Here is a 57671-nt window from a genome sequence, read left to right as displayed (position 1 = left end):
CGGGATGATCGGCACCTCCGCTTCGACGGCCATGCGCGCCGCGCCGGACTTGAATTCCTTGATCTCGAAACTGCGGCTGATCGTCGCCTCCGGGTACACGCCGACCAGCTCGCCCCGGCGCAGATATTCCACGGCGGCCTTGTAGGAGTCCGCGCCCGCCGAGCGGTCCACCGGGATGTGCTTGAGCGCGCGCATGATCGGGCCGGAGATCTTGTTGTCGAAGACCTCCTTCTTGGCCATGAACCGGATGTAGCGCTTCGGGGTGCGCACCGGCAGGCCCGCGTAGGTGAAGTCCATGTAGCCGGTGTGGTTCACCGCCAGCACGGCGCCACCGCGGGCGGGGATGTGTTCAGCGCCCTTGACGGTGAACTTCAGACCTTCGACGAAGAAGACGGTACGGGCCAGCCCGATGATCGTCCGGTAGACGGGTTCCACAAGTCCGCTAGCGTAGTCGCTGCTCGTCCCCACCGGCAGTGCGCGCCATCACGCGTCGCGCCGGAGTGAGGACGCACGAGCAGCCCCGACCACACGCCTGAGAGAAGAGGATCGCCGAAGTGGAACGCGCCCGATCGGCACCGCGCGAGGACGACCGCAGTGCAGCACGCGAGCGGAATCGGGCCCGGGGTGGGCGAGCGCCCCGCGCTGCGCTGGTCGGCGGCTCGGTCTTGATCGCAGCGATCGCGTTGTCCGGCTGCGACTCGGTCGTCGGGATTCCGGAGGAGAGCGCGCCGCAGGCGGCGGTGCGCACAACGCCATCGGCCGCCGTCCCGACCACGCCACCGCCCAGCACCTCCGCACTGCCTCCGGTTCCCGCCGACGCTCCGCCGGTCGGCGCGGTCGCCGGGCTGCCCGCCGCCGCGACCGCGATGCAGCGCTGGGCCGCCGACCTGCGCTCGCACACCATCGCCGAGATGCAGGACAAGTGCTGGACCATCGCGCCGAAGAACGTGGCCGACATGTACGCCGACCAGCAGGCCGTCCTCACCGCCTTGGCCCAGCCGGGCACGACGACCGAGGACGCCGTCGTCTGGAAGAGCCCGGCCACCACGGTCGCCGTGGCACGCGCCGAACTCGGGAGCGGCTACGCCTGCCCACGCGTCGCCACGGAGGGCGCGGAGATCGCCTACAACGACGCCGATGCCCGCCACACCGTGCGCCGCTACCTGTCCCGGTTCGTCGGCACACCGCTCGACCCCGCCGACAAGGAGGGCGACTACCCTCTGATCTGTAAGGCGTCCCCGGCGACCTGGGACCCCAAAGGCACCGGGCGTCCGAGCCCCGCGCCGCTGGCGAACAACCAGGGCGTGCTCACCGGGGCCACCGAGTTCGCCGACCAGCAGATCCGGTCGGAGCAGGTGAACACCGACTACATCGCGGTGCTCGTGCCGGTGACCAACTCCTCCGGTGTGACGCAGACCCGCACCTTCACCTTGCGCTCCGGACCGGACGGCTACTGCATCGGCGACATCTCGCCGTAACCACTACCCTGGTTGGCTGGTAAACAGCAGGAGGAGCAGCTAGTGCAGATCACCAGCGTCGGACACGCCGGATTCCACATCCGCACCGCGGCCGGGTCCATCCTTTGCGATCCCTGGGTGAACCCCGCGTACTTCGGTTCCTGGTTCCCGTTCCCCGACAACACCGGGCTGGACTGGGACGAGCTGGGCGCGTGCGACTTCCTGTACGTCTCACACCTGCACCGCGACCACTTCGACGCCCGGACGCTGACCGAGCACGTCAACAAGGACGCGACCGTCCTACTGCCGGACTATCCCGTGCCGGACCTGCGCCGCGAACTCGAACAACTGGGCTTCCACAAGTTCTTCGAGACCGAGGACTCGGTCAAGCACACGGTGACCGGTCCCGGCGGCGACCTGGAGATCATGATCATCGCGCTGCGCGCGCCCGCCGACGGCCCGATCGGCGACTCCGGGCTGGTCGTCTCCGACGGCGAGACCACCTGCTTCAACATGAACGACGCCCGGCCCGTCGACATGGACGTGCTGCACGACGCGTTCGGCCACATCGACATCCATCTGCTGCAGTACTCGGGCGCGATCTGGTACCCGATGGTCTACGACATCCCGGCCCGCACCAAGTCGAACTTCGGCAAACAGAAGCGTCAGCGCGGCATGGACCGCGCGCGCAGCTACATCGAGCAGGTCGGCGCGACCTGGGTGGTGCCGTCGGCGGGTCCGCCGGTGTTCCTCGACGACGAGCTGCGCTACCTCAACGACGACCGCGGTGACGAGGGCAACATCTTCCCCGATCAGAAGGTGTTCTTGGAGCAGATGGAGATCCACGGCAACGCCGGCGGCATCCTGATGATCCCCGGTTCGGTCGCCGACGTGCGCGGCGCCGAGCTGACGTTGACCCATCCCAGCGACCCAGCCGAGATCTACGAGCACAAGGCCGAGTACATCGAGCGGATGGCCCAGCGCTTGGCGCCGGTGCTGGAGGCCGAGAAGGCGACCTGGGAACGCGGCGACGGCTCCCTGCTGGAACCTCTGCGCAAGCTGTTCGAGCCGATCATGGCGCAGAGCGACGTGATCTGCGACGGCATCGGCTACCCGGTCGGCCTGGTGATCGGCGAGGAAACCATCGTGCTGGACTTCCCCAAGCGCGCGGTGCGCGAGCCGATCGAAGGCGAGGGCCGCTACCGCTACGGCTTCCGCATCGCGCCGGAACTGGTGCGCACGGTGCTGCGCGACCGCGAGCCCGACTGGGTGAACACCATCTTCCTGTCCACCCGCTTCCAGGCCTGGCGAATCGGCGGGTACAACGAGTTCCTCTACACGTTCTTCAAATGCCTCACCGACGAGCGGATCGCCTACGCCGACGGCTGGTTCGCCGAGGCGCACGACGATTCCGCCTCCACCGAGCTCAGCGGCTGGGAGGTGCAGCGCCGCTGCCCGCACCTGAAGGCTGACCTGTCGAAGTTCGGTGTGGTGGAAGGCAACACGCTCACCTGCAACCTGCACGGCTGGCAGTGGGACCTGGAGTCGGGACGGTGCAAGACGTCCAAGGGTCACGAACTGCGCTCGCGCAAGCTGGACTGACCCACTTCCGGCCGACGCGTCCACGTCGGCCGGAAGCAGTTGCCAGCTGATTGCTATCGGTCGGCAACCTCGCGGGTCAGCTTCGACGACCACGGGCACCAGAAGCAACCCGGCAGGAACGCGCCACAGGCCTCGTCCAGATGGTCGTTGACGTACATGATGCTGGCGTCGCAGACCTCGATCGCCATGGTGAAGAAGGTGATGGTGTCGGGGTCCAGATGGAAGTCCCAGCCCGGGTTGTAGGGCGCGGGCATCTTCCGGATCCGTCCCATGACGTGCACAGACATCTGCTCGTCACCCGACAGGATGCGGCGGGCCTCAGCGATCCGCTGTTCATTGGTCAGCTGGATGATGAACTCTTTGCCGGAGTAGTCGGTGAATGCGAAGAGCGCCATATCTTTCCCCTCTTGTCGATGGGTCCTGTGGTCGATGGATGGCGAATTCCGCACCGGTGCGACTCGATCCTATCGGTGCCCAAAGCTAATTTGCTGAGAATTTGCCAACTAGCGAATAACCGGCCTGGGGTCGGTCTCGGGAGCGAAAAAGAGGTACGTCCCGAAATCAACGCGCGGCCCCGGCCGGGACCCTGTCGCGCGCGGGTTCGCGCGGTGCTTTCCACACCGTGGTGATCAACTCGCGGATCGCGATGCCCCCTCTGGCCACCGGCGCGGCGACCCGCCCCTCGGGGTCGATCAGCACAGCGGACGGGGTACCGCGCACCCGGTAGCGCAAGGCGGCCTCGTTGCCCTGCTGCACGAGCGAGGGAATGTCACCCAGTCCGTGCTCGACACCCCAAGCGGCCTGCTCGGCGGCATCCCCGTTGCCGACCGCCACGATGGCCAGGGCGTCAGCCGCCCGAGCGCGCCAGCGGGGCAACTCGCGGGCCAGCGCCGCGCACAGCTCGCAGCCCGGGTGCACGAAGACCAGCAGGACCGACCTCGCCCCGTTCAGCAGATCCTCGAGCGTGGTCTTCGTTCCCTGGGTGCCGAACAGTTCGAACTCCGGCGCCACCGCGCCGACCGGCAAGCCCTCCGCACCCAGCGTGGACAGCGCCTGCTCGTCCACCCGGCGGCGCAGGACACGCACCTGGCCCGCCAACCACACCAGCACCGCCACCACCGCGGCGGCCACCGCGCAACCGATCGCGTTGTCGGCGCGCAGACCCATCGGCACGAGCGGATGTGTCAGCGCGCCGACACCCACCAGCACGGCGAGCACGGCGAAAAGACCATTGCGCACCAGAATCTTCGGCCCGATCGGCGCAGCGCTCGCAGCACCGAAGCAGGAACAGGACGGATGCTCGCCACGCCGCAGCAAGCGCACGATCACCGCCGTGAACACGGCGAGCAACAGCAGCGTCGCCAGCGCGGCCACGCCGCAAACCCACGGAAGCAGCACGCCTACCGCGATGGTCGCCTCGACGATCGACAGCACCCAGGCCACCGCGGGCACCCAGCGCAGCGGCACCCCGAAATCCCCCACCGCCTGCCGCGTCGCGCTCCGATCCGTCAGCTTGCCCCACGCCGACAACCCGAACACGACACACAGCCCGAGCCGCGAAACCCACACCCCGTATTCGATCAGCATGAGCGCACCATTCCACACTCATGCGCTTCGAGCATGAATGCGCGGCGAGTGTTCTCAGGACTGCGACCGAGCGGCGATGGCGACCGCGACCAGGGTCAGCGCGCAACCGGCGATCGCGGTGACGGACAGGCCGGCGCTGGTCGGGGTGAGCACATCGAGGATCACCGAGACCAGCAACTGCCCCGCCACGGAGGTGAGCCCGAGCAGAAGGACGCCGATCCAGCGAACGGTCAGCGCGGCGAGGGCGATGAAGGCGACACCGATGAAACCGCCGAGATACAGCCACGGCTCGGTGGGGAATTCGGCCGGTCCGCCGGAGGACGCGACGACCACGGCCTCGATGACGAGCAGCGCGGCCAGACCGGCGCAGAAATTCACCATGGCCGCCGAGAGCGACCCGCCGACGGCGCCCACATTGCCGTTCACCGCCTGCTGCCAGGCCAGTCCGATGCCCGCCAGCGCGGGTAGCACGATCAGCAGAGCGGTCGGCGTGCCGCGCAGCGCGTCGGGCACGGAGAGCCCGCCGCTGACGCGGGTGTGCCCGAATCCGGCGACGAGCACCGCGACCACGCCGAGCGCCGCCCCCACCAGACGCACCGTGGTGACCGGCGTGCGTCCGCTCGGACCGAGCCCGAGCCGGTCGACCACCAGACTGCTGAGCAGCTGGCCCGCGACGGCCGCCACGGTGAACGCGGTAACGCCGATCGCCGCGACGGTCAACCCCTGGCACGCGACGAAGAACGCGCCGCACAGACCGCCGAGCAACTGCCAAGGCCGCAGCACGCCCTCCGACAACGCCCGCCGCACCCGCCGCCCACCCTCCCTCAGCCGCCCGCTGACCGCGAACGCCACCGCCAGCACGACGAATCCCGCCCCGAAACTGATCACCGCCGCGGCGACCCCGTCCTCCAGCCGCGCCCCCAACGCCCCATTGATCCGCGCCTGCACCGCCACCCCCGCACCGATCCCGAACCCGAAAACCAGCCCCACCCTCGCCTCCGCACTCACCTTCCGCACGCTACCCAACCGCGAGTGGCGCATGGTCGCGGCGTTTCCCGAGAAGAGTTCTCGGTGGTGTGCCGCTCGTCAGTCGGCGCGAGGTGGGAGCCAGCGGGGAGCGAGGGTGGAGAGGGCGAGGATGGCGGCTCCGAGGAGGGCCAGGAGGGTGGCCATGGAGGACCAGAGGGTGATCACGGCGGCGAAGCCGAAGACCGCCAGGGCGATCACCTCGCCCAAGAGGCCGGAGACGGAGGTGACCGTCGCCCGGGCCGGGCCCTCGATGGCGTCTTGGAGGCGGGCGCCCGCGACGATGCCCGCGTTGTAGACGATGCCGTAGGAGACGCCGATCGACGCGAAACCGAGGCCCGTCAACAGGTAGATCGCGTCCGGACGACCGGTCGCGAGGCCCGCGATCAGCGCGCCGCCGAGGAAGAGCACGCCCGCGCCGCCCACCGCGATCGACATCGTGCGGCCCGACATTCCTTCGGTGCGCCCCGCCAGCACGGAACCGGTCAGCGAACCGAGCACGGTGAGACCGACCAGCAGCGGCACCACAGCGGTCGAGACGCCCGATTCCTCCGCCAGCAGGGCGAAATACTCGTCGAACGCCGTGATCCCGAACAGCATCGCTTCCAGCAGCACGCCATGGCGCACCACCCGGACGCGGACCGCCTCGCCCACACCGGCCTTCAGCATGGTGAGGTATCGCGCGAACGGGCGAGGCTGCGCCGCTTCGCGATTCCCGGTGAACGCCGCCTCGTCTGTCTCGTCCCGACCGCCGGACACCGAGACGGAACCACGTCCATCCGCGCCGGGCGCCCTACCGAGCCGGGCGGAGTCGCCCGCGAAGCCGGGGAGGGACGCGACGTTCCCGGCTGCCGGGTCCGGGGCCGGCACAGCGGTGCGCGCAGTGGATGCCGGCGCTTCCTCTTCCAGGTCGTCGATGTCCGCCGCGGACACCGCCTTCGGCGCGGTGGGCAGCGACAGCGCGATCAGCGTATGCACGGCCGCGGCGGCGACACTGGACCAGCCGACCAGGGCATAGCCGCCGTAGAGATACAAGGGTGTCGCGGCGACGATCGCGATGACGACGGCCGCTTCCCCGCCGGCGCGGGTGTAGCCGAGGACGCGCGGGTAAGCCGACGACTCGCCCCGGGCGGCCAGCTCGTCGTACAGCAGCGCCTCGAAGGTGCCGGAGGCCAGCGCCCCCGAGGTTCCCCACAGCACGAACCCGGCGGCGAAACCCGCGAAGGAGGGCGCCGCCGTCCACAGCGCGAAGCCTGCCGTCAGCAACGCACCGCTGAGCACGAGCAGTCCGCGCCGGGAGACCGTGTCGGCCCACGCACCGGAGGGCACCTCGAGTAGGAACGAAGTCGCCGACCAGATGGCGAACAGCAAGGAGATCTGCCCCGTGCTCATGCCGTGGTCGGCGAACAGCAGGGCGTACAGCGCGTACAGCGGAATCAGCTCACCGATGCTCTTGAAGAGCACCGCCCGAACCGTCAGCGAGCGCAGGCCGAAGGTATGTGCGCTACCCGCCCGCGGGGGGCGCAGCGATTCGGCGAATCAATAGGCGTAGACGAGCAATCGCATGTCGACCAGCATGCTCACCGTCGGCCCGTACGGTCAAGCGATTTACGGCAGCGGCACCCAGCCGTTGGCGGGCACCGAGTCCCCATCACCCAGTTCCCGGTCGGTGATGCCGGGGCCGATCCGGCCTTTGTTCTCGTTGAGGTCGCTGATCAGCTCCGATACCGGGTGCGAATCGCTGTAGTGATAACCCTGCGCGAGCGCGAAGCCCAGTTCGGTGAGTACGGCCGCTTGGTATTCGGTCTCCACGCCCTCGGCGATGACCTGCAGGTCCAGCGCATTGGACAGGGCGGCGATCACGCCGAGCAAAGGCGGCGCGGGCGAATCGGAGCGGATCGCGGCGACGAAGGACTGATCGACTTTGAGGATGTCGCTGGGCAGGGTGGCCAGCCTGCTGAGCGAGGAGTAGCCGGTGCCGAAGTCGTCGATGGCGATGCGCACGCCCCGGTCGCGCAGCAGGTGCAGGTTCTCGATCGCGGTCTGTGATTCGGCGGCCAGCTCGCTCTCGGTCACCTCGAGCACCAGCTGATCGGCGGGCCATCCGGTGGCGGCAAGGATGCCCGCCACCCGGTCGGCGTAACCGGTCTCGGCCAGCTCCAGTCCGCTGACGTTCACGTTCAGCGTCAGATCCAGCTGGGCGAAGGTTTCCTGCAATCGCGCGGCGTCCGCGCAGGCCCGGCGCAGCACCAGTTCGTCCAGGTCGGAGATGAGGTCGTACTCCTCGGCGACGCGGATCAGACCCTCGGTGGTGACGTCCGGCTGCGCGCTGGACGACCAGCGCAGCAGTGCCTCCACGCCGACCGCCTTGCCGCCGCCTTCGGTCAGGCTGACGATCGGCTGGTAGTGCACGTCGAGGGCGCCGCGGTCGATCGCCTCGCGCAGCTCCACCGCCAGCGGCAACTGCCGGGAGGACTCCAGCACCGTCCGGTTGCGCCCGGCCTGCTTGGCCCGGTACAGGCCGACATCGGCGCGGCTGACCAGCAGCGACCCGGATTCCCCCGGCTGCCAGGAGGTCACACCGGCCGAACAGCCGGTGGTCACCGCCGCGCGCAGCTGTTCGGTGAGCAGGATCGCGGCCTGCTCGGTGGTGTTCGGCAGCAGCAGGGCGAACGCGTCACCGCCGTAGCGCGCCAGGCGCTGGTCGGGGGCCAGCAGCTTCGACCAGGTGTCGGCCACCCGCTGCAGGACGGCGTCACCGGCGCGGTGGCCGAGATGGTCGTTGATCTTCTGGAAGCGGTCCAGGTCGACCAGCACCAGCGCGAGCCCGTGACCGGACCTGGTGGCCTGCTGGATCGCGGTGTTCAGCGCCCGGTCGAAGCCGCGCCGGTTGAGCAGTCCGGTGAGCACGTCGATGTCGGCCTCGGACGCCATCCTGGTCAGGATTCCGACCACGACGCCGACGCCGAAGGTCACACCGGCCGGGATCAGGCCCGACCACCACGGCAGCCCGGGACTCACCGGCCGCGCGGGCAGCACCCACAGGCACAGCGCCAACGCGAACGCGATGTGGGCGGCGGCCTGCGACCAGGCGAAGAACAAGGCGGCGTCGCAGGCGATGAATACGTAGAACGCGGCGAGGCTGATCGCGCCCACCGTGTTCGGGAAGGAGTGCACCGCGATCGTCACCAGCACCGTCGCGATCGCGACGTACACGTGGTGGATCGAATGCGGCAGCCGCGGCCCCCACGCGAGCAGCGTGAGACCGAGCACCAGCGCTACCGCTGCTGCCCCGCCGACCAGCGGCCGATTACCCTCCTCACCAGGGGCGATGGCGGTGATCAACAGACCGAGCACCCCGCCCATGACGTAGAACGCCCCGGTGGTCCGAGCCATGACCATAGCCGTCGCCAGCGCAGACGCGGCCCGCACCCGGGTTCGGGTATCGCCGCGAGACCCGATTCCTCGCACGACGAACAGCCTATCCACAAGGAATCCCGCCGGTTGCCACATCCCGGGAATCCGGCATGGCGAACCAGTAGCTATTCACCTGAACGTCATTCGCACGTCGTCAGTTCGCCGGTCGGAGCACGTCGGTCCCGACGAACGGGACCAGGGCGGACGGAACCCGGACCGACCCGTCGGCTTGCTGATGATTCTCCAGCAGGGCCACGATCCAGCGGGTGGTCGCGAGGGTGCCGTTCAAGGTGGCGGCGATCTGCGGCTTGCCGTTCTCGTCGCGATAACGCACCGACAGCCTGCGTGCCTGGTAGGTGGTGCAGTTGGAGGTCGAGGTGAGCTCGCGGTAGGTCTGCTGCGTCGGCACCCACGCCTCACAGTCGAACTTGCGCGCGGCTGAGCTGCCGAGATCGCCGGCCGCGACGTCGATCACCCGGTAGGGCACCTCGATCGCCGCGAGCATCTCCTGTTCCCAGGCGAGCAGGCGCTGGTGTTCGGCGTCGGCCTGATCGGGCGTGGTGAAAACGAACATCTCCACCTTGTCGAACTGGTGCACCCGGATGATGCCGCGGGTGTCCTTGCCGTAGCTGCCCGCCTCCCGGCGGAAACACGACGACCAGCCCGCATACCGCTTGGGCCCGCCGCTCAGATCGAGGATCTCGTCCGAGTGGTAGCCCGCCAGCGGCACCTCCGAGGTGCCCACCAGGTAGAGGTCGTCGTCGGCGAGGTGGTAGACCTCCGCCGAATGCTGTCCGAGGAACCCCGTGCCCGCCATGACCTCCGGGCGCACCAGCACCGGCGGGATCATCATGGTGAAGCCGTTGGCCACGGCCTGCTGCGCGGCCAGTTGCAGCAGCCCCAGCTGCAACAGCGCGCCGTAGCCGGTCAGGAAGTAGAACCGGGCGCCGGAGACCTTCGCGCCGCGCTCCATGTCGATCAGGCCGAGCGACTCGCCGAGTTCCAGGTGGTCCTTCGGCTCGAAGTCGAACTCGGGGGGCGTGCCGACGGTTTGCAGCACGACGTAATCGTCCTCGCCACCCGCGGGCGCGCCCTGCTGCACCACGTTGGAGATGGCGCGATGCGCGGCGTCCAGATCCGCGTCGGCGGCGTGCTGTGCGGCCTCGGCCTCCTTGACCTTGACCGACATCTCCGACGCCTGCGCCAGCAGCGCGGAACGCTCGTCCCTGCTCGCCTTGCCGATCAGCTTGCCCATCGCCTTGTGCTCGGCGCGCAGATTGTCCGCGGTGGCCACCGCGGCACGCCGCGCCGCGTCCGCCTCGAGCAGCGCGTCGACGAGAGCGGGGTCTTCGCCACGGGCGCGCTGCGAGGCGCGGACCGCATCGGGGTCGTCCCGCAGGAATCGGAGGTCGATCATGGGCCACCAGCCTAGTGGTCGCTGTGCCGGTCCTTCACGCCGATATCCCAGGATGCGGTACATCCGCGCGAGATCGCGGGCATAGTGGGCTTGTGGGCACTCCGTTCGACGAGACAGCCATCGACAACGCGCTGGCCGACCTCATCGCGGGCGAGAAGGCGTGGGCCGCGACCTCGCTGCGCCGCCGCCGCGAGCTGCTCGACGAGATCCACGCCCGGACCGCCCGCTTCGCGGAGGACTGGGTGCGGGCCGCGTGTGTGATCAAGGACCTCGCCCCGGATTCCCCGCTGGTCGGCGAAGAGTGGATGTCCGGCCCGCTCACCCTGCTGCAAGCCACGGCCGCGCTGTCGGCCACCCTCGCCGCGCTCGAGGCCGGGCGCACCCCGCTCACCGGCATCACGCTGCGGGAGGCGCCGGGCGGACGGGTCGCGGTGCCGGTATTCCCGCTCGGCGTCTACGACCGGCTGCTGCTCAACGGTTTTCACGGTGAGGTGTGGCTGCGGCCCGGCGTGGACGCGGGCGCCGCACGCAGGCGAGCCGGACTCGGCCAGCTGGATCCCACCGCGACCGGCGGGATCGGCGCCGTGCTCGGCGCGGGCAATATCACCTCGATCCCCCCGCTGGACGCGCTGTACGAGCTGTACGCGCACAACCGGGTGGTCGCCCTGAAGCTCAACCCGATCACCGACCCGCTGTTCACGGTGTTCGAGATGGTCTTCGAACCGCTGCTGGAACTCGGCGTGCTGCGGATTCTCACCGGCGGCGCGCCGCAGGGTGGCTATCTGGTCGGTCATCCCGATGTCGCGCACGTGCACATGACCGGCAGCGCGCAGACCCACGACGCCATCGTGTGGGGCCCCGGCGCGGAGGGCGCGGAGCGGAAGAAAGACAACCGGCCGCTGCTGGACAAGCCGATCACCAGCGAGCTGGGCGGCGTCTCGCCGACCATCGTGGTGCCCGGCGACTGGTCCGACGCCGATCTGCGCTACCAGGCCGAGCATGTGGCGACTCAGCGGCTGCACAACGGCGGCTACAACTGCGTGGCCGCGCAGGCGGTGGTGATCGGCGCGGAATGGGACCGCAAGGACCGGTTCCTCGCCGAGCTGCGCCTGGCCATGGAGCGGGCGCCACAGCGCACGGCGTACTACCCGGGCAGCGACGCGCGTGTCGCAGACGCGGTGGCCTCGTATCCGGAGGCCGAGCGTCTCGGCGGGCAACGGGTGCTGGTCGACGGATTGCCGCCCATCGGCACACCGCTGTTGCGCACGGAGTACTTCTCCCCCGTGCTCGGCGTGGTCGAGTTGCCCTACGCGGGCGGCGAGTTCCTGCAACGCGCGGTCGACTTCGCCAATGCCGAGCTGACCGGGACGCTCGGCGCGAACGTGATCGCTCATCCGACGACCATCCGCAGGCTCGGCGTCGCCTTCGACCGCGCGATCGAGCGGCTGCGCTACGGCGCGATCGCGGTGAACACCTGGACCGGGCTGGCCTTCCTCGCGCCGCGGGCCGCCTGGGGAGCCTTCCCTGGCCACACCCTCGACGACGTGCAGAGCGGGATCGGCGTGGTGCACAACGCGCTGCTGCTCGACGACGTGGAGCGCACCGTGGTACGCGGCCCGTTCCGGCCCGCGCCGCGCTCCTTGCTGGGCGGCGAACTCGCCCTCTCCCCGAAGCCGCCGTGGTTCGTCGACAACGCCACCGCCGCGACCACCGGGCGCAGGCTCACCGAGTTCTACGCCGACGCCAACCCCGCCCGGCTGCCCGGCGTCTTGCTGTCGGCTCTGCGCGGCTGACCGCCCGCGACTCGTGCCGCGCCGATCGGGGCAGGTCGTGGCACCGAGGCACGGACGCTGCCATGATGGACCGCGATGTCCTCCGAACCTGTGTCCCGGTCCCCGCAGGCGCCCAAGCGCGGCGCGTCGTCGCGTGCCGACTCGGTACGCCGCTCGATCGACTCGGCCAAGGCCGCTCTCGCCGACAGCGATCTGCGCGATGTGCAGCTGTCGGCGCCCACGTTGCGCTGGGGTCTGCTCGCGGTGGCCGTCGGCGCCGTGGTCGCGGCCCTGGTGACGCTGTCCATCACCGGCTTCGACAACGGGAAGAACCTGGAAGTGCACAATCCCGGCGCCCCGGCGCAGCCCGTGCTGGACAAGGAATTCGGCACCGCCGCCAAGGGCGACTGCCTGAGCTGGACCAAGCCCGACCGGTCCGACCTGGTCAAGGTGAACTGCTCGAGCAAGCACATGTTCGAGGTCGCGGCCGACATCGATATGAGCAGGTACCCGGGCAAGGAGTTCGGTCCCGGCTCGCGCTTCCCGGACTCGCTGCGGCTCACCGAGCTGAAGGAAGAGCACTGCGTGCCCTCGGTGCAGAAGTACATGTCGGGCCGCTTCGATCCGCGCGGCAAGTACATCGTCGGACTGATGTACCCGAGCCCGGATGGCTGGCAGCACGGTGACCGCACCCTGCGCTGCGGCCTGCAGGTCGCGGCCAGCGTCGGCACCCCGCCGTCGGTCGGCAGCGCCACCGAGCACGACCAGTCCAAGGTGTACGAGGCGGGCGTGTGCCTCGGCATCAACCAGAACCTGCCCACCGATCCGGTGGACTGCACGCAGCCGCACGCCGTCGAGATCGTCTCCACAGTCGATCTCGCCGGGCACTTCACCGGCGGTCCGCCCGCCAAAGAGGATCAGGACAAATTCGTCGAGGAGGAGTGCACCCGCACCTCGACCGACTACCTGGGCGGGCCGGACGTCATCCGCAACAAGACGCTCACGCTGTTCTTCGACTACATCGATGCCCGCAGCTGGATGGCGGGCAGCCGCAAACTGGACTGCATGATCGGCAAGGGCGCCGACCGGGAAGGTTTCGCGCCGATCACCGGCTCGGCCAGGGGTGACATCCTGATCAACGGCCAGGCTCCGGTGCCGCCGCCGAACACCGGGCGTTCCACGCCCGCACCGCTGCCCGGCGCCGCGCCGCTGCCGCCGCAGCCCCAGCCGAGGTAGCCCGGCGCCGATGCCTGTATCGATGTCCGACGACCGGTTCGAGGAATTGGTCGGGGACGCATTGGATCTCATCCCGCCCGAGCTGACCCGAGCGATCGACAATGTGGTCGTGCTGATCGAGCCGCGCAATCCGGAGGATGCGCATCTGCTCGGCCTGTACCACGGCATCGCGCTCACCGAACGCGACAGTCATTACGGCGGAGCGCTTCCCGATACCGTGACGATCTACCGCGAGGCCATTCTCGAACTCTGCGCCGACGAGACGGAAGTCGTGGAAGAGGTGGCGGTCACCGTGATCCACGAGATCGCACACTATTTCGGCATTGACGAAGACCGCCTGCATCAGCTGGGATGGGGATAGTCTGAACCGAGCTGTATTGCGCGCCCCGAGCGGTGGGTGTGTAATCGGCACGGAGATCGAAAAGTTGGGGATTCGATGGAACCGATCGCGTTGCTGTCGCGTCCTATCACTCGAAGGGGGAATTCTCGTGGTTCCGCCCCACAGCCACTAGAAGGAGTCGAGTCATGGTTGGACATGTACTGATCGCACCCGAAGCCATTCTCGCCGCCGCGGCCGAACTCGACCTCGTCGCCGAACGTCTGGCCGCCGCCGCGGCGATCACCGCGCCCGCGACGCACGTGCTGCCCTCCGGCGCCGAGGAGGTCTCCTTCCTCGGCGCGAGCCATTTCAACCAGGGGGCGATGTCGCACGACCGCGCGATCGCGCAGGCGATTCTGGAATGCCACCACGCCGCGGCCACGCTGCGCATGCAGCTGGCGCAGCACGTCGCGGGTGACGTGGTGCGCGCCGCGGGCATCAGCGCCATCCAGGTGTAGTTCCAGACCCATCAGCAACGCTTAAGCAGGGGAGAAGTCAAACATGGTTGCAGGAGTCACCGGGGTGATCTGGGCGGCGCGCCCGTCGGAGATCAATTCGGCCACCCTTCACGCGGGCGCGCACGCGATTCCGATCTCGGCCGCGGCCACCGCCTGGGGCGGCCTCACCGCCGCCTGGATCGACGCGACGACGACCGTCGCCAGGGTCATGGCCGAACTCGGCGTCGGGATGCAGGGCATCAACGGTATCGCCGCGCTGAGCAAGCTCACCGGTTTCCTCGGCTGGTCCGAGCAGCAGGGCGTGCAGGCGGCCGCGATGGGCGCGAAGGCCGCGGCGAACGCCACCGCCTACACCGTCGCCTCGCTGGCGATGCCCAGCCCGCCCGAGATCGCGGCCGTCAACGCCGCCTTGGCCGCGTCGGCGAACCCGCCCGGCGTACTGAGCGGCGCGTTCGAGGTCGCGGAAGTCGCCAGGAACGCCATGGACATTCGCGCGGCGTTGGTCATGGAGACCTACGAGGCCGCCACCAGCGCCATGGTCGCCACCCCTGCCGAGTTCCTGCTGCCGCCGCCGATCGCCAAGGGCGCCGGATCGGCCGGCCCCGAACAGGCCGCGGATACGACCACCGAGGTCCCGGCTGATCCGATCCAGGCGGCCGTGGCCGCCACGCAGGCGTTCTTGAGCAACCCCGGTGTGGCGAGCGCTGCCACCCAGGCCGCTCAGGCCGTCGGCTCGATCGCCACCACCGGTGTCTCCACTGTCGGAAATGTCGCGGGCAGCGCGATCGCGGCGGCGACCACCACCTCCGCGCCCACCTTCTCCGGCATGGCTCCGATGGCCATGGGAGCCGGTGCGGCAGCGACCGCCGCCGCCGCCGCGACTCGGGCGGTGTCGTTCTCCGGCCTCGGGTCGGCCGGTATCAGCAACGGATCGCTCAAGCTTCCGGAAGGCTGGGGCTCCAGCGGCACGATCGGTGGCTCCGCCCCGGTGCAGGAGACCGTGGCGGTCAAGCCCGTCGAGGCTGCCCCGGTCCGTCCGGCGAACAACGGCAACGGCAATCCGCTGCTCGGTAACCAGGCTCGCAGCGACGAGGAGGACGAGAGCGAGCACAACGGCCGGGATTACCTGCGGTCGACCGAGCACTTCAACGACGGCCGCTTCACCGCCGATGGAGTCATCGGCGGTGACTTCAGCGGGACGGTTAGGTGACCGTACTCGGTGCCGGCCGCGACCCGTCGACGCTCGAGGCGGTCGTCCTGTCGCTCGACGAGATGCAGTTTCTCGTGGAGAAACTGCAGATCGAAGTCCCCGTCGTCTTGAACGCTCGGGCACGTTACGACAACCTGACCGATCACAGAGCGGCAATGGACGCGGCTGCCGAGTCGCTCGTCCAGCGGGAACTCCTCATCGACGATGTGCTCCATCGCGACCTGGAGAATCGGCTGCGCGCGCTGAACCGGCCGCATTGGATCATCGCGCTGCGTTTGATCGTCGACGGTTGGGTGAGTCGCTTCTGTCTGGCGAAGGGCGCCGACCTCGCGGTCGTCGCCCTTCGGGGACAGGACTCCTATGTCATCGACGAGGCGGGAATCGACCTGCCCGGCACCATTCTCGCGGCACTCGGCTACGCCGAGCCGCTGGAGCTGTACGGCATGAACGCCCCCACCGAAGAGCTGGCCACGATCTTCGGCGACACGGGTGACGCCGCGGCCACCGCCCAGCGGCTGACGAAGGTGGGCAACCCTGCCCACGATGCGAAGACCTTGGCGGCGGCTTTGGTCGAAATCCACTCGTATGCCGAGATAGTCGGCGTCATCTACGGCGACGGCACCAGAGATATGGCCGACAACCACATCGCCGTCTTCAACACGCGCGCAGGGCGATTCATCGCGACCGCGAGCAAGTCCGACGACGGCGTGAAGTGGACGTCACTCAGCAGCGGAACCCCCGCGCGACTGCGCACGGCGGTGCAGGACCTGATCAACTCCCTGCCGGAACGCGAAGAGTTCCCGCGGCATCCGAAGCTGTCCTGAGCACGCCGAATATGCGTCGCTAGCCCATGGGATCGTCGGAGGTAGGCGCGACGTCGTAGCCGAACGGCGGCGTGAACCGGCCCCAGCGGATGCACTCCCACCCGCCATCCGGCATCGGCACCAACTCGATGGTCTCGGTGTTATCCAGGTGGTTGTTCGTCGTGAACGGCGGTCGAACATCCGCGAGCGTGCGGCCGACGAGCCGCATGGCCGCACCGTGGCTGACCACCATCACGTCGCCGTGCCCGTCGTCCTCCGGCGTCAGATACGTGCTCCGCAACTCCGCGATCACGGGCAGAAACCGATCCAGCACATCCTGGGCGGACTCGCCGCCGGGCACCCGCAACGTGAGATCGCCTTCGTGCCAGGCGCGGTAGATCTGCTGGAACGTCTGGTGCGCGTCCTCGCTGTGCCTGCCCTCCAGGTCCCCGGCCTGCACCTCGTGCAGTCCGTCCAGGACCATGGCGGCGACACCGGTCGCCGCCTCGATGTAGCTCGCCGTCTGGCGTGCCCGCAGCGCCGCCGAGGAGAACAGCACCTTCGGCGCGCGGAGCAGGCCCTCGCCGAACGTCTTCGCTTGTGCCGCACCGCGTTCGGTCAGCGGTAGTCCTGGAATCCTGGTATCCAGCAGCTTGGCGACGTTACCTTCGGTCTCCCCGTGCCGGACCAGAATCAACCTCCCGGTCATAGGTCCGCCTTCCCCTTTCTCAGCTGGATCAACCACTCCGACGCGGCTTCGTCGGACGGTGGCGGCGTGCCGGTCGCCGATGTCGCCGGCCAGGACCCGAGAAAGCGGATCCGCGCGGCGCGGTGCAGCGCCTTGAGCGCCTCGGCCACCGCCGTGTCGTCGATGTGCCCGACGCAGTCGAGATAAAACCGGTAGGTGCCCATGCCGGTTCGGGTGGGCCGCGACTCGATCCTGGTCAGATCGATACCGCGCGTGGCGAATTCGGCAAAGGCGCGCATCAGCGAGCCCGGTACGTTCGACAATTCGAGCACGATCGAGGTGCGGTCGGCGCCCGTGGCGGGCGGCGCGACCGTGGGCCGGGTGCACAGCACGAATCGCGTGATGGCCTGCTCGTGGTCGGCGACTCCGGATGCCAGCGCGATCAACCCCAGCCGCTCCCCCGCCAGGGCGGTCGACACGGCGGCATCGGCGTGGCCGGCCACCACGTCTTCGGCGGCCGCGGCATTCGACGCCGAGGTGTAGGGCTGCGCCTGCGGGAGATGCCGCGCCACCCACAGCCGCACCTGTGCCGCGGCCACGGGGTATGCGGCGAGGGTGCGCACGTCCGGAAGCGCCGTGCCCGGCTTGCCCAGGATCGTGAAACTCACCTCGAGTTCGGTCTCCGCGACGATCTGCAGACGCGGGCCGATTGCCAGCGAGTCGAGCGTCGCCGAGATCGACCCCTCGACGGAACTCTCGATCGGCACCACAGCGCCGTCCACGTCGCCGGAGCGGATCAAGTCGAGCGCGGCCCCTTGGCTGGGCGCGGCAATCCGCTCGACGGGTCCGTCGAAGGTTCCCGAGGATTCGAGTTGGGCGAGGGCCATCTCGGTGAAGGTTCCGGACGGCCCGAAGTACGCGATTCGCGGCACGGTTACGAGATTACTTGCGCGCTCGCCCGGCCCCCCACCAATCGCGGAAGGCCCGGCCACCGCGCGGCCGCTGTTCCACGGCAGCCCGAGCGCCGTTCAACCTTCGTTGAGCACCCGCAATGCGTCGTTCACCCGGTCACCGGCCGCGGTTTCGATGGCGAGCAGAACGGATCTGACCGCCTCGACGGCCGGTGGTTTCAGAGAAGTCAGGAAGGCGATATCGGGGTTGCGCAGTGCGGCGCCGATGTCTTCGCCGCACAGTGCGGCGGCCGTCGCGGCGACGATGGCCACCGCGCGCTCACCGGAGGCGGTACGCGCGACGAAACCGGTATCGGAGTGTGCCGCCTGCGCGAGGAAGTCGGCGATCCCGCTGTCCGGCGCGTCCAGTTCCACGATCGGCGCGGCGGGGCTTGCGCCGATGTTGCGGACCAACCCGTCGACCAGACTGCGCCGCGGCGGCGTCGACAACGTCACCAGCACCGGTTCTCCGGATTCCGTCCCTTCCGACACGCCCTCACCGTAACAACACTGTTCGATCCGAGGCCGGCTGCCCGCGGGACCGGTGCTTATGAGCTTCGCCGCGGTCGGCCGTATGCCACGGGTCGCTTCGATTCGGCTCGATCGGAACGCTTGCGGAACCCACACGCTGTCACTTAGCTTAGGGTAACCTAATCACCATTGCGCGCCGCCCGCTCCACGGAGGTTTGTATGCCGAGTCCGTCCTCGACCGTCGCACCGTCCACCGCCGAGCGGGTGCGCAGCGCGTGCGCCCACGCGGAGCAAGCGGTGCTGGCCATGCCGGGCATCGATCCCGCCCCCGCGTCGGTGCACCACGTTCGCCAGTGCGGCGACGCCGTGATCGCGGTGCCCACCGCCTCGGTCGCCGCGATCCTGGCGGGCAATTCCGGCGAGCAGGGCGCGCCCGCGGTGCTCGAGCTCACCGATCACGCCCCGCTGCCGCTGCGCGAGCCGGTGCGCGCACTGGTCTGGCTGCGCGGCTGGGTGCGTGCGGTGCCCACCCAGGCGCAGCGCGCGCTGGCCACCGAGGTGGCCAAGGACCACCCGCATCCCGGGCTGCTCGACATCGGCTTCGGCGCGACGCTGCTGCGGCTGGTGATCAACTCCGCGGTGGTGGCCGACTCGACCGGCGCGGAATCGGTGAGCAGCGACGAGTTGCGCTCGGCGCAGCCGGATCCGTTCTGCGCCATGGAATCCGCATGGCTGCAGCACATGCAGGCCGACCACGCCGATATCGTCGCCCAGTTGGCCAGGCACCTGCCGCCGCAGCTGCGGCGCGGCATCGTGCACCCGCTCGCCATCGACCGCTACGGGCTCACCCTGCGGGTGGAGGGACACGACGGCGACCACGACTTCCGCTTGCCGTTCAGCGCTCCGGCCGACGACATCGAAGGCCTCAGCCGGGCCGTACGCACGCTGGCAGGCTGCCCGTTCCTCAACGGCCTGCGCCGCATCTGACTCGGTGACCACCCCGCGCACCGCACAGCAGAACCAGGTGACCCGAGCACGGTGCGGCCCGACCCCGCGGGCCTGGCCGCTCGTTCACGAACCGGCTCGATCTTGTGACCCCGCCCGAGCACCACGCAGGCCGACCACAGCGGCGGCCGACGTGTAGCGACGACGACACGACGCGTGATGACGCACCGACGGGCGGGTTCCGGACCTTCGCGGAACTCGACGGTGACGCGCCGCGCGCCCGACCGGGCGAGCGCAATAGATTCGACCCATGCGTGCGGAGTCCGATGCCCAGTGGGACGAGGCCGAGCCGACCGATCGCGAGCGGCTGGCGCTCAAACTCGAGATCGCGGTGGTGCTGCTCGTCACCTTCGGGCTCAGCGGGCTCAGCGCCGCGCTTTCGCTGGTGGAGAGTGCGCTCGCGCCGGGCGGGATCGGTGGGCGGACGGTCGCGCTGAACCCGTCGCGGTCCACGCAATCCACTATCGACCTGCTGTTCCAGCTGCTCAGCGTGCTGCGGCTGCTCGGGTGGGCGGCTTTGGGCCTTTACCTGCTGTGGCGCGGCGGCATCGGGCCGCGAATGATCGGGCTGGCTAATCGACTCCGGTGGCGCGCGGACGTGCTACCCGGCTTGACGCTCGCCGCGGTCATCGGGATACCGGGGCTGGGACTGTATCTCCTTGCCCACGCGCTGGGCCTCAGCGTGACGATCGTGCCCGCCTCGCTCGGCGACTACTGGTGGCGGCTGCCCGCGCTCATCCTCTCGGCCTGCGCGAATGCCCTGGCCGAGGAGGTCATCGTGGTGGCTTTCCTGCTCACCCGGTTGCGCAGGCTCGGATGGTCGGCGAACTCGGCGCTGCTGGCCTCGGCGCTGCTGCGGGGCAGCTATCACCTGTATCAGGGACTGGGCGGAGGACTCGGAAATTTTGTGATGGGCGTCATATTCGGTCGCTATTGGCAGCGCACGAACCGGCTGTGGCCGCTGGTGCTCGCGCACGCGACCATCGATGCGGTCGCCTATCTCGGCTATACCGTTCTGCGTGGCCATGTTTCGTGGCTCCCGTGACGCAACCGTGCCCTGCGGAACGCTAACAACCCGGCGCCGCCCGCGAATTAGGAAGCAGCGCCGCTTCCGTGTGCGCCCGGTGTCCACATGCGACACCTCACAACCGCCCGATAAGTAGAGTTTCAGTGATGAACGGCGACGACCCCCAGCGCAACGCGCACACGCGCCGGATGCCGCCGCCCGGCAGGCCCGGTGAGCCTCCCATGCGGCGCCGCGTGCCACCGCCCGGTCCGGGCGCGCCGCCGCCGATCGAGCCCACCCAGGTGATGCGTCGCGATGGCGCGGTCGATCCGCACGGGCAGCCGCTGGCGTATTCGCAGGTCCCGCCGGAACAGGCACGACGCATGCCACCGCCTCCCCCGGCCCGCAGGCACGCCCCCACGCAGCGCCCGGTGCCCTATCACGAAGGTCCGCCGCCCACGCCGCCCCGGAAGCCACGGCCGTTCCGCGAGGGCCCGCCGCCCGTGCCGCCGCGTGGCGAACGCCCGCCGCGAGCGCCGCGACCGCGCCGCAAGCGACACCCGTTCCGCTGGTTCCTGGTGATCCTGCTGGTGCTGGTGATCGCGGCCGTCGGCGCCGTCATCCAACTGGACAACTCGCTCAACCGCATCCCCGCCCTGGCGAACTACGCCAAGCGGGTCGGGAACACCCCCGGCACGAACTGGCTGCTGGTCGGCTCCGACGGCCGCGGCGAGCTGACCCCCGAGCAGGAGCAGGAACTCGCCACCGGCGGCGAGGTGGGTCCCGAGCGCACCGACACGATCATGCTGGTGCACGTGCCGAAATCGGGCAAGACCACCCTGGTCAGCCTGCCGCGCGACTCGTACGTCGGCATCCCCGGCCAGGGCAAGGACAAGCTGAACGCCGCATTCGCCATCGGCGGCCCCGCGCTGCTGGTGCAGACCGTGGAGATCGCCACCGGCTTGCGCATCGACCACTACGCGCAGATCGGTTTCGGTGGCTTCGCCGGCGTGGTCGACACCCTCGGCGGCATCGACGTGTGCGTCCCCAAGGCGATCGACGACCCGCTCGCCGGCATCGACCTGCCCGCGGGCTGCCAGCGACTCAACGGACCGCAGGCGTTGGGCTTCGTCCGCAGCCGGGCGACCGCGCTCGCGGACATCGACCGGATGAACAATCAGCGCCTGTTCATGGCCGCCCTGCTGAAGAAGGCGACCAGCGGCGCCACCCTGGCCAACCCGTTCAAGCTCTGGCCGCTGGCCTCCGACACCGCCGAGTCGCTGAAGGTCGACAACGGTGACCACATCTGGGACCTCGGCGGGCTGGGCTGGGCGCTGCGCGGCGAAACCGTCGCCACGACGGTGCCGATCGGCGGATTCGACGACACCGACAGCGGCAACGTGCTGCTGTGGGACAAGGAGAAGGCCGGCCGCTTCTTCGACGCACTGGCCGCCGACCGTGCCGTTCCGGAGGATCTGCTGACGCGGTAGCGTCGATGCCATGCCGGACACCGACGAGGCCGACGAGTCCTTCCCCGACTTGCTGCGCACGCAGATCCGTCACGAATTCACCGCCGCCCAGCAGTATCTCGCCGCCGCCGTGTACTTCGACTCGCGCAGACTGCCGCAATTGGCCGGACACGCCTACGGCCGGTCACGCGAGCACCACGGCAATGCGCTGCGCGTGGTCCAGTACCTGCTGGACCGGGATCTCCCGGTGCAGATCGGGGGCTTGGAGGAGATCACATCGACCTTCGAAACCCCGCGCGGCGCAATCGCTCTGCTGCTGCAGATCGAACAGGACCGCAGCGCCCGGATCAGCGACCTCGCCCGCGCGGCCCGCGGCTCCGGTGACTATCTGGGCGAACGATTCGTCCGGTGGTTCTTGGAGGAACAGGTGAAGGGCGTCGCCCGGATGACCACGCTGCTGGCCGTACTCGACCGCGCCGACGGGCAGTTGTTCGACGTCGAGGAGTTCGTCGCCCGGGAGATGCGGGCGCGGCAGCGCACCGATATACCGGCGCCGAAAATGGCTGGAGCAGCGCGGAATTAATTAGGCAATACTAGCCTCAATAAGGCTGCACTTGGATGACACGCGATCTGACCAGCGCTAATGTCGATGCCATGTCAAGCCATCCGGACGCTCCCCGCAGCAAATTTCACAGCCTGTTGCACGATCAGATCCGGCACGAATTCAATGCCGAGCATCAGTACATCGCGATTGCGGTGTGGTTCGACAATGCCGACCTGCCGCAGCTGGCCAAGCGGTTCTACAAGCAGTCGGTCGAAGAACGCAATCACGCGATGATGATCGTGCGGTACTTCCTGGACCGGGATATCAGCATCGAGATTTCCGGCATCGACGCGGCGAAATCGCATTTCGAGAGCGCTCGGGAGCCGATCGCGCTCGCGCTCGCCCAGGAGAAGACGGTTACCGAGCAGATCATCCAGCTGGCCAGCACCGCCCGGGAAGAGGGCGACTACCTCGGCGAACAGTTCATGCAGTGGTTCCTGAAGGAACAGGTCGAGGAAGTCGCGAACATGACCACACTGCTCACCATCGCCGATCGCGCCGGGTCGAACCTGTTCGACCTGGAGGAATTCGTCGCCCGGGAAATGAGCGGCCCGAGCGACACCTCCGGTGCGCCTTCGGTGGCGGGCGGCTCCGTCTGACGGAGTTCGCGCCGAGAAGGCGAACAGGCCCGGTTTCTTATCAGGGACCGGGCCTGCCGCTGTTCGGGGTATTTTTCCCGCCGAATCCGCGCGAGACGGTTTCGGCGCTTTCGGCGAGAGTTCGGTGAGACTTCCCTATCTTCCAGCGTTATCGGCCGCAATCGAAAGGCGTCGCCGCGGATCGATAGGAATTTCGCATGAATCCCGTCGACCGGGAACTCAGCGCAGTGTGACCTGACGTGACCGCAGGCCGTCACGGGAGCGGCGCTCGTCGGCCGTCAGCGGGGCGTCGACGGCCAGCGCCTCGGACAGGCGCGCACCGAATTCGGTTGCGGGCTTCACCCATTCGTCAGGGTGCCGCTCCGGGTCCAGGTCGAACACCGGGACCAGCACGCCGTGCGTACGGAACGACCCGGCGAATCGGGAACCTTCGCCGAGGTGCAGGCCGCCGGAGGCATGCAGGCGAGCCAGCGCCAGCATCAGCGCGTCCTCGTCCTCCGGCCGCACCCAGCGGATATGCGCCTTCTCGCCCGCGTCCACCCACCAGGCCGCGCCGATCGCGTCCAGCCCGAGCCGCGCCGACGGCATGATCGCCTGTTTGGCCTGCTCGATGGTGGCGGCGACCTGCGCGTCGGGCTCGACTCCGGCGGGCACCCACCAGTCGAAGTCCTGGTGCACGGTCAGCTCCAGGTTCGCGGCGGGATCGATGACATCGGCCAGCCGCGGACCGCCCGCGACGCTCGCCACGGAGGACAGCGAATCACCGGGCTCGGCGGACTGGGTCCACAGGATCGCCGCGGCCAGATCGGCTGCCGGGTCGGCGCCCTGGAATTGCGTCTGCACGCCCACGTACCCGCTGGGCTCGTCGCCGGCGCGCACCAGCGCGGCCACCGCGCCGGGCAGCACCGTGGCGAGCACGACCGGCCGCTCGGCCGCGACCGACGCCACGGGCGTCAACCGCGCGGTGGCCGAGGGAACGAATTCACGGAGCGCGACCAGATCGCACTCCGCGGCCAAGCCCTCGAACGGACGCGTGACGGCCTGTGCCGCTTGCTCCTGCGCTGCCCGCCGCTCGGCGAGACGCTGGGCCCGGTTCCCGTCGGGCTTAGGACTGTTGCGCTTACTCTTACCCACGAGGGGTCAACCTACACAGTGTTGGACCGGCCGCGCCCGCGGCGCGGCGTGTTCGCGGTGTTGGTTTTCCAGCGCCTGCGGCGCTGGGTGTTCGCGGCCCCTTCATGGCTCGCGAACGGCGGATGCTCGGTCTCGCTTCGCTCGAAACCGGGAGTCGAGGTGAGCTGGGCAAGCTTGGCTTTCGAGTTCTGGGCATGGGGCGCGCGAGTCGTGGGGCGAACGGGCACTGCGTGGGTGCATCATGCGGTCACCGCGCGAACGGGGTTGCGCCGTCGTCAGGACGCGGCAGCGAACGCCGTCGCACCGTGGATCGCAGATGCGGCGGCTCTCGTACGCGCCCCGACTTCGCGGGCGGCTGTGTTGTGGACGCCGCGGCTACCCGGCGGCGGGTGGGTTGGGCTTTCGCCGTAGGCGGGAGAGCGGCTGGTGCGATCGTTATGGAGCCGATGGTCCGATCGGCATGCGCTCGTTCGCCCCGCGCGGCCGATTCAGGCGGCCGGAAGCAGCGACTTGGTGCGGCCGGGGTGGTTGGTGGCGATCCAGCTGACGCCGAGGTCCGCGCACAGTTGGACGTCGTCGGCGTCGTCGACGGTCCAGCAGTAGGTCGCGCGGCCTGCCGCGGCGGCCTTGTCGACCAGCTCGGGATGTTCGCGCAAGGTCTTCACCGAGGGGCCGACGGCCGTGGCTCCGACGGTTGTGGCCGCGGAGCCGCCCAGGTAGCGCGATGATTCGCCGAGCAGAACAGTGGGCAGCAGGGGCGCGGCGCGGCGGATGCGCCACACCGCGGTGGCCGCGAACGACATCACGACGGCCCGGGAATGGTCCGCGGAGGCCGGGGTGGCGATGCCGAAGCGCTGGAGCTCGGCGAGCAGCTTGTTCTCCACCAGCGCGCCGTAGCGGACCGGGTGCTTGGTTTCGATGAACAGCTTGGTCGGCCTGCTGCGCCAGTCCAGCACCAGGCTGATCAGCTCGCTGAGGGTCAGCACCGAGGCGGGCGAGCCGTCGGCGCCGAAATCGAGAGCCCGCAGTTCCTCCAGCGTCATCTCGCTGACCAGCCCGCTGCCCGAGGAGGTGCGGTCGACGGTGCGATCGTGCACGCACACCAGATGCCCGTCCCTGGTCAGCCGGACATCGCATTCGACGCCGTCGGCGCCCTCCTGCAGCGCCAGCTCGTATGCGGCGAGCGTGTGCTCGGGACGCGCCGCCGAGGCGCCTCGATGCGCGACGACGAATGGCGCGCGACTGCCCTGGCTCACTTGGCCATAACCTCCTCCTGCTCACGGTCCTGAGCACCGTTGTCCTCGGGTGCCTGCCCTGCGCCCACCGGTTCGGCCGCGTGTCCGCCTCCGCCGGGATGCACCGGCTCGATCACCGGCACGGCGGGGTCGACCGCGATCAGCCAGCGGCGCGTGGTCCGGTGGCGACCGAGCAGGTCACGCCCCTCGAGCGCGCGCAGTACCCACAGGGTCAGCAGCGCGACCGCCGCGGCGACCAGGTCGGTGAACGCGGTGAACAACACCCCGTCCGCCTCCACCTGCAACGAATCCGCGGTGCGCCACAGTAGCGCGGCCGCCGCGACGACCCCGCCGAACACCCACGCCGCCCACCAGATGCGGGCCGCCCGTACCGCCCGGGGATCACCTTTCAGCGCGGCCACTTCGATCAGGAAGATCCCGGGCCACAGCAAATTGACCACCGGGATCAGGCAGCCGGATATCAGCGCTCGCGGCGAACGCGGGTCGCTCCGGCCCACGGCGTCGTAGGCCGCCCGCCTGAGCTCGATCAGCCTTCCGACCGTGGACAAGGCCGCCAGCAGCGCGATCAGGATCGCGAGCACCCCCGCGCCGATCACGAACGCGTCGGAGACGAAGAGCACGGCGGGGTGGATCAGGCGCGTCCGGTTGTGCAGCAAGAGCGCATAGCGCGCCAGCTCGGCGACGGCCGCCAGCCCGAAAACGCCCGTGGCCGCGACGAGCAGTCGGGTCACCGAGTCGGTCAACTTGCCCAGCGGTCGGCGTACCGAGCCCGCGGCCTGCGGCGGCGCATCGATCAGACCCCAGCGCGGAATCCGCGTGTAGCGAGGTGTGCGGCTCTGCGTGGCGGGCCCTGGCGGCTGCCTGCGGACGCGATGATCCGGTTTACGGGCCACCCAGCGGTAGTTGCGGCGGTCGGCGGGCGCGTCGATCGGCGCGGGCGAGAGGAGCACGCCGCGGCACCGCGGGCACCAGTGCATCGGCGCCCGCTGCACGGCCCAGCGCGCACCGCAGCGCGCACAAGGTTGTACCACCGTACTCACCCGCGCACCTCGTTCTTTCGTCAGTAGATCTTCGCCTCGTGGTCGCCCTCCGCGACCAGCGGGCGGCCGGCCTGCTGCCACGCCACCATGCCCCCATGGACCTGAACGGCCTCATAGCCGATGTGCGCGAGATATTCGACCACCTGCAAGGACCGGCCGCCCTGCCTGCAGATGACATAGAGTTCCGCGTCGTAGTCCAGCTCGTCGATCCGGGCGGGGACGTCGACCATCGGGATGTGGGTGGCACCCGGGGCGTGTCCGAGCCGCCACTCGTCGTCCTCGCGGACGTCGAGCAGGATCGGTCGCGGCGTGTCGGCCGACGCGGGCGCGCTGTCGAATTCGGCAGGCACGTCCTCCACCGTGACCGACGGAACGTGGGGGCTCGTCACAGATTCGATCCTGCCATGGGCGGCGGGCCGCCGTGCAGTTCCATGCCTGGGGAGCGGCCTCGACAGCGCGCGACGACTTCGGGTATGTTCTCCCTTCCGGAACCGACCACGCCCCCGCTCGATGCGGGTTGTGCATAACTCGGGCGAAGTTATCCACATAATCCACAGGTTGATCCACAAGGCGCAGCTGTCGAGGGCATTTTGCCGCGTTGGCGGAGCGTTTGCGCAACTTATCAGCTACCGCTTCGGGGCGTTTCCGTACTCCTGGTCCGAATCAGGGCGCTGATGCCTGATACGTGACAGGATTCACCCCCTAACGGTCGTGCGGTGCGAATGGCCGATCCGGGACTCCCCTCCTAGTGATCCCGGAGCGGCCATTCGTCGCCGACATCGGAACCTGCGGCCGAAGGGGTTCCGACATCTACTTGGACGGGGCCGGGGCGCGTTCGGTTCCATGAAATTCAGAACGCCGCCGAAATGCCGCGATCCGGCGTCGACGATCGGTAGCCTGAGCGCATGAACGTGAGCAGGGGGCTACGCCACGGAATGGACACCGAAGGACTCAACGTCGCGTTGTCCGAGGCCACGTGCCTCGGACTCGCGGTCGACGAGACCGCGGGCGAGTTACGACTCGACCTCGAAGTGCTGACTCTCCCCGAACACGGGACGGCCGCCGAGGACAGCCGGGTGCAGGTGCGGTTCACCCGCGTGAGCCGGGTCGCCGCGTCACTGCGCACGCAGCACTGGGACGACCTGGAACCCCGGGTGCTCCCGCTGCAACTGGACGGCCTGGACGAGGCGATCCGCAGCTTCGGGGGCGGGCGGCTGCACGGCTGGGAGTTCATCGATCTCGACGACAGCAGCTGGACACTGTGGAGTGAACTGCTCAGCTTCGATACCCGGATCGACGATCACGAGTCCGTGCACGTTCTGGAGTTCTCCCAGGAGGAGGGCATCGATCCGCGCGAGCTGGACGTCCGGGTGTGGTTCGACGACATCGTCGTATACGACACGCGGGGCAAGCAGATTCCCCTGGCGGACTTCATCGAGGGTGGCGCGCGGTGGTGGCGGGCGCACGATGCGGGTGATCCACGGGCGATGCGTCCCGGTATCGCTCCGCCCCTGTGAGCGCCGCACCCGGGATCTTCGCGAACCGACCGCACATCCGCCCGACCGGATGTGCGGTTTTTCGTGTCGGGGCGCTCAGGCGCCCGTACCCACCGGGCAGCTCACTCCGGTGGCGTGCACGGGGCAATATCCGCCGGGGTTCTTCGCCAGGTACTGCTGGTGATAGCCCTCGGCGTAGTAGAAGGCCGCCGAGCCGGGCAGCGGCGCGATGTCCGTGGTGATCCGCCCGTACCCCGCCGCGGCCAGGCGCTTGCCGTACGCCTCGGCCGTCGAGTGCGCGAGATCGGCCTGCTCCGGGCCGAAGGTGAAAACGGCCGAACGGTATTGGGTGCCGCGGTCGTTGCCCTGACGCATGCCCTGGGTGGGATCGTGGTTCTCCCAGAAGTGCCTGAGAATGCCCGCGTAGTCGATCACCGCGGGATCGAACACGACGAGCACGGCTTCGGTATGTCCCGTCCGTCCGCTGCACACCTCTTCGTAGGTGGGGTTGGGCGTGTATCCGCCGACGTAGCCGGCCGCCGTGGTGTAGACGCCGTCGAGTTCCCAGAAGCCCTTTTCCGCGCCCCAGAAACAGCCCATCGCGACGACCGCGAGCTGAAGCCCTTCGGGAAAAGGCGGGTGGATCGGGTGACCGTTGACGTAGTGGGTATCCGGCACGTCGAGCGGCTCCGCCCGCCCGGGCAGGGCTCGCTCGGGTGCGATCATGACGGGTTCGGGGAGGCTCAGACGCCCCACTAGTTCGTCGTACCACGACATGGTTCGATGCTACGCGTGCGTTTCCAGTGGGGCCGATGTGCGTGATGTGACGGTGCGCGACCCGCGGGCTGTGAGCGGCGTCACCGGAATGTGCGGGCGTGGGCCCGAGTTGGAATCGACCGGGTGTACGAATGATGGTTGGCTGTGCTCGGAACAACGGGCACAACCGGCCCGACATAGGAAGGGACATCGTGGCTGAGTACACGCTGCCAGATCTGGATTACGACTACAGCGCCCTGGAGCCCCACATCTCCGGGCAGATCAACGAGCTTCATCATTCCAAGCACCACGCCGCGTACGTCGCCGGTGCGAACACCGCGTTGGAGAAGTTGGAAGCCGCTCGCGAGTCGGGCGATCACAGCGCCATCTTCCTGCACGAGAAGAACCTCGCGTTCCACCTGGGCGGGCACGTCAACCACTCCATCTGGTGGAAGAACCTCTCCCCCAACGGCGGCGACAAGCCGGTCGGCGAACTCGCCGCGGCGATCGACGACCAGTTCGGTTCGTTCGACAAGTTCCGCGCGCAGTTCACCGCGGCGGCCAACGGTCTGCAGGGCTCGGGCTGGGCGGTGCTCGGCTTCGACACCCTCGGCCAGAAGCTGCTGACCTTCCAGCTCTACGACCAGCAGGCCAACGTCCCGCTGGGCATCATCCCGCTGCTGCAGGTCGACATGTGGGAGCACGCCTTCTACCTGCAGTACAAGAACGTCAAGGCCGACTACGTCACCGCCTTCTGGAACGTCGTCAACTGGGCCGACGTGCAGGAGCGCTTCGCCAAGGCCACTTCGCAGGCCAAGGGCCTCATCTTCGGCTGAGCCCGAGCACCGGAACCGGGTCCGCGAATCCGTCCGCCACGCGCGGCCGGGTTCGCGGGCCCGTTCTGTTTTCCGGCGACGCGGGCACTTTGCCGAGAACCCCGTCCGGTCACCCCGAACTCGGGCCCGGCGAGGTGGGGCCGGATCCGCCACATGCGCAGCCCGATTGCCCGCCGATCTCCGTCCGACTGTCCGATTGGCACTCTTTGGTACTTGTGTGCCAGGTGACTCGTGGTTCATATTCGGAATCCACACCAAAAAGGGACGGGCAGGGTCGCCCCCGGGTTCGACAACGGGAGGCAGAAATGCGCACGAACGAACCGATCGGCATCACGCCGTTCCATTCGCGCGGGTCGCTGCGTGGCTTCTTGATCTCCGGCCGCTGGCCGGACACCACCAAGGAGTGGGCTCAGGTGCTGGTCCTGGCCGTGCGCGTGGCCACGCTACCCGGATTGCTGACGACCTCGACGGTGTTCGGGGTCCGTGAGGACCTGCCCGACGATCCCGCGCCCGGCACTGTCGGCCTGGTGCTGGCCGAAGGTCCGGTATTGGGCGAGGAAGCCGTCGAGCCGGGCCACTTCGCCGAGCATGTGCCCCCGGCGCTGCTGATGTTGCATCCTCCCTCCGAAACCCGCCCCTCGCTGCCGGAATGCGCCGGCGCGGCGTCCGGCTGCGTGCTGCTGCCCGGCGTGCCCCATCTGGGGCTGGAGCACCGGGCCGCGTGGGTGGAAGCGGAGTCGGACGGAACGATCACTTCGCTGGTCAGCCGGGTCGGACTGGACCCGATCAGCCATCCCGACACCGCGGTTCTGGCTATGCTGCTGGCCGCGTGAGGGTAACCGAAATTCGCCGGTTGGATCGCCAAACTTATTGTGCGCATAGCGATTTCGACGACAGCGGGTTGGCAGGGGCCGGTTCCGCCGGGTAGAGTCGGCTACAGCGAAGGGGAGTAGCCCCCAATCGCACAGTCGACATACTGACCCTCCGGCCCACCGGCGGGTCCGGCTGTGTGAACCGGCATCCGTCCGGTGGGCGAGACCTTCGGCCTGGACAACCATTTCGTTGTCGGCCGGAGCCCCGCATCTCCGACCGGCAGGCCGGAGACCTGGGAGAACCGCCACACATGATCGCCACCGTCTTGCTGAGCATCGGCATCGTCTTTCTCGCCGAACTGGGTGACAAGTCCCAGCTGATGGCGCTGACGTTCGCGCTGCGCTATCGCTGGTGGGTGGTCCTGGGCGGTATCGCGACGGCCTCCGCCGCGGTCCACCTGATCTCGGTCGGCGTCGGTCACTTCCTCGGCGCGGCCCTGCCCACCAGGGCTATCGCGCTGGTCGCCGCCGTCACCTTCCTGGCCGTAGGCCTGTGGACCCTGCGCGAACACTTCGGCACCGGCGACGGCGATCCCGAACCGAAGACGCCGAAGGCCGCCGGGGCGCCGTTCTTCGTGGTGCTGTCCGCGTTCCTGCTCGCCGAACTGGGCGATCGCACCATGTTCACGACCGCCGCGCTGGCCACCGACTACGACTGGGTGGGCGTCTGGCTCGGCTCGACCATCGGCATGGTCGCCGCCGACGCGCTCGCCATCGCGGTGGGCATCCTGGTCGGCAAGCATCTGCCGGAACACGCCATCGGCATCGGCTCGGGTCTGCTTTTCCTCTACTTCGGCTCGGCTACCCTGCTCGGCGCGGCGGCACCGGCCCTCGGCGGCGCCGCCGTCGCCGGCCTCGCGGCGCTGGCTCCCGCGCTGGCCGGTGCGGCGCTGCTGCTCACTCGGATGGCTCGCCGCACGAGTCCAGCGCGGCTCCATACAGTCCGCACCCCGGCGCAGCAGATCCAGCAGCGGTTCCCTCAGCGCGGGCAGACCGCCCACGTCCCCTGCCGCGATCCGAGCGGTGACCATCGAACCGATGGCCGCGGCCACGGCTTGGCAGGCGAAGCGCTGCGGCTCGGTCCGGGCGTCGAGCACGTCGGCGATCAACTCGACGAACCGCTCCAGCAGCCGGGCCCGGCGCGCGATCGCCGCCGACCCCACCGCGAAGACCTCGACCAGGAACAGCCGCGCGCTGGCCGGGTCGTCCACCAGATACTGGAGATAGGCGCGAAGGATCCGGTCCATGCGAGTGATGGCGTCCGCCTCGTCTTCCGTCCCGGTGGCCTCGGCGATCCGGTCGAGCAACAGTTGCACCGCGCGCTCGTAGGCCGCCTCGAAGCAGTCCGCTTTGGACCTGAACTGCTCGTAGAAGGTCTCCCGCGACACGCCCGCCCGTTTCAGGATCGCCGCGACGGAGGTTCCGATATACCCGTTCTCGGCCATGGCCTCCGCCGTCGCGACGAGGATCCGCTCGCGCTGCGAGGCGATCACCTGCTCCCGCGGCAGGCCGTGCCTGCCTCGGGGCAGACGTGCGCTGAGGGCCGATTCGGTCATGCGGTGACTCCGGTGTTCGGTCGAGCTGAACTGGGCTGCTTCATTCTGCGCGGTCGGGTCCGCAGGCCGATCGAAGAGGGTGCGCGCCGGGAACGAGTCGCGGGAGCCGTGCAGGGCCGCGCGCCGCGCACCGGTTAGGGTGCCATTGACGAAAGGCCAACTGGCTGTCACGAACGAGAGGACCATCGTGGAGATTTCGGGTTCCGCCGCCATTGTCACCGGAGGCGCATCGGGCCTCGGCGCCGCCACCGCCAAGCGCTTCGCCGAACTGGGCGCGACCGTCTTCGGGCTCGATGTACCGCAGTCGATCGAGCGCGCGGGCGACAACGTGCCCGCCGGGGTCACCCTCATCCCCGCCGATGTCACCAGCAACGACGAGGTCGCCGCGGCCGTCGCGCAGGTCGTCGAGTCCGGCGCGCCGCTGCGCATCGTGGTCAACTGCGCCGGCGTCGGCTGGGCGGGCCGCATCCTGTCCAAGAACGGCCCGCACGACCTGGAGCTTTTCCGCACGGTCATCACGGTAAACCTGCTCGGCACCTTCAACGTCATGCGACTGGCCGCAGACGCGATCGCCAAGACCGACGCCGTGGACGAGTACGGCCAGCGCGGCGTGGTCATCAACACCGCCTCCGTCGCGGCGTTCGAGGGCCAGATCGGTCAGATCGCCTACTCGGCCTCCAAGGGCGGCGTGCACGGCATGACCGTTCCGGCCGCGCGTGACCTGGCCCAGTTCGGCATCCGGGTGAACACCATCGCCCCCGGCATCATCGACACCCCGATGCTGGCCGGCGTCACCGAGGAATACCGCAAGGGACTCGAGGCGGGGGTGCCCTTCCCGTCCCGCCTGGGCCGTCCGGACGAGTACGCGCAGCTGTCGCAGTACATCGTCGAGCACGACTACCTGAACGGCGAGACCATCCGCATGGACGGCGCGCTGCGCATGGCGCCGCGGTAATCCCGCTGCGCTACTCCGGCAGCGCGCGGCCCCTCCCTGGAAGGGCCGCGCGCTGCCGTCTTTCACGCCTGCGGCTTGTGCCCGATGCCGAGGTAGGCCGTGGTGGACAACGGATAGTTCGGCCGGTACTTCTCGGCGAGAAACGCTTTCATGACGGCGGCGCGCCGACCCCAGACCTCCGCGCTCACACTGTGGCGCATGAGCTCCAACGGGGCGCTGCTGCGCACCATGGCCTCCCACATCTCCTCGGGGCTGCCGAAGGTGAGCGCGATCGAATGCCGCTGGATGGACACCGCCTCGAAACCCGCGCCGCGCATCTCGGATTCGAAGACCTCGGGATTCTCCAGGCTCAAGAAGTTCGGTTGCGGCTCCTGGATGTTCGGGTCGGCCGCGGTCAGGGCGCCGAACATCATCCGCATCAGCGGTGAGTCCGCGATCGGCGCCCAGCTCGACACCACCGCGGTGCCGCCCGGCCGCAGCACCCGGAACAGTTCGGCGAAGCCACGAGCGCGGTCCGGGAAGAACATCAGGCCGAACATGGAGAACCCAGCGTCGAACCGGTCGGACTCGTACGGCAGATTCTGTCCGTCGCCCACCCGCGCACGGATGTTCGCAAGCCCGGCGGCAGCGGCGTCCTTCGCCAAGCGGGCGATCATCGACTCCGCGAAATCGATCGCCTCGACCTGCGCGACCTGGCCCGCGGCCAGCAGACTGAGCGTGCCAGGCCCGGCAGCGACATCCACGATCCGCGACGCCGGGGACAACGAGGCGAACTCGAGCGCCCGCGCCGAGAACGGTCGCATGATGGTTGGCGCGAACTCGGCGTACCCGTCGGCGACGAGATCCCATGGCTCGGCGACGGCAAGCGGGTTTGCGGACATGTTGTGACGATCCTTTCAGGCATCCACATCTAACCGCGCCACCCGGGGGCATACTCCCCAGTCCTGCGAATATGCCACCTCGACGGTCACCGTAACCGAGAAATGGCCGAAACGTCGCCGACCGCACCGGCCGCGACCGGAGAACCCCGATGTGGCCCTCCGGTCGCGGGCGGGTTCACAGCGTGCGGGTCAGCCGATCGGTGAGGATGTGGGCGAAGTGCGCCGGATCCTTCAACTCACCGCCCTCGGCGAGCACCGCCGTACCGAACAGCAATTCGGCGGTTTCCGACAGCTCGGTCGCCGTACCTGCGTCGGCCTCCTCCTTTTTGGCGGCGTACGCGTCGCGCAGACCGGTGACCAGCGGGTGGGCCGGGTTGAGCTCCAGAATCCGCTTGCTCTCCGGCAGTGCCTGACCCGAGGCGCGGTACATCCGCTCCAGCATCGGCGTGAAGTCGAACACGTCGCCGACCAGGCAGGCCGGGGAGGTGGTGAGCCGGTTGGTCAGGCGCACCTCCTTGACGTTCTGCTCGAGCGTCTTGCCAAGCCACGCCAGCACCTCGGCGAAGTCCTTGTCCTGCTGCTCACGCAGCGCCTCGGAGGCCTTCTTCTCCTCCTCGGTCTCCAGGTCGACCTCGCCCTTGGCGATGGACTGGAACGCCTTGCCGTCGAACTCCGGCACCGAGCCGACCCACATCTCGTCGACCGGGTCGGTCAGGATCAGCACCTCGCGGCCCTTGGCCTTGAACGCCTCCAGATGCGGGGAGCTCTCGACCTGGTGGCGGGTCTCGCCGGTCATGTAGTAGATCGTGTCCTGCCCCTCTGGCATCCGCTCCACGTACTGGGCCAGCGTGGTCAGCTCGGTCTCGGAGTTCGTCGAGGCGAACGAGGAGACCTGCAGGATGGTCTCGCGGTTGTCGAAGTCCGAGAGCAGGCCCTCCTTCAGGACGCGGCCGAATTCCTTCCAGAACGTCTGGTAGCTGGTCTGGTCCTCGGCGCCCTGCAAATCCTTGACCGTGGACAGCACCTTCCGCACCAGGCGCTTGCGGATCGTCTGGATCTGCCGGTCCTGCTGCAGGATCTCGCGGGAGACGTTGAGCGACAGGTCCTGCGCGTCCACCACACCCTTGACGAAGCGCAGGTACTCCGGCATCAGCTCTTCGCAGTTGTCCATGATGAACACCCGCTTGACGTAGAGCTGCACACCGCGCTTGTGCTCGCGGGTGAACAGGTCGAACGGCGCGTGCGAGGGGATGAACAGCAGCGCCTGGTACTCGAAGGCGCCCTCGGCCTTCATCGGGATGATCTCCAGCGGATCGTCCCAGCCGTGGCTGACGTGCTTGTAGAACTCCTTGTACTCCTCGTCGGAGACCTCGCTCTTGGGACGCGTCCACAGCGCCTTCATCGAGTTGAGCGTCTGGTCCTCGACGATGGTCGTCTCCTTGGCGTCCTCACCCTCGCCCTCGGTGACGGTCCGCTCCACCTGCATGCGGATCGGCCACGCGATGAAGTCGGAGTACTTCTTGACGATCTCGCGCAGCTTCCACTCGAGGGTGTAGTCGAAGAGGTGATCCTCCTCGTCCGCCGGCTTGAGATGAAGCGCGACCGACGTGCCCTGCGGGGCCTCGTCCAGCTCCTCGATCGTGTAGGTGGAGCTGCCCGCACTCGACTCCCACCGGGTGCCGGTGGTCTCCCCCGCGCGGCGGGTGGTCAGCGTGACCTTGTCGGCCACCATGAACGTCGAGTAGAAACCGATGCCGAACTGGCCGATCAATTCCTCGGCCGCGGCCTCGGACTTCGCCTCGTTCAGCTTCTTGCGCAGCTCGGCGGTACCGGACTTGGCGAGGGTGCCGATCAGGTCGACGACCTCGGCGCGCGACATGCCGATGCCGTTGTCCCGTACGGTCAGGATCCGGTTGTCCTTGTCGATCCCCAGCTCGATGTGCAGGTCCGAGGTGTCGACGTGCAGATCCTTGTCCCGGAAGGACTCCAGGCGCAGCTTGTCCAGCGCGTCGGAGGAATTCGAGATCAGCTCCCGCAGGAAGGTGTCCTTGTTGGAGTAGACGGAATGGATCATCAGCTCGAGCAGCTGATGTGTCTCTGCCTGGAACTCGAGTTGTTCGACGTGCTCTGTCACGTCGGCGATGGTACCGCCGCGCTCGGACTACGTGGCCGAAGGTGGCACCGAGACGTAATCCGGGACGACACCGTGCGATCGCGGATCGGTAACCGGCCCGAAGTCGGCGAGACCGGGAACCTCTTCGTCGGCACGGGTGGTCATCCATTCGCGCAGCACCTGGGTGGCGCGCACGTCGTCCTCGTTGTACTCCAGCAAACGGGTGCGCTGGGTCTGGTCCGGCGCGGCGCCGTCGTAACCGACCGCGAGCCGATACCAGCTCATCGACGCCTCACCGCTCGCTTCCGGATCGCGCCACGAGAACCCGGCGACCGGCGCGATCTTCTTCAGTCCCTTGCCGTTCGGGCAGATGAACTGGTCCGACACCGCTTGGAACATGTCCACCCATTGCGGCCCGTCCACGAACGCGCGCACCTGCTCCACCGTCGGCACGCCAGGGCGGCCCGCGAACCGGCGCGCCGATTCGTACAGCCACTTGTCCTCCGCCGTACGCGAATAGCAATACGCGGCAAACGTTCTGCCCGTCGCGGCCGCCTCCGCGCGCACCGTCATCAGCCAGGTCCAGAACTCGCCGAAGGAGCGGCCCTCGTCCTCGGTGGGCAACGGATCCCAGGTGACGAACGGGCGGTACACGCCGTCGAGCAGCGTTCCCCACAGGTACGCGCCGTATTCCTGGAAACTCTCCAGGTCGACGTCGACCTCCACGTCCGCCCGTCGCACCCGCACCTGCTCGACCCGCCGCACCAGCGGCGCGCCCGCGATCCACGCCCGCGCCGTCACCACGGCCTCGTCGAACGGGCCGTGCTGCCAGTCCTCGGGTTCCTCGCCCACCCAGGCGGCGAGTTCGTCGATGGTCTCGATGTCGTGCCTGCGCAGTACCTCGGCGCGGGAGCCGGGCGCCACCAGGCTGACGTCGCGATGCTCGATCAGCCAGCCCTCGCAGCTCGGCCCATCGACCCCGCGCGTCCACCACGGGCACTGCCTGCACTCGGGCACTTTGGAGGGGATGGTGGGCAGCTCGCCGCGCACCACCGCGATCCGGTCGGCGTAGCGGCGGTCGTAGTCGGCCAGCAGCGGAGCCAGATCGTGCACCAGGATGCGATCGAAGTCGAAGCCGATCACGCCGCCGACCAGCGCGGGGCTGGCCAGACCGTGCCGTTGCAGCATCCGGTGCAGATGAGCGAGCCGCTGCTGGTCGCGCGGCTGCTGACGGAGTTTGCGGTGCGGATCCGGTTGCGGATTCCAGCGGTAGGGGTCCGAGGTGATGGGGTGGAAGTCGGCCCGCTCGGGTTGACGCGGATCGGTCACCTTGTGGTTCACCACGATGATCGGGATGTACCCCCCGCGATCGGCGTCGCGCAGCAGGATCTCCGAACCTCCGCGCCTGCCGGTGTCCGGCTCCTGCGGCAGCAGGCCGCCCCAGATGTGCTGTGCGCCGATCTCGCACGCGCGCATCGTCGCTTCGGCGCGCTCGGCGGCGCGCAGGCCGGGATCGATCACCACCCAGGCGTCCGGGTCGGCGCCGACCAGCGCGTCGCGCACCCGGGCGCGGTGCGCGACGGCGGCATCCCGGCGCTGGCGTACACCCGCGTCCTCGGAGATGCCCACCAGGGCGTCGGGGTGCGTAGCGTCCAGACGCAGGCGATGGCGGCAGCCGATCAGCGCCCTGGCATCGATGAAGGCGGTCGGCGCGCCGGTGGCCCGATCCACGGCCGTTCCGTCGCGCTCGAGGCCGTCTTGGTCACCGATGTCCGAATCCACGCTAAGCAGTATGGTCCCTACCCCCGACAGTGTTGAATTCCAGCGCCTGGGCCGCACTACCCTCGCAGCGGACGCTGCGGACCCGATAGGGTGGCGGCAAAGCGTGTGACATGGGCGGACGGGCTTCCCCGGCGTCGTACTGCCATGGCGAACCAGCATGACGGAGGGCCTTCGATGGGGTTGTTCACGAAGCGCAAGCGGCGGCCGAGCCGCAGGGCCGAGGCGAAAGCCCTCAAGCACAAGGCCGCGATCGAGGCCAGGCTCGCCGCGAAGAACGACCGCAAAGCGCGCCGCGCCGAGGCCCGCACCCAGCGCAAGGTCGCCAAGGCGCAGATCGCGGCGTTCCAGGCGGAGGAGAAAGCCGCGCTGAAGGCGGCCGCCAAGGCCGAGCGCGATCCGTTCAGCGCCGGCCAGGTGAAGAAGTACCTCGGCGTGGCGCGTGTGCTCATCCCGGTGCTCGCTCCGCTCGCCTACCGTGGCGCGACCTTCCTGCGCGGGCAGCTCGACACCCGCCGCGCCCAGCAACTCGGCGTCGGGGTCGACCAGCTCGGCGACTTCACCGGACACGGCGCCAAGCTGCAGGCGCGCATCACGAATGCCGAAGCGGCGCTGCTGAAGATCGGCGCGCAGAACGGCAAGGACAAAGGCGAGACGCAGAAGTTCGTCGCCGCCACCAAGGATCGCCTCGGCAGCCTGACGGCCGCCGTGCACACCGCCGACCAGATGCCCGCCAACCGCCGCCGTTCGGTGCACACGTCGATCTCGCACGAGCTGTCCGGGATCGAGTCCGACATCCTGGCCCGGCTCGGCGTGCGCTGACCCTCCCTCTCTCGATGCCCCCGCACCCGATCACCGGCCACCTGCGTGGTGGCCTGGTCGGCGTGCTGGTGGGCGTGCTCGCCGTGGCGGCGCACGGGGCGGCGGGTGGCGGTGCGCCGGGCTCTACCGAGCTGACGTTGCTGTTGCTGATCGCAGCCGTGGCCGGCTCGGCCGCGGGAGCCGTGCGGGCGTGCACGCGCCCCTCCGTCCTGGCCGCGTTGCTGGGCGCCGGCCAGCTGCTGAGCCACGCCGCGCTGTCGGTTCTGCTCGGTCACGACCACCCCGGGACCGGCTCGGCCACAACGGCTTCCCCGCTTCCAACCGGATGGATGCTGCTCGCGCACACCGCCGCGACGGTCGGCTGCGCGGCATTGATCATGCTCACCGAGCGGCTCTACGCCGCGGCCTCCGCCGCCCTGCGCGCGATATTCGCTCGGCTGCGCCCCGCACGGATCGCCGGTGCACCGACCTGGTCGGATCCCGGTCTCCTGCCCCATCGCTGTGCTGCGCTCGGTGCGCTCGGTCCGCGCGCGCCGCCGGTGTCGGTCTGATCCCCGACACCTTTCCCCTTCACACAAGAGGCTTCAGCATGCACAGCTCGATCTCGCGCGCCGTCGCGACGACGGTCACCACAACGGCACTCGCCCTGTGCGCAGGAGGCACCGCCGCGGCGCACGTCACGGTGGACGCTCCCGGCGCTACACAAGGCGGATACACCGTCGCCACCTTCCGGGTGCCCACCGAATCGGACACCGCGAGCACCACGGCGCTCACCGTCACCCTGCCCAACCTGAAATCGGCTCGGACCGAATCGATTCCCGGATGGTCGGCCAAGGTCGAACGCAACGACAAGAAGGAGGTCACCGCGATCACCTGGACCGCCGACCCTGGCGCGCCGGGCATTCCGCCCGGTCAGTTCCAGCGTTTCGCGGTCTCCGTCGGCCCGCTGCCCGCGCTGGATTCGGTCAGCTTCCCCGCCGAGCAGACATATTCCGACGGCAAGGTGGTCAGCTGGGATCAGCCGGTCGGCAAGGACGGCGACGAACCCGAACATCCGGCTCCCTCGGTAACCCTGACCGCGGGCAGATCCCACGCGCCGGACGGGCACAAGGTGAGCAGCGAAGCCGAAGCGGACGACGACGACCACGACGACGAGACGGCCCGCTGGCTCGGCGGGATCGGTCTCGCGCTCGGTCTACTCGGTGTCGCGCTCGGCCTCGGCAACGTGATCCGCGGGCGGCGCGCATGACCCGCCGTCTCCTCGCCGCCATGGTGGCGGGACTCTTCCTGCTCGGATTCGGTATCGCCGCAACGGGAGTCGCCGCCGCGCACTCCGCGGCGACGGGAAGCGTCCCGGAGGACAACGCGACCGTCGACGCGGGCCCGGAGCGCGCGAGCGTCACGTTCAACGAGGAACTGCAGCCCAGCTTCCCGTCGCTCACCGTCGTCGGGCCGGACGGCAATTTGTGGTCGAAGGGTGATCCGGTTGTCGACGGCAAGACGGTCAGCGTGGCCGTGGGCGAGCTGGGACCGGTCGGCGAGTACACCATCGCCTACCGGGTGACCTCGGCCGACGGACACCCGGTCAGCGGCAAGCGGCACTTCACGCTCGGCAAGCCCGGCAACGGCACGCCGGGACCGAAACCCCATGCGAAAGCCAAGGACGGCTCGGACGGTATCCCGCTGTGGGTGTTCATCGTCGGCGCGGTCGTCTTGTTCGGCGGCGGGCTCGCGTTCGCGTTGTTCGGCGGCAGGAACCGCGACTCCAAGCGGTGAACGACGTGAGGATCGGCGGCCGGGGTGGCGCTCGGCGCGCTCCCGGCCGAATGCCCTGGCCCGTACTGCTGCTGACCATCCCGGCCGGGCTCCTGGGCGTCGCGCTCGCCTGGGTTCTGATCCGGCCGGTCCCGTTGCCAGGGGAGGCCGTCGTTCGAGTGGTGGCCGATGGCGTCGGGGCGACCGCGCTCGGCTTGGCCGCGCTGCCCAGGGTCGCGCCGCGCTTGGTCACACCCTGGCGGCTACTGGCGGTGCTCGCCGGGATCTGGGCGGCAGCCGAGTTCGCCGTGCTGGTCTTCGAGGCCGCCGACGTGGTCGGCGTTCCGGTGCGCGAACTCGGCGCCGGGGAGTTCGGCACCTATCTGGTCGACGTCAGCGGTGGGCAGATCGGGATCGCGATCCTGATCGGCGTCGCGACGGTGGCCGGTGGCTCGGCGCTGGCCTTCCGGCGGCCCGGGTCCGCCTCCGCCGACCTCGTCCTGGTGTTCGCGGCGGTCGCGCTGGCATTGCGGCCGATCACCGGGCACATGTCGCAGCAGGCGTTCGGCTCCGTGCTCGCGGCGGTGCACGCCCTGGCGGCGGGCGCCTGGTTCGGGTTGCTGATCGCGCTGGCGCTGGTCGTGCGCACCCGCGGTGAGTGGGCGGTCGTGCTGCCGAAGTACTCGGCGGTGGCGCTGCCCCTGGTGGCGGTCGTGGCGGTGACGGGACTACTCAACGGACTGATCCGGGTCGGAGGGGTAACCCCGTTCGTCAGTACCGGTTACGGCCGGATCCTGCTCGCCAAGACCGTGGTGCTGCTCGTTTTGCTCGCCCTCGGCTGGTGGTGGCGGCGCAGTTGGGTGCCGAAGGCTGCGGATCACCGGATGGACGCGAAGGACTCGCTGCGCCGCGCGGTAGCCGAAGTGGTCGTGATGGCGCTGGCCTTCGGGCTCGCCGCGACCCTGGCGGTGACAGCCTGAGCCGTATCGCGGGGGCGCGGTTGTGCGCACCTCCGCCTTCGCTCCGGCCATGCGCGGGCTGAGGACGGACTACGTCCGACCGCACCCGTTATGGTCTGCGCATGACCGAAGTGAAGATCGTCGAGGATTGCTCGGCCTCGGCGGAGTCCGCGTTCGCCTATGTGAACGACTATCGGAACCTGTCGCGATTCCTGTACGGCATCCAGTCCTTCACCCCGGTCGGGGAGCAGACCGAAGGTGTCGGCGCCACGTTCGACGGGCACATGAAGCTGGGGCCCGCCTCGCTGAAGTCGCGGATCCGAGTGGTCCGCTGGGAGAAGGGCTTCGCGATCGGCGTCAAGTCGATCAAGGGTTTCGACGTCGAGTCCACGTTCCTGTTCCACGACAAGGGCGATGGCTTGTGCACCGTCGACGCGATCGTGGACTACCGGGTGCCCGGCGGCCTGGCGGGGCGAGCCCTCGGCAAGACCATCGAGCCGTTCGTCAAGATCGCCGTGCAGCACACGACCCACAACTTGGTCACCCAGATCGCCGCGTTCCACGCGGACTCGGTCTGATCTGATCTGTTGTTCGATTCGCCGCGCTTGCGGCGCATCACCGTGTTTGTCCGGAGGGCGGCCTCCAGACCGGATGGTCGCGGTCGATCGAGACCCATGGCCCTCGCCGAGCGCCTCGGGATGCCATGTCGCTCACGGCTCGGTTGCGCCGGTGGTGGCGGGGTGGGGATGCTGTAGGTGTGAGCGCTACACCCTCGTTCGGACAGCGGATCGGCTATGTCTTCGGCCGCACGCTGCCGGAATCGATGTCCGAATGGGTGCGGGAGGATCTGGTCGGGCCCGGCGCTACGCGGCGTTATCTGCTGCGGTTCCTGGTGCCCGTGCTTCCGGTGCTCATGCTTTTCCTGTTGCTGCCCGGCCCGCTGTGGATGGGTCTGGCGATGATGGCACTGCTGTACATCCCGCTGATCTACTTCACGGTGGCGCTGCTGTACGTCTACCGGCGCCACCGGTTGATCAAGCACGGTCTCGATCCCGCGCTCGCCGATGCCGACGCCCGCCGCCGCGATGAGCGCGACCGCCTCGACTACGAGCGCAGGCACGGGCGCGCCTGAGGTCCACCGACATCTAGCGGTGACTTATACCACAGGCATAGCCTAGAAGCATGAAGACCCCCACATTTGGGCAGCGAATCTCCTACGACCTGGGCCGAGAGCTCCCCGAGGAGCTGCACGAGTGGGTCATCCACGACCTCGTCGGCCACGGGGCCATGGAGCGCTACCTCGTCCGTTTCATCGGGCCGATCATCCCGTTCTTCGCGTTGGTGCTGCTGTTCCCCGGACCGCTGCCCCTGAAGATCGGCTTGATTGTGATGATGATCGTCCCGCTGATCGTCTTCACGGTCGCGCTCAGCTACGTCTGGCGCCGCTTCCGCTTGATCCAGCACGGCCTGAGCCCCGACCTGGTCGACCACGGCAAGTGCACCGACCACGACCGCGAACTGTACGAACTGCGCTACCGCCACCGATAGCTCCGCCCCCCTCCCTTCGCGCGCCCAGAAACCACGCGCGAGAGCGAAGCACGCCCACCCGCGTCCCTGACCACTTGATCATCGACAGTCACCCCCGCCGCCCCCGGGCCAGTCACCACGACTTATGCACCCGTCTGTGACGGCAACCCCGCAAGCCCCAGAACCTGAACCCCGACTTCGAGCGCTCACCGAATCCCGCCGCGACCACGGCGCTCATGCTGAAGAAGCAAGCGCCCGAGACAGCCGAGCCCCAGCTGGTGCGATTTCCGCCCCACGCCACCCAAGCAGCTCAACTCCCGGTCTCGAGCGAAGCGAAACCGGGCGTGCGCCATTCGCGGCCCGGCGCGGTTCGCACGGCCGCCGCGTTCGCGACTGATAACCGGTCATCAGGACGACCCCCGACCACAACGAACCGCGTGCACGACGTCCGAAGCCCGCGCCCCTACGCGCCCAGCGCACCCCAACCCCGGTTCCGAGCGAAGCGAAACCGAGCATGCTCCGTTCGCGGCCCGGCTCGCGTTTGCGCGGCCGCCGCGTAGGCGACGAAGGAGCAAGCGGCGGTCGCGCAAACGCGAGCCAAGAAGGGGCCGCGAACACGCCGCGACGAAGTCGCGGCAAAATAACCCAGTGACCGAATCGCAGAATGTAATCGCCACCGCCGACCTGGCCGACGAGATCGGCCCGGAGATCCGCAGCTGCGATACGCAGTTCATCCAGTTCGGCGGGCGTGCGGCGTTCTCCGGACGCATCACCACCATCCGCTGCTTCCAGGACAATCTGCTGGTGAAGCAGACGCTCGGCGAGCCGGGCGAGGGCAAGGTGCTGGTGGTCGACGGCGGCGCGAGCGTGCATACGGCGCTGGTCGGCGACATCATCGCCGGGCGCGGCGTCGAGAACGGCTGGGCAGGCGTCGTCGTCAACGGCGCGGTCCGCGACTCCGCCATCCTGCGCACCCTGGACATCGGCATCAAGGCGCTGGGCACCAACCCGCGTAAGAGCACGCAGACCGGTAGCGGCGAGCGCGACGTGCCGGTCGAGTTCGGTGGGGTCACCTTCGTGCCCGGTGAGGTGCTCTACAGCGACCACGACGGCATCGTCGTGCGCGCCGAGGACTGAGCGGCTCGGCGGCGCGCACGGATCGCTCCGGCCGCCGCCCGAACCCGCGATCAGGCCGACACGATCGCCTTGTGACCGGCGATCGCGACCACATCGCCGATGTGCAGTTGCCGCCCGCGCCGCAGTTCCACCTCGTCGTTCACCCGCACCAATCCGGCGGCGATCACCGTCTTCGCCTCCGAACCGGATTCGATCAGGTTGGCCAGCTTCAGAAACTGGCCGAGCCGAATAACGTCGTCATCGATCGGCACTTCGACTGGTTCCGACATGAAGTAAATACTTACTCCCCCATCCGAACTCGCCGGACACCGCCCCATCCCCTCCGCGATCTCCGGGCAACTCGAGCCGGACCTTCCGCACCGCGCGGAAATCCCGCCGTCGAACCGTATGCATCGAATTCCCGCCGATTTGATCGGCTACTCCGCCCAGGTCAGCGCGGAATCGGGAAAGTCGGCGTTCGGCTCAGCCCGGCGAGGAACACGCCACGAAGAAGTCCACCCACGCAAACACCGCACAAACACGCGCGCCGCAGGCTTGGCAAATCCGACACACTCACGTACACACTGGTTCCGTGACCTCCACGCAAGCCCAGCAACACCTCGACACCGCACCACGCGCGGATAAACCGACTCCGCCGGTTCCCCACCGGGGTCACGGACGACTTTCGGAAGTGCCGCATATCGCGGGGTTGACGCTCGGTGTATTCGCGGCGCTGTGCTTCCTTTGGAGCCTCTCGCCGGGACTGCGTTTCCTGACCCAGGTGCCGCGCCGCTATATCGATACCTATTACTTCGACGCGCCGGACACGAACCTCATGTGGGCGCTGGTGGTCGGTCTGACGGCGGGCGCGATATCCAGCCGCAAACGGATCGCCTGGTGGTTGCTGACCGGCTACCTCGCGATCTACACGATCGTCAACGGCGTCACCTTCGCCGACCGGGGCAGTATCCACGCGCTGGTGGCGATGGTCCTGCATCTGGCCGTGATCGGTGTGCTCATCGCGGCATGGCCGGAGTTCTACACCAAGGTGCGTCGCGGCGCAGGGTGGAAGGCGCTCGGTGTGCTGGCGGGTGGCCTCGCGATCGGCGCTCTGCTCGGCTGGGGCCTGGTGGAATTGTTCCCGGGCAGTCTCCCCCAGGGCGTGCAGCGCCCGGGCTGGGCGATCTACCGCGTGACCGCGGCGGTGCTGGCGGACAACGAGCACTTCGACGGGCATCCGCCGCCGTTCGTGAATTTCCTGCTGGGCCTGTTCGGCGCCGTCGCGCTGCTGGCCGCGGTGGTGATCCTGCTGCGCTCGCAGCGGGCGGCGAACGCGATGACCGGCACCGACGAGTCGGCCATCCGCGGGTTGCTGGAGCGTTCGGACGTGGAGGATTCCCTCGGCTACTTCGCCACCCGCCGGGACAAGGCGGTGGTGTTCGCGCCGAGCGGCAAGGCGGCGGTGACCTACCGGGTGGAACTGGGCGTCTGCCTGGCCAGTGGGGATCCGATCGGCATCCGCGAGGCGTGGCCGCAGGCGATCGATGCCTGGCTGCGCCAGGCCGATCAATTCGGGTGGGCTCCGGCGGTGATGGGTGCGAGCGAACTCGGTGCGACGGCGTACCGCCGGGCGGGTCTTTCCGCGTTGCGCCTCGGCGACGAAGCCATCCTGGACACCAGGAACTTCTCACTGGCCGGGCCCGAGATGAAGCCGGTGCGGCAGGCCGCGAACCGCCTGCGCAAACACGGCGTGGTGGTCCGTATCCGCAGGCACCGCGATATTCCCGCGGAGGAATTCGCCCGGATCATCGCCCGCGCCGACGCCTGGCGCGACACCGAGACCGAGCGTGGGTTCTCCATGGCGCTCGGTCGGCTGGGCGATTCGCTGGACGGCGACTGCTTGCTGGTGGAGGCGGTCAATCCGCAGGAGCGGGTGCTCGGCATGCTGTCGCTGGTTCCGTGGGGCCGCACCGGTGTCTCGCTGGAGCTGATGCGCCGCGACCCTGGTGGCCCCAACGGTGTGATGGAGCTGATGATCTCGCAGCTCGCGCTGAATTCCGAGCTGTACGGCATCACCAAGGTGTCGCTGAACTTCGCGGTCTTCCGCTCGGTGTTCGAGGAGGGCGGCCGGATCGGGGCCGGTCCCGTGCTGCGCTTGTGGCGCGGCGTGCTGCTGTTCTTCTCCCGCTGGTGGCAGCTCGAGGCGCTGTATCGCTCGAATGTGAAGTACCAGCCGTACTGGGTGCCCCGGTTCTTCCTGTTCGAGGAGCGCAGGCAGCTTCCACGCGTCGCGATGGCCAGCGCGCTGGCGGAGGGCTTCCTGCCGCGGTTCGGCAAGGAGCCCGACACCGCGACGCACACCGGCGAGCACACGGCGGTGCCCGCCACGGTGACGGGCCTGCACGCGGACGGCAGCCCGCCGGACATCGCCGAGGTCGACGGTGTGGAGCAGCTTCCGCGCAGGCCCGAACAGGTCCGCGTGCGCATGGACAAGCTGGCGCGCCTGACCGAATCCGGCATCGATCCCTACCCGGTGGCCTACCCGCCGACGCATACCGTCGCCGATGCGCGCCGCTCCCCGCGCGGCACCACGGTCCGGGTGTGCGGCAGGTTGCTGCGCATCCGCGACTACGGTGGCGTGATCTTCGCGGTGGTCCGGGATTGGACCGACGACATCCAGCTGGTCATCGATCGCGACCGGGTCGGCGCCGCACGCAGCGCCGAGTTCGGCGAGTTCTTCGATCTCGGCGATCTGATCGAGGTGAGCGGACAGATCGGGGCGAGCAGGCGCGGTGAACTCTCGCTGCTCGCGGCGGACTGGCACATGCTCGGCAAATGCCTGCACCCGCTGCCGGACAAGTGGAAAGGGCTGGCCGATCCCGAGGCCAGGGTTCGGCAGCGCTATGTGGACATGGCGATCAACACCGAGATCCGCGAGGTGCTGGCCAAGCGGAGCGCGGTGGTGCGCTCGCTGCGGGACTCCTTGAATTCCCTGGGTTACCTGGAAGTGGAGACGCCGATCCTGCAACAGGTGCACGGCGGCGCCAACGCCACGCCGTTCCTCACGCACATCAATGCCTACGACCTCGACCTGTACCTGCGGATCGCACCCGAGCTGTATCTGAAGCGGCTGTGCGTCGGCGGTATGGAGAAGGTGTTCGAGATCGGGCGGACCTTCCGCAACGAGGGCGTCGATTTCAGCCACAACCCCGAGTTCACCATCCTCGAGGCCTACGAGGCGCACAGCGACTACGAACGCATGATGCACACCTGCCGACGGCTGATCCAGAACGCCGCGATCGCGGCCAACGGCGCCATGGTGGCGTTGCGGCCCGACGGGAACGGGACCTTCGAGGAGGTGGACATCTCCGGCGAGTGGCGGGTGCGGACGGTGCACGGCGCGGTGTCGGAGGCGATCGAAGCCGAGATCACCCCCGAGACCGGGGTCGAGGAGTTGCGCGAACTGTGTGAGAAGGCGGGGGTGCCCTGTCAGCACGGCTGGGACGCGGGCCAGGTGGTGCTGGAGATGTACGAGCACCTGGTCGAATCCCGTACCGAGGAGCCGACGTTCTACATCAACTTCCCGACTTCGGTGTCCCCGTTGACCAGGCAGCACCGCAGTATCGCCGGCGTCACCGAACGCTGGGACCTCGTCGCCTGGGGTGTCGAACTCGGCACCGCCTACAGCGAACTCACCGACCCGGTGGAGCAGCGCCGCAGGCTCACCGAGCAGTCGCTGCTCGCGGCCAACGGCGATCCCGAGGCGATGGAGCTGGATGAGGACTTCTTGCAGGCGCTCGAGCACGCCATGCCGCCGACCGGCGGGCTCGGCATGGGCGTGGACCGGATCGTCATGCTGATCACCGGACGCAGCATTCGCGAGACACTGCCGTTCCCCTTGGTGAAACCACGCTGACCGGGGCTTCGTCTCGGAAGGGTCTCATCGAACGAATCGGGCCGCTACCCTTGGAGATTCGGCCCCGGGAGGAGGCCGCTACACCGTAAGGGGTTCGGATATGTACCTTGACCTGCTGACGAACGCGAGTTTGCTGGACCACACCGTGTGGGCCAACCCCGACACGTGGAACTCCGCGCTCGAGTTGGCCGCCAAGAGAAAGAAGAGCAGGGGCGGGGGCGGCCTGATCATCGGCGCAATCTGCTGCCTGCTGGTGGTCGCGCTGATCATCGGCGGCGTCTACCTGCTGACCAAGCGCAAGAAGAACACCTAGCGGCAGACATCGACGGCCCGGCTCGCGCGAAGCGAACCGGGCCGTCGTTTCCCGTTGACTACCGACCGGCTCAGAGTCGATCGATCTCGGTCAGATCGATGTCCATATCGAACGGCACGGTCAGCTTCAGGCGATCGTGGTGGATCCCGGTGAGCGCATAGGTCTTCGTGGCCGGATCCAGTTCGTAGACGTAGACGACCGGGCGGCCGTCTGCGTTCTCGACTCGCCAGAAGTGATCGATTCCGGCACGGGCATACAGCTGCGGTTTGCGCTCCCGATCACGCGTACGCGATTCGGCGGAGACGACCTCCGCTGCCAACACGACGTCATCGGCACGGTAAGTAGTCAGTTCGGGGCCACCGACGCTTTCGGCGTGGATCACGATGATGTCCGGTTCTGGGCGCTGGTCGCGTCCGAGAGTCACGGTCATTTCCCGTCGTACCCGGAATTGAGACGGCGCCAGGCGGCGAAGTGCGGAGTCGAGCACTACGGGCCGAATGAAGTGAGTCGTGGGCATGCGGCAGAGTGGGGCGGGTGCAGTTGATTCTCGTTCGCCATGCTCAGCCGGTCCGGATGTCGAGTTCGAGCGGGCCCGCCGATCCGGAGTTGGCTCCGGTGGGGCTGGAGCAAGCCGAGCGGGTGCCCGCGGCGCTCGGTCATCACCGGGTCTCCCGTGTGGTGAGCAGCCCGCAGCGCCGGGCCAGGGAAACGGCGGCACCGACCGCCGCGAAGCTGGGTCTCGGCGTCGACGTCATCGACGGGCTCGCCGAATACGATCGCGATCTGCCTGCCTACATACCCATCGAGGATGCCAAGGTCGAATTCCGCGACGCCTATGACCGGATCAAGGCCGGGCATCTTCCGGTGCAGGTCGACGGTGCGGCATTCAAGGCCAGGGTGCGCGCCGCCGTCTCCGATGTCGTCGCGGCCACCGATCCGGCGGACACCGTGGTCGTGTTCGCGCACGGCGGTGTGATCAACGTGCTGCTGCAAGAGGTCCTCGGGCTGGAAAGGCCGCTGACCTTCCCCATCGATTACTGCTCGATCACCAGGATCCTGTTCTCCCGGACGGGACGCCGCACGGCCGCGACCGTCAACGAGAACGGGCACGTCTGGGATCTGTTGCCGCGCAATATCGGCTCGCGCTGAGCATTCACAGCCCAGTGCCAGGCCGGTCGCATCGATTTGCCAGTGACACGATCTGAAATAGGACACGTGAGCCGCTCCGAACAACGGCCCACGATCCGAAAGGAAGGAACTTCGTGTCGCTCTCCAAAACCGCTATGCCGCTGCGGCGTCTGGCCCGGGTCGCCGTGGCCGGCGCGCTGATCGCCGTCCCCCTGGCGGCCCTCGCGTCGACCGCATCCGCCGAAACGCCGACAGCCCCGGGCGTGGTACAGGTGGTGGACGCACCGCAGCAGGTGGCCGACCACGACGACTGGTCGCGCCACGACGAACGGCGTGACGATCCGGGCCGTGGGCAGAACGACGGTCCGGGGCGCGGACCGGACAACGGGCCCGGCCATGGGCCGGACAACGGACCGGGCCGCGGCCCGAGCGACGGCCCACGGCAGGACGGCCCGCAGCAGCAGTTCATGCCGCCGACCGGGTCGAGCTAGCCCGACCGCCACATCGAGAAGGGCCCATCTCCGGGTTCGGAGGTGGGCCCTGTTGTGCGAGTGGACGGTGCCGCACACGGCCCTCACCAGCGCGGCCGACTCTGGGATCTATTGCCCCGCAATATCACCCCGGCACATTCACAGCCGATTGCCAGGCCTGTCGCACCGGTGTCCCAGTGACGGAATCTTCGATAGGACCGGTGAGCCGCTCCCGAGGGTGGTTCACGGTTCGAGAGAAAGGAATTTCGTGTCGCTCTCCAAAACCGCTACGCCGCCGCGGCGTCTGGCCCGTGTCGCCGTGGCCGGTGCGCTGATCGCCGTCCCGCTCGCGGCCCTCGCGTCGACCGCATCCGCCGAAACCCCCGCCGACCAGGGTCGGGTACAGCTGGTGGACGCGCCGCAGCAGGGCGCAGACATCGATGGCGGGCCCCGTCGTTTCGAACGTCACGAACGGCATGACGGGCCGGGTCGTGGGCCGGACGACCGCCCCGGCTGTGGGCCGGACGGCGGCCCAGGGCCGGATGGCCCACGGCACTTCTACAAGTTCGAGCATGTCCTGCCGCCGACCGGCTCGAGCTAGACGTTCCGCCCCGACGAAAAGGCCCACCTCCGAGTTCGGAGGTGGGCCTTGTGTTTCAGCGGGGGCTAGGCCATGCCCGCGATCCAGTTGTGCATCCAGGAGATGGCTGTCTGACCGCCGCCCACGGGGTAGCTGCCGTACAGGGTGTGGGACTGCGACTTGTAGAAGCGCTCCAGGTCCTTGGCCCTCTGCTGGTTGGCCGAGTCGGTCAGCTGCGCTTGCAGGACCGGGACACCGCCCGAGGACATCAGGTCGCCGAGGATGTTGCCCGCCTCGATCTGGTAGCGCCACATGTTGGCGGGGTTGGCGTCCGACGCCTGGGCGAGGAAACCGGCGAACCGCGTGACGAAGTCTTCGGTCGCGGTCGCGCAGTAGAGGTCGTCCAGCGCGCAGATGGTGCGGGTGCGATCGCTGACCCAGCCGAAACCGCCGACCCGGGGGCCGCCCGCGCCCGCGCCAGGAGCGACGGGGCCGACCTGGACGTCGGTGGGCGACCGGCGCGGATCGGAGATCAGGCCGACACCGGCGATGCGATCGGCGGGCACGACGCTGAGGCCGGTGCCGATCTCGGCGGCCAGATCACCCGCGGCGTCCGCACCCTGGCTGTAGCCGACCAGCGCGATCTTGGTCGCGCCGCACTGTTGCGCCATGTTCGCGATCAGACCGCGCGCGTTGTCGACCGCCTCCTTCTTGGAGTTGCCGTAGATCTCACCTTCCCAAGGGAAGGCGGTCGCGGCGTAGGTCACGTAGTCGACTTCCGCGGAACCGGGCAGCCCCCGAGTGACGCCGGCGAGCATGCCGGGCTGCGGGGTCTTGTCCCGCCCGGTCTCCCAGGTACCCGGGATCGCCACCACGTACAGGCTCGGGCAACCGGGAGCGGCGCTCGCCGGCCCACTGCCGAAAACCAAGCCGGACATCACGGTCGCGGACGCGCCCAGAGCCGCGACGACCTTCTTCCACTGCATACCGCTCCAAACCTCGCCCTCGTCGAACTTCCCGCCGAGTTGCCGCGTCAATGCTGAACTCACCGGATGTCGTTTCAGTGCACGCCGGGTGAACAACGATCACCCGACCGGTATGACGTGCACCCATTACCGCATCCCAAGATCAGCAGCACGCCGCAGATCACAATAAAGCCACGAACGCCGCAATGCCATTCGAACCTCGTAGTGTGTCGGATTTCCGATGCCTGCTCGGGCAGGAGCACAGGTGAGGCGTGGGCCGGAAGCCATCGATCGCGAAAAGGCGCCTGCGGACGAGTTGTCCACAGGCGCCTTTGTTTCCGCTCCGGTAAGAGAGGGGTTCTAGCGCTGCGCCACCATGGTGGGGGTGATCGGCGCCGGGAGGGCGGTCTCGCCTTCCAGGTACCGGTCCACACCCGCGGCCGCGGCGCGGCCTTCGGCGATGGCCCAGACGATCAGCGACTGACCGCGGCCCATGTCACCGGCGACGAAGATGCCGGGAACATTGGTGGCCCAGTTCTTGTCGCGTTGCACGTTGCCGCGCTGGTCGTAGCCCACGCCGAGATCGGTGAGCAGGCCCGGCTTCTCGGGACCGACGAAGCCCATGGCCAGCAGCACCAGATCGGCCTCGAGGGTGAAGTCGGTGCCCTCCACCTTCTCGAAGCGACCGTTGACCATCTTGACCTCGTGGGCGTCCAAGCCGGTCACCTTGCCGTCCGCGCCGACGAAGCGCTCGGTGTTCACCGAGAACACCCGCTCGCCGCCCTCCTCGTGCGCCGAGGAAACCCGGTAAATCAGCGGGTAGGTCGGCCACGGGGTCGACGCGGCCCGCTCCTCCGGCGGGCGCGGCATGATCTCGAACTGGTGCACGCTGGCCGCGCCCTGCCGGTGCGAGGTGCCGAGGCAGTCGGCGCCGGTGTCGCCACCGCCGATGATGACGACCTTCTTGTCCTTCGCGTGGATGGGCGGCAGGCCCTCGTCGTCGGTGACGTCGTCGCCGTGCTGCACCCGGTTGGCCCACGGCAGGAACTCCATGGCCTGGTGGATGCCGTCCAGGTCGCGGCCCGGGATCGGCAGGTCGCGGGCCAGGGTGGCGCCACCGGCCAGCACGATCGCGTCGAACTTCTCACGCAGCTGCTCGGCCGTGATGTCGACGCCCACGTTCACGCCGGTCTTGAAGATGGTGCCCTCGGCCTCCATCTGCGCCATGCGGCGGTCGATGAAGCGCTTCTCCATCTTGAATTCCGGGATGCCGTAGCGCAGCAGGCCACCGATGCGGTCGGCCCGCTCGAACACGGTGACGGTGTGCCCGGCGCGCGTCAGCTGCTGCGCGGCGGCCAGACCGGCCGGACCGGACCCGACGACGGCGACCTTCTTGCCGGTGAGGCGGGTCGGGTAGACCGGGGTCACCCAGCCCTCGTCGAAGGCGTTCTCGATGATCTCGACCTCGACCTGCTTGATCGTGACCGGATCCTGGTTGATGCCGAGCACGCAGGACGCCTCGCACGGCGCGGGGCACAACCGCCCGGTGAACTCCGGGAAGTTGTTGGTCGCGTGCAGCCGGTCGATGCCTTCCCGCCAGCGGTCCTTGTAGACCAGGTCGTTCCACTCGGGGATCAGGTTCCCCAGCGGGCAACCGTTGTGGCAGAACGGGATACCGCAGTCCATGCACCGGCTGGCCTGGGTGCGCAGGGTCTCGTGGGAGAACTTCTCCTCGTAGACCTCTTTCCAGTCCATCAGGCGCAGCGGGACCGGCCGCCGCTTGGGCAGTTCGCGTGCGGTGTGCTTCAGAAAACCCTGGGGGTCAGCCACGTGCGGCCCCCGAATGGTCACAGCGCTTCGTCCACGTCATCTCTAGAACTTCCTTAGCCACGAGCGGCCTCCATAATCGCTTCGTCCACGTCCTTGCCGCTCTTCTCAGCTTCGGAGATGGCGAGCAAAACCTTCTTGTATTCGCGCGGCATGACCTTCACGAAGTGGTTCACCTGCTGCGACCAGTCGCTCAGAATGCGCTCGGCCACCGCGGAACCGGTCTGGTCACGGTGCTGGGTGATGATGTCGTGCAGCCAGGTGAAATCGTCACCGGACAACTGCTCGACGGCGTCGGCCTGCTCGGGGTTGAGCTTGGACGCGAAGGTGCCGTTCGGGTCGAACACGAACGCCACGCCGCCGGACATACCGGCGCCGAAGTTGCGTCCGGTCTCGCCGAGGATGACCACCCGGCCACCGGTCATGTACTCGCAGCCGTGGTCGCCCACGCCCTCGACCACCGCGGTGGCGCCGGAGTTGCGCACGGCGAACCGTTCGCCGACCACGCCGCGGAGGAACACCTGACCGCTGGTGGCGCCGAACAGGATCACGTTGCCCGCGATGATGTTCTGCTCCGAGACGAACTCGCCGGGCGCGTTCAGCGACGGGCGCACCACCAGGCGACCGCCGGAAAGACCCTTGCCGACATAGTCGTTCGCGTCACCCTGCACGCGCAGCGTGATGCCCGCGGGCACGAAGGCGCCGAAGCTGTTGCCCGCCGACCCGGTGAACGTGATGTCGATGGTGTCGTCGGGCAGGCCCGCGCCGCCGTAGAGCTTGGTCACCTCGTGACCGAGCATGGTGCCGACGGTGCGGTTGACGTTCGTGATCTTGGTCTCGAACTTCACCGCCTGACCCCGCTCCAGCGCGTCGCGGCTCTGCACGATCAGCTGCTGGTCCAGCGCCTTGTCCAGGCCGTGGTCCTGGGACTTGGTGCAGCGGCGGTCCTGGTACATGAACGCCGTCTCGACGTCGTCGAGGATCGGCGACAGGTCCAGCTTGCTGGCCTTCCAGTGCTGCTTGGCCCGCGAGGTGTCGAGCAGGTCGACCCGGCCGATGGCCTCGTCCAGCGTGCGGAAGCCCAGCTGCGCCAGCAGCTCCCTGACCTCTTCGGCGATGAACAGGAAGAAGTTCTCGACGAACTCCGGCTTGCCGGTGAACCGCTCGCGCAGCACCGGGTTTTGCGTCGCGACGCCGACCGGGCAGGTGTCCAGGTGGCAGACGCGCATCATGATGCAGCCCGAGACCACCAGCGGCGCGGTGGCGAAGCCGTACTCCTCGGCGCCGAGCAGCGCGGCGATCATCACGTCGCGGCCGGTCTTCATCTGGCCGTCGACCTGCACGACGATGCGGTCGCGCAACCCGTTGAGCAGCAGCGTCTGCTGGGTCTCCGCGAGGCCGAGCTCCCAGGGACCGCCGGCGTGCTTGAGCGAGGTCAGCGGGGACGCGCCGGTGCCGCCGTCGTGGCCGGAGATCAGCACGACGTCGGCGTGCGCCTTGGAGACGCCCGCCGCGACGGTGCCGACGCCCGGTTCGGCGACCAGCTTCACGTGGATGCGCGCCTGCGGGTTGGCGTTCTTCAGGTCGTGGATCAGCTGCGCCAGATCCTCGATCGAGTAGATGTCGTGGTGCGGCGGCGGCGAGATCAGGCCGACGCCCGGCGTCGAGTGCCGCACCTCGGCGACCCACGGGTACACCTTGTGCGCCGGGAGCTGACCGCCCTCGCCCGGCTTCGCGCCCTGCGCCATCTTGATCTGGATGTCGGTGCAGTTGGTCAGGTAGTGCGCGGTCACGCCGAAGCGGCCGGAGGCCACCTGCTTGATCGCGCTGCGCCGCCAGTCGCCGTTCTCCTCCGGCTCGAAGCGCGACGGCGACTCGCCGCCCTCACCCGAGTTCGACCGGCCGCCGAGGCGGTTCATCGCGATCGCCAGGGTCTCGTGCGCCTCGGCCGAGATGGAGCCGTAGCTCATCGCGCCGGTGGAGAACCGCTTCACGATCTCCGAGGCGGGCTCGACCTCGTCGATCGAGATCGGGCTGCGCGCCTTGTGCTTGAACTTGAACAGACCGCGCAGCGACGCCAGCCGCTCGGACTGGTCGTCGACCAGCTTGGTGTACTCCTTGAAGATCGGGTACTGGCCGGACCGGGTGGCGTGCTGCAGTTTGAACACCGTGTCCGGGTTGAACAGGTGGTATTCGCCCTCACGCCGCCACTGGTACTCACCGCCGACCTCGAGCTCGCGGTGGGCGCGCTCGTTGCGGTTCTCCAGGAACGCGATCCGGTGCCGCTGCGCGACGTCCTCGGCGATCTCGTCGAGGCCGATGCCGTCCAGGTGCGAGCGCAGGCCGGTGAAGTACTCGTCCACCAGGTCCTGCGACAGGCCGATCACCTGGAAGAGCTGGGCGCCGTTGTAGGAGGCCAGCGTGGAGATGCCCATCTTGGACATCACCTTCAGCACGCCCTTGCCCGCGGCCTTGTTGTAGTTCGCGACCGCCTTGCGGTAGTCGGCGGCCAGGTCGCCGGTGCTGCCCGGCAGTTCGAGGGCGCCGCGCTCGAGCATGTCCTCGATGGTCTCGAAGGCCATGTAGGGGTTGATCGCGGCGGCGCCGAAGCCGACCAGGGTGGCCATGTGGTGCACCTCGCGGGCGTCACCGGCCTCCACGACGAGGCCGACCATGGTGCGGGTGCGCTCGCGCACCAGGTGGTGGTGCACCGAGGAGGTCAGCAGCAGCGACGGAATCGGCGCCAGCTTCTCGTTGGACTCGCGGTCGGACAGGACGATGATCCGCGCTCCGCCGTCGATGGCGGCCGACACCTGGGTGTTGATCGCCTCCAGCGCCTTGCGCAGGCCCTTGCCGCCCTTCTTGACGGGGTACAGGCCGCGCACGACCACCGAGCGCAGCTCGGGGTGCGATCCGTCGTCGTTGATGTGCACGAGCTTGGCCAGCTCGTCGTTGTCCAGGATCGGCTGCTCGAGCGCGATCATGTTGCACGACTCCGGCCCCGGGTGCAGCAGGTCGGCCTCCGGGCCGATGTTGCGCTTGAGGCTGGTGACCACCTCTTCCCGGATCGCGTCCAGCGGCGGGTTGGTGACCTGCGCGAACAGCTGGGAGAAGTAGTCGAACAGCAGACGCGGACGGGCCGACAGCACCGCGATCGGGGTGTCGGTGCCCATCGAGCCGAGCGCTTCGCCGCCGGTCTTGGCCATCGGCGAGATCAGCAGGTTGAGCTCCTCGGTGGTGTATCCGAAGATCTGCTGGCGGATCAGCACGCGGTCGTGCGACATGTGCACGTGCGGGCGGTCGGGCAGGTCGGCGAGGCGGGACACGCCCGCGTCCAGCCACTCCTGGTACGGGTGCTCGGCGGCGAGCTGGGACTTGACCTCTTCGTCGCCGACGATGCGGCCCTGGGCGGTGTCGACCAGGAACATGCGGCCCGGCTGCAGGCGCGCCTTCCTGACCACCTTGGACGGGTCGATGTCCAGCACGCCGACCTCGGAGGCCATCACGACCAAGCCGTCGTCGGTCACCCAGATTCGGCTCGGCCGCAGGCCGTTGCGGTCGAGCACGGCGCCGACGACGGTGCCGTCGGTGAAGCACACCGACGCGGGGCCGTCCCACGGCTCCATCAGCATCGAGTGGTACTCGTAGAAGGCCCGCTGGCGCGGGTCCATGGTGTCGTTGCGTTCCCATGCCTCGGGAATCATCATCAGCACGGCGTGGGGCAAGCTGCGGCCGCCGAGATGCAGCAGTTCCAGCACCTCGTCGAACCGGGCGGTGTCGCTCGCCCCCGGGGTACAGATGGGGAAGATCTTCTCCAGCCGGTTCTTGCCCGCGGAGTCGACGCCGAAGACGTCGCTGCGCAGCAGCGCCTCACGGGCGCGCATCCAGTTCTCGTTGCCGGTGACGGTGTTGATCTCACCGTTGTGCGCCACCCGGCGGAACGGGTGCGCCAGCGGCCAGGAGGGGAAGGTGTTGGTGGAGAACCGGGAGTGCACGATGCCCAGGGCGCTCTCCACCCGGGAGTCCTGCAGGTCCAGGTAGAACGCGCGCAGCTGCGGCGTGGTGAACATGCCCTTGTAGACGAAGGTCTGCCCGGACAGGCTCGGGAAGTAGACCGACTCCCTGCCGACCGCGCCCTCACCCGCACCGGCCGACCCCAGCTCTCGCTCGACCCGCTTGCGCACCACGTAGGCGCGACGCTCCAGATCCATCTCCGACAGCGGATCGGAAGCGTTCTTCGGGGAGGCGATGAAGATCTGCCGGAAGCTCGGCATGGCGTCGCGGGCCAGCGCGCCGAGCGACGACTCGTCGATCGGCACCTCGCGCCAGCCGAGGACCTCGAGGCCCTCTTCCTTGACGATCTTCTCCACGCCGTAGGCGGCGCGCGCGGCTTCGCGGCGGGCCTGCGGCAGGAAGGCGATACCGGTGGCGTAGGAGCCCTCCGGCGGCAACTCGAAGTCCAC

54 protein-coding genes and 2 pseudogenes (2 of these 56 cut by a window edge) are annotated in these 57671 nt (G+C 68.7%); 32 read left to right on the top strand and 24 right to left on the bottom strand.

The window, feature by feature from the left end; all coding sequences use genetic code 11:
* Positions 1–435, bottom strand: the 5' portion of a protein-coding gene (locus tag ON29_RS01075; RefSeq protein WP_040864199.1) for a lysophospholipid acyltransferase family protein. Its footprint begins 315 nt before the window's first position; only the first 435 of its 750 coding nucleotides appear in the window; its start codon is at positions 433–435; its stop codon lies beyond the left edge, outside the window.
* A 230-nt stretch (positions 436–665) separates the two neighbouring features.
* Here ON29_RS01075 and ON29_RS01070 point away from each other — a divergent pair, with 230 nt between their 5' ends.
* Both ON29_RS01070 and ON29_RS01065 read left to right on the top strand, forming a co-directional pair.
* The gene (locus ON29_RS01070; protein WP_174371771.1) at positions 666–1478 is read left to right on the top strand and encodes a hypothetical protein; all 813 of its coding nucleotides are present in this window, start codon (positions 666–668) and stop codon (positions 1476–1478) included.
* A 42-nt stretch (positions 1479–1520) separates the two neighbouring features.
* Entirely contained in the window at positions 1521–3059 is a 1539-nt protein-coding gene (locus ON29_RS01065) for a Rieske 2Fe-2S domain-containing protein (RefSeq protein WP_040864303.1), read from the top strand.
* Between the two features lie 53 nt (positions 3060–3112).
* On the opposite strand, the gene ON29_RS01060 is transcribed toward ON29_RS01065, so the two are convergent.
* The 6 genes from ON29_RS01060 to serS form a co-directional block, all read right to left on the bottom strand.
* Complete coding sequence (locus ON29_RS01060) at positions 3113–3454, bottom strand: BP74-related protein (protein WP_039794242.1); 342 nt, start codon at positions 3452–3454, stop codon at positions 3113–3115.
* Between the two features lie 166 nt (positions 3455–3620).
* Entirely contained in the window at positions 3621–4646 is a 1026-nt protein-coding gene (locus ON29_RS33535) for a peroxiredoxin family protein (RefSeq protein WP_051174748.1), read from the bottom strand.
* Positions 4647–4700: 54 nt separating this feature from the next.
* Positions 4701–5654 carry a DMT family transporter gene (locus ON29_RS01050; RefSeq protein WP_245548764.1) on the bottom strand — a complete coding sequence of 318 codons (954 nt, stop codon included), beginning with the start codon at positions 5652–5654 and terminating at the stop codon, positions 4701–4703.
* Positions 5655–5732: 78 nt separating this feature from the next.
* On the bottom strand, positions 5733–7136 hold the full coding sequence (locus ON29_RS01045) for an MFS transporter (protein ID WP_245548762.1): 1404 nt from the start codon (positions 7134–7136) through the stop codon (positions 5733–5735).
* Positions 7137–7280: 144 nt separating this feature from the next.
* On the bottom strand, positions 7281–9068 hold the full coding sequence (locus ON29_RS01040; RefSeq protein WP_245548760.1) for a putative bifunctional diguanylate cyclase/phosphodiesterase: 1788 nt from the start codon (positions 9066–9068) through the stop codon (positions 7281–7283).
* 175 nt (positions 9069–9243) lie between these two features.
* Positions 9244–10506, bottom strand: a complete 1263-nt coding sequence (gene serS, locus ON29_RS01035; RefSeq protein WP_040864195.1) for a serine--tRNA ligase — start codon at positions 10504–10506, stop codon at positions 9244–9246.
* A 92-nt stretch (positions 10507–10598) separates the two neighbouring features.
* On the opposite strand from serS, the gene ON29_RS01030 reads away from it, so the two are divergent.
* The 6 genes from ON29_RS01030 (at position 10599) to ON29_RS01005 (ending at position 16385) form a co-directional block, all read left to right on the top strand.
* Positions 10599–12299 (top strand): aldehyde dehydrogenase family protein, encoded by a 1701-nt coding sequence (locus ON29_RS01030; RefSeq protein ID WP_040864194.1) that lies wholly within the window; start codon positions 10599–10601, stop codon positions 12297–12299.
* 75 nt (positions 12300–12374) lie between these two features.
* Entirely contained in the window at positions 12375–13514 is a 1140-nt protein-coding gene (locus ON29_RS01025) for a septum formation family protein (protein ID WP_040864193.1), read from the top strand.
* 10 nt (positions 13515–13524) lie between these two features.
* Positions 13525–13875 carry a metallopeptidase family protein gene (locus tag ON29_RS01020; protein WP_040864192.1) on the top strand — a complete coding sequence of 117 codons (351 nt, stop codon included), beginning with the start codon at positions 13525–13527 and terminating at the stop codon, positions 13873–13875.
* 164 nt (positions 13876–14039) lie between these two features.
* Positions 14040–14351, top strand: a complete 312-nt coding sequence (locus ON29_RS01015; RefSeq protein WP_040864191.1) for a PE domain-containing protein — start codon at positions 14040–14042, stop codon at positions 14349–14351.
* 43 nt (positions 14352–14394) lie between these two features.
* Positions 14395–15561: a PPE domain-containing protein gene (locus ON29_RS01010; protein WP_040864190.1), complete on the top strand. Its 1167-nt coding sequence runs from the start codon at positions 14395–14397 to the stop codon at positions 15559–15561.
* Positions 15558–16385, top strand: a complete 828-nt coding sequence (locus ON29_RS01005; protein ID WP_040864189.1) for an ESX secretion-associated protein EspG — start codon at positions 15558–15560, stop codon at positions 16383–16385. The genes ON29_RS01010 and ON29_RS01005 overlap by 4 nt, the downstream gene beginning before the upstream one ends.
* 19 nt (positions 16386–16404) lie before the next feature.
* Here the strand turns inward: ON29_RS01005 and ON29_RS01000 are convergent, their stop codons facing one another.
* From ON29_RS01000 to ON29_RS00990, 3 genes are all read right to left on the bottom strand, one after another.
* A complete protein-coding gene (locus ON29_RS01000; protein ID WP_040864188.1) occupies positions 16405–17073 on the bottom strand; it encodes a histidine phosphatase family protein in 669 nt (222 codons plus the stop codon).
* Positions 17070–17984 (bottom strand): prephenate dehydratase, encoded by a 915-nt coding sequence (gene pheA / locus ON29_RS00995; protein ID WP_040864187.1) that lies wholly within the window; start codon positions 17982–17984, stop codon positions 17070–17072. The genes ON29_RS01000 and pheA overlap by 4 nt, the downstream gene beginning before the upstream one ends.
* Before the next feature lie 96 nt (positions 17985–18080).
* Positions 18081–18494 (bottom strand): hypothetical protein, encoded by a 414-nt coding sequence (locus ON29_RS00990; RefSeq protein WP_040864186.1) that lies wholly within the window; start codon positions 18492–18494, stop codon positions 18081–18083.
* 198 nt (positions 18495–18692) lie between these two features.
* On the opposite strand from ON29_RS00990, the gene ON29_RS00985 reads away from it, so the two are divergent.
* The 5 genes from ON29_RS00985 to ON29_RS00965 all read left to right on the top strand — a co-directional run bounded on the left by ON29_RS00985 (position 18693) and on the right by ON29_RS00965 (position 23156).
* Positions 18693–19460, top strand: a complete 768-nt coding sequence (locus ON29_RS00985; protein WP_040864185.1) for a DUF2470 domain-containing protein — start codon at positions 18693–18695, stop codon at positions 19458–19460.
* A 268-nt stretch (positions 19461–19728) separates the two neighbouring features.
* A complete protein-coding gene (locus tag ON29_RS00980) occupies positions 19729–20523 on the top strand; it encodes a CPBP family intramembrane glutamic endopeptidase (RefSeq protein ID WP_040864184.1) in 795 nt (264 codons plus the stop codon).
* A gap of 128 nt (positions 20524–20651) precedes the next feature.
* Positions 20652–21974, top strand: a complete 1323-nt coding sequence (locus ON29_RS00975; protein ID WP_174371770.1) for an LCP family protein — start codon at positions 20652–20654, stop codon at positions 21972–21974.
* 10 nt (positions 21975–21984) lie between these two features.
* A complete protein-coding gene (locus ON29_RS00970) occupies positions 21985–22536 on the top strand; it encodes a ferritin (RefSeq protein WP_040864183.1) in 552 nt (183 codons plus the stop codon).
* A 71-nt stretch (positions 22537–22607) separates the two neighbouring features.
* Positions 22608–23156: a ferritin gene (locus ON29_RS00965; protein WP_040864182.1), complete on the top strand. Its 549-nt coding sequence runs from the start codon at positions 22608–22610 to the stop codon at positions 23154–23156.
* 219 nt (positions 23157–23375) lie between these two features.
* Here the strand turns inward: ON29_RS00965 and ON29_RS00960 are convergent, their stop codons facing one another.
* From ON29_RS00960 to ON29_RS36825, 4 genes are all read right to left on the bottom strand, one after another.
* Positions 23376–24290, bottom strand: a complete 915-nt coding sequence (locus tag ON29_RS00960) for a DUF5926 family protein (protein ID WP_040864181.1) — start codon at positions 24288–24290, stop codon at positions 23376–23378.
* Between the two features lie 488 nt (positions 24291–24778).
* Complete coding sequence (locus tag ON29_RS00955) at positions 24779–25546, bottom strand: glycerophosphodiester phosphodiesterase (RefSeq protein WP_040864180.1); 768 nt, start codon at positions 25544–25546, stop codon at positions 24779–24781.
* The gene (locus tag ON29_RS00950) at positions 25543–26496 is read right to left on the bottom strand and encodes a DUF4328 domain-containing protein (RefSeq protein ID WP_051174747.1); all 954 of its coding nucleotides are present in this window, start codon (positions 26494–26496) and stop codon (positions 25543–25545) included. Before ON29_RS00950 ends, ON29_RS00955 begins: the two co-directional genes overlap by 4 nt.
* Positions 26497–26606: 110 nt before the next feature.
* Positions 26607–26975, bottom strand: coding sequence for a rhodanese-like domain-containing protein (locus tag ON29_RS36825; RefSeq protein ID WP_040864178.1), 369 nt, complete (start codon positions 26973–26975; stop codon positions 26607–26609).
* Between the two features lie 516 nt (positions 26976–27491).
* Between ON29_RS36825 and ON29_RS00940 the strand changes: the two genes are divergently transcribed.
* Positions 27492–28103 (top strand): hypothetical protein, encoded by a 612-nt coding sequence (locus ON29_RS00940; protein ID WP_040864177.1) that lies wholly within the window; start codon positions 27492–27494, stop codon positions 28101–28103.
* A gap of 75 nt (positions 28104–28178) precedes the next feature.
* Here ON29_RS00940 and msrA read toward each other — a convergent pair whose 3' ends face one another.
* On the bottom strand, positions 28179–28859 hold the full coding sequence (msrA, locus tag ON29_RS00935; RefSeq protein WP_040864176.1) for a peptide-methionine (S)-S-oxide reductase MsrA: 681 nt from the start codon (positions 28857–28859) through the stop codon (positions 28179–28181).
* A gap of 191 nt (positions 28860–29050) precedes the next feature.
* Between msrA and ON29_RS00930 the strand changes: the two genes are divergently transcribed.
* The 3 genes and pseudogenes from ON29_RS00930 to ON29_RS00920 form a co-directional block, all read left to right on the top strand.
* Entirely contained in the window at positions 29051–29674 is a 624-nt protein-coding gene (locus ON29_RS00930) for a superoxide dismutase (protein ID WP_039794275.1), read from the top strand.
* 305 nt (positions 29675–29979) lie between these two features.
* Positions 29980–30507, top strand: a complete 528-nt coding sequence (locus ON29_RS00925; protein WP_040864175.1) for a hypothetical protein — start codon at positions 29980–29982, stop codon at positions 30505–30507.
* 290 nt (positions 30508–30797) lie between these two features.
* Positions 30798–31499 (top strand): annotated as a pseudogene (locus ON29_RS00920) (TMEM165/GDT1 family protein); the annotation flags it as partial.
* 387 nt (positions 31500–31886) lie between these two features.
* On the opposite strand, the pseudogene ON29_RS37415 reads toward ON29_RS00920, so the two are convergent.
* Positions 31887–32102 (bottom strand): annotated as a pseudogene (locus ON29_RS37415) (helix-turn-helix domain-containing protein); the annotation flags it as partial.
* A 187-nt stretch (positions 32103–32289) separates the two neighbouring features.
* Here ON29_RS37415 and ON29_RS00915 point away from each other — a divergent pair.
* The gene (locus ON29_RS00915; protein ID WP_040864299.1) at positions 32290–33057 is read left to right on the top strand and encodes an SDR family NAD(P)-dependent oxidoreductase; all 768 of its coding nucleotides are present in this window, start codon (positions 32290–32292) and stop codon (positions 33055–33057) included.
* 62 nt (positions 33058–33119) lie between these two features.
* Here ON29_RS00915 and ON29_RS00910 read toward each other — a convergent pair whose 3' ends face one another.
* From ON29_RS00910 to ON29_RS00900, 3 genes are all read right to left on the bottom strand, one after another.
* On the bottom strand, positions 33120–33938 hold the full coding sequence (locus ON29_RS00910; protein ID WP_040864174.1) for a class I SAM-dependent methyltransferase: 819 nt from the start codon (positions 33936–33938) through the stop codon (positions 33120–33122).
* Between the two features lie 175 nt (positions 33939–34113).
* Positions 34114–36072, bottom strand: coding sequence for a molecular chaperone HtpG (htpG, locus tag ON29_RS00905; protein ID WP_040864173.1), 1959 nt, complete (start codon positions 36070–36072; stop codon positions 34114–34116).
* Between the two features lie 27 nt (positions 36073–36099).
* Positions 36100–37782, bottom strand: a complete 1683-nt coding sequence (locus tag ON29_RS00900; protein WP_174371773.1) for a TM0106 family RecB-like putative nuclease — start codon at positions 37780–37782, stop codon at positions 36100–36102.
* A gap of 225 nt (positions 37783–38007) precedes the next feature.
* Between ON29_RS00900 and ON29_RS00895 the strand changes: the two genes are divergently transcribed.
* From ON29_RS00895 to rraA, 9 genes are all read left to right on the top strand, one after another.
* Positions 38008–38652 (top strand): DUF6474 family protein, encoded by a 645-nt coding sequence (locus ON29_RS00895; RefSeq protein WP_040864172.1) that lies wholly within the window; start codon positions 38008–38010, stop codon positions 38650–38652.
* A 14-nt stretch (positions 38653–38666) separates the two neighbouring features.
* Positions 38667–39203 carry a hypothetical protein gene (locus ON29_RS00890; RefSeq protein ID WP_051174745.1) on the top strand — a complete coding sequence of 179 codons (537 nt, stop codon included), beginning with the start codon at positions 38667–38669 and terminating at the stop codon, positions 39201–39203.
* A gap of 38 nt (positions 39204–39241) precedes the next feature.
* Positions 39242–39901: a YcnI family copper-binding membrane protein gene (locus ON29_RS00885; protein WP_040864171.1), complete on the top strand. Its 660-nt coding sequence runs from the start codon at positions 39242–39244 to the stop codon at positions 39899–39901.
* The gene (locus tag ON29_RS00880; RefSeq protein ID WP_083863157.1) at positions 39898–40428 is read left to right on the top strand and encodes a copper resistance CopC family protein; all 531 of its coding nucleotides are present in this window, start codon (positions 39898–39900) and stop codon (positions 40426–40428) included. Before ON29_RS00885 ends, ON29_RS00880 begins: the two co-directional genes overlap by 4 nt.
* A gap of 50 nt (positions 40429–40478) precedes the next feature.
* Complete coding sequence (locus tag ON29_RS00875) at positions 40479–41387, top strand: CopD family protein (protein WP_040864170.1); 909 nt, start codon at positions 40479–40481, stop codon at positions 41385–41387.
* Between the two features lie 101 nt (positions 41388–41488).
* On the top strand, positions 41489–41944 hold the full coding sequence (locus ON29_RS00870; RefSeq protein ID WP_051174744.1) for an SRPBCC family protein: 456 nt from the start codon (positions 41489–41491) through the stop codon (positions 41942–41944).
* 179 nt (positions 41945–42123) lie between these two features.
* A complete protein-coding gene (locus ON29_RS00865) occupies positions 42124–42498 on the top strand; it encodes a DUF5313 family protein (protein ID WP_040864169.1) in 375 nt (124 codons plus the stop codon).
* A 50-nt stretch (positions 42499–42548) separates the two neighbouring features.
* Positions 42549–42914, top strand: a complete 366-nt coding sequence (locus ON29_RS00860; protein WP_040864168.1) for a DUF5313 family protein — start codon at positions 42549–42551, stop codon at positions 42912–42914.
* A 627-nt stretch (positions 42915–43541) separates the two neighbouring features.
* Positions 43542–44030 carry a ribonuclease E activity regulator RraA gene (rraA, locus tag ON29_RS00855; protein WP_040864167.1) on the top strand — a complete coding sequence of 163 codons (489 nt, stop codon included), beginning with the start codon at positions 43542–43544 and terminating at the stop codon, positions 44028–44030.
* A gap of 50 nt (positions 44031–44080) precedes the next feature.
* Here the strand turns inward: rraA and ON29_RS00850 are convergent, their stop codons facing one another.
* Positions 44081–44299: an RNA-binding S4 domain-containing protein gene (locus tag ON29_RS00850; protein ID WP_040864166.1), complete on the bottom strand. Its 219-nt coding sequence runs from the start codon at positions 44297–44299 to the stop codon at positions 44081–44083.
* 302 nt (positions 44300–44601) lie between these two features.
* Here ON29_RS00850 and lysX point away from each other — a divergent pair, with 302 nt between their 5' ends.
* Positions 44602–47925, top strand: a complete 3324-nt coding sequence (gene lysX, locus ON29_RS00845) for a bifunctional lysylphosphatidylglycerol synthetase/lysine--tRNA ligase LysX (RefSeq protein ID WP_040864165.1) — start codon at positions 44602–44604, stop codon at positions 47923–47925.
* A 100-nt stretch (positions 47926–48025) separates the two neighbouring features.
* Entirely contained in the window at positions 48026–48238 is a 213-nt protein-coding gene (locus tag ON29_RS00840) for a hypothetical protein (protein WP_040864164.1), read from the top strand.
* Between the two features lie 70 nt (positions 48239–48308).
* Here ON29_RS00840 and ON29_RS00835 read toward each other — a convergent pair whose 3' ends face one another.
* A complete protein-coding gene (locus tag ON29_RS00835) occupies positions 48309–48755 on the bottom strand; it encodes a Uma2 family endonuclease (protein ID WP_040864163.1) in 447 nt (148 codons plus the stop codon).
* Positions 48756–48772: 17 nt separating this feature from the next.
* Between ON29_RS00835 and ON29_RS00830 the strand changes: the two genes are divergently transcribed.
* From ON29_RS00830 to ON29_RS00820, 3 genes are all read left to right on the top strand, one after another.
* Positions 48773–49387: a histidine phosphatase family protein gene (locus ON29_RS00830; RefSeq protein WP_040864294.1), complete on the top strand. Its 615-nt coding sequence runs from the start codon at positions 48773–48775 to the stop codon at positions 49385–49387.
* A 113-nt stretch (positions 49388–49500) separates the two neighbouring features.
* Positions 49501–49857: a hypothetical protein gene (locus ON29_RS00825; protein WP_157172613.1), complete on the top strand. Its 357-nt coding sequence runs from the start codon at positions 49501–49503 to the stop codon at positions 49855–49857.
* Positions 49858–50104: 247 nt separating this feature from the next.
* On the top strand, positions 50105–50437 hold the full coding sequence (locus tag ON29_RS00820; protein ID WP_040864161.1) for a hypothetical protein: 333 nt from the start codon (positions 50105–50107) through the stop codon (positions 50435–50437).
* A 65-nt stretch (positions 50438–50502) separates the two neighbouring features.
* Here the strand turns inward: ON29_RS00820 and ON29_RS00815 are convergent, their stop codons facing one another.
* The 3 genes from ON29_RS00815 to gltB form a co-directional block, all read right to left on the bottom strand.
* Positions 50503–51402: a cutinase family protein gene (locus ON29_RS00815; RefSeq protein ID WP_040864160.1), complete on the bottom strand. Its 900-nt coding sequence runs from the start codon at positions 51400–51402 to the stop codon at positions 50503–50505.
* A gap of 339 nt (positions 51403–51741) precedes the next feature.
* Positions 51742–53211 (bottom strand): glutamate synthase subunit beta, encoded by a 1470-nt coding sequence (locus ON29_RS00810; protein WP_040864159.1) that lies wholly within the window; start codon positions 53209–53211, stop codon positions 51742–51744.
* Positions 53212–53264: 53 nt separating this feature from the next.
* Positions 53265–57671 carry the 3' portion of a glutamate synthase large subunit gene (gltB, locus tag ON29_RS00805; protein ID WP_040864158.1) on the bottom strand. It continues 246 nt past the right edge of the window, so only the last 4407 of its 4653 coding nucleotides appear in the window; its start codon lies beyond the right edge, outside the window — the gene reads right to left on this strand; it ends in the stop codon at positions 53265–53267.

The organism is Nocardia exalbida NBRC 100660 (assembly GCF_000308575.1).
GTDB lineage: Bacteria > Actinomycetota > Actinomycetes > Mycobacteriales > Mycobacteriaceae > Nocardia > Nocardia exalbida.
The sequence above is the reverse complement of the archived record's forward strand: the minus strand, read 5'-3'. Positions and strand labels throughout refer to the sequence as shown.

Coding starts and splice junctions, on each gene's coding strand:
- ON29_RS00885 (WP_040864171.1), top strand. CDS start 39,242: ATGCACAGCTCGATCTCGCGCGCCGTCGCGACGACGGTCACCACAACG.
- ON29_RS00980 (WP_040864184.1), top strand. CDS start 19,729: ATGCGTGCGGAGTCCGATGCCCAGTGGGACGAGGCCGAGCCGACCGAT.
- ON29_RS00970 (WP_040864183.1), top strand. CDS start 21,985: ATGCCGGACACCGACGAGGCCGACGAGTCCTTCCCCGACTTGCTGCGC.
- ON29_RS01025 (WP_040864193.1), top strand. CDS start 12,375: ATGTCCTCCGAACCTGTGTCCCGGTCCCCGCAGGCGCCCAAGCGCGGC.
- ON29_RS00940 (WP_040864177.1), top strand. CDS start 27,492: ATGAACGTGAGCAGGGGGCTACGCCACGGAATGGACACCGAAGGACTC.
- ON29_RS00965 (WP_040864182.1), top strand. CDS start 22,608: ATGTCAAGCCATCCGGACGCTCCCCGCAGCAAATTTCACAGCCTGTTG.
- ON29_RS00875 (WP_040864170.1), top strand. CDS start 40,479: ATGCCCTGGCCCGTACTGCTGCTGACCATCCCGGCCGGGCTCCTGGGC.
- ON29_RS00815 (WP_040864160.1), bottom strand. CDS start 51,402: ATGCAGTGGAAGAAGGTCGTCGCGGCTCTGGGCGCGTCCGCGACCGTG.
- ON29_RS00840 (WP_040864164.1), top strand. CDS start 48,026: ATGTACCTTGACCTGCTGACGAACGCGAGTTTGCTGGACCACACCGTG.
- ON29_RS00910 (WP_040864174.1), bottom strand. CDS start 33,938: ATGTCCGCAAACCCGCTTGCCGTCGCCGAGCCATGGGATCTCGTCGCC.
- msrA (WP_040864176.1), bottom strand. CDS start 28,859: ATGTCGTGGTACGACGAACTAGTGGGGCGTCTGAGCCTCCCCGAACCC.
- ON29_RS00880 (WP_083863157.1), top strand. CDS start 39,898: ATGACCCGCCGTCTCCTCGCCGCCATGGTGGCGGGACTCTTCCTGCTC.
- ON29_RS01020 (WP_040864192.1), top strand. CDS start 13,525: ATGCCTGTATCGATGTCCGACGACCGGTTCGAGGAATTGGTCGGGGAC.
- ON29_RS01010 (WP_040864190.1), top strand. CDS start 14,395: ATGGTTGCAGGAGTCACCGGGGTGATCTGGGCGGCGCGCCCGTCGGAG.
- ON29_RS00925 (WP_040864175.1), top strand. CDS start 29,980: ATGCGCACGAACGAACCGATCGGCATCACGCCGTTCCATTCGCGCGGG.
- ON29_RS01040 (WP_245548760.1), bottom strand. CDS start 9,068: ATGGCTCGGACCACCGGGGCGTTCTACGTCATGGGCGGGGTGCTCGGT.
- ON29_RS00860 (WP_040864168.1), top strand. CDS start 42,549: ATGAAGACCCCCACATTTGGGCAGCGAATCTCCTACGACCTGGGCCGA.
- ON29_RS00890 (WP_051174745.1), top strand. CDS start 38,667: ATGCCCCCGCACCCGATCACCGGCCACCTGCGTGGTGGCCTGGTCGGC.
- ON29_RS01060 (WP_039794242.1), bottom strand. CDS start 3,454: ATGGCGCTCTTCGCATTCACCGACTACTCCGGCAAAGAGTTCATCATC.
- ON29_RS00985 (WP_040864185.1), top strand. CDS start 18,693: ATGCCGAGTCCGTCCTCGACCGTCGCACCGTCCACCGCCGAGCGGGTG.
- ON29_RS01000 (WP_040864188.1), bottom strand. CDS start 17,073: ATGACCGGGAGGTTGATTCTGGTCCGGCACGGGGAGACCGAAGGTAAC.
- ON29_RS00835 (WP_040864163.1), bottom strand. CDS start 48,755: ATGCCCACGACTCACTTCATTCGGCCCGTAGTGCTCGACTCCGCACTT.
- ON29_RS00850 (WP_040864166.1), bottom strand. CDS start 44,299: ATGTCGGAACCAGTCGAAGTGCCGATCGATGACGACGTTATTCGGCTC.
- serS (WP_040864195.1), bottom strand. CDS start 10,506: ATGATCGACCTCCGATTCCTGCGGGACGACCCCGATGCGGTCCGCGCC.
- ON29_RS33535 (WP_051174748.1), bottom strand. CDS start 4,646: ATGCTGATCGAATACGGGGTGTGGGTTTCGCGGCTCGGGCTGTGTGTC.
- ON29_RS01015 (WP_040864191.1), top strand. CDS start 14,040: ATGGTTGGACATGTACTGATCGCACCCGAAGCCATTCTCGCCGCCGCG.
- ON29_RS00975 (WP_174371770.1), top strand. CDS start 20,652: ATGAACGGCGACGACCCCCAGCGCAACGCGCACACGCGCCGGATGCCG.
- ON29_RS00895 (WP_040864172.1), top strand. CDS start 38,008: ATGGGGTTGTTCACGAAGCGCAAGCGGCGGCCGAGCCGCAGGGCCGAG.
- ON29_RS00870 (WP_051174744.1), top strand. CDS start 41,489: ATGACCGAAGTGAAGATCGTCGAGGATTGCTCGGCCTCGGCGGAGTCC.